Genomic DNA, 54,770 nt, shown 5'->3' with positions numbered 1-54,770 from the left:
ATCTTCAGACAGGTAGGCGATGCCGGCATCGATCCCGCTGCGTGGATCAGTGATCTTCAATTCTTTGCCGTCGAGCACAATCGTGCCCGCGTCAAGTGGATCAGCACCGAAAATCGCGCGCGCTACTTCCGTTCGTCCTGCGCCCATCAGCCCGGCAAAACCAAGAATCTCGCCACGACGAATATCAAAACTGATGTTTTCGAAAACATCGCGCCTTGTGAGGCCTTTTACCGAGAAAATCACATCATTGGCAGGCTGACGGGTCAGCTCGGGAAATTTGTCCTCCAGCGATCGCCCAACCATGCGTGCAACAATTTCATCGATCGTTAGGTCGGCAAAATCGTCGGTCGAGACATATCGCCCATCGCGCAAAACCGTAACGCGATCAACGATTTCCTGCATCTCATCCAGCCGGTGAGAAATATAAATAATGCCGGTGTCTTGATTTTTCAGATCACGGATCACCTTGAAGAGAAGCTGGGCTTCCTGTTCCGTCAAAGACGAGGTGGGCTCGTCCATAATCAGCACATTTGCGTCTAGAGAAAGCGCTTTCGCGATTTCCACCATTTGACATTGGGCGACCGACAGTGTCCTCACCTGCACATTCGGATCGATATTAACCCCAAGCCTACCCAGACAGCGCTTGGCATCTGCAATCAACTTCTTTCGATCGACCAGAAAGCCCCGGCGAGGTTCGCGTGCGAGATAGATGTTCTCCGCGACGCTCAGATGCGGCACAAGATTAAGTTCCTGATGGATGATAGCGATGCCAGCCGCTTCCGACTCCAAAGTCGAAGCGAATTGAACCTCCGCCCCCTTGTACGTGATCGAGCCTGAATTTGGCTGATATACGCCGCTGATAATTTTCATAAGCGTCGATTTGCCGGCGCCATTTTCTCCACATACAGCATGAACCTCACCGGCGCGTAAATCGAAGCTAACACTCGAAAGTGCTTTTACGCCTGGAAATTCCTTTGATACACTATCGAGCTTCAGCAGCACAGGAGCCGTTTCAGATAGCTTCTTTGCAGAAAAACCTCTCATCGCGCTCCTCCTCCCTGAGCTTTGACAAAAGTTATCTTTTAATGGGGGAAATTAAATAATTGGTCAAGCCACTTTCTCGATATTGTTGGAGAACTGGCAAAAAATGAGGAGGATTGCGATGACATTAAACGCAATCCATTATTTTGGTCTTACCAAATGATCGAAACTAGACGAGTCTACCAGCAGATCGCGGACCAAATCCGGAAGCTTATCGATGGAAGTTCACTGGCAGCCGGATCAAGGTTGCCGGCTGAACGTGATCTGGCGCAGCAATTGCGCATTTCACGCCCATCGCTTCGCGAAGCGCTTATTGCTCTCGAAATCGAGGGCGTGATAGAAATTCGATCTGGATCGGGCATTTATGTCCTGCCGCCGGCCGATACTGTCGTGAATGACCAGACATTGGGCGAAAGTCCTGTTGAACTGATGCAGGCGAGAATCTTGATCGAATGCGGTTTGATGGCGCAATGTGCAGCAAAAATCAGCGAGCAGGCACTAACAAAATTGGAAAGTATCCTTGAAGCAATGACGCGAGAAATCGAGGCCAATCGCAAGCCTGTCGAACACGATAAACAGTTTCACATCGGCCTCGCATCAGCGGTGGGAAACAGCGTTCTAACCAGTATGGTAACTAAGATCTTCGATGAAAGACACAGTCCCATCTCAGAACGGATGCAGCGGCGTACGGAAAGTCCGAGTACATGGCGATTAGCAGTTGAAGAGCATTATGCCATTTTAACCGCACTACGGGCGAAAGACCCCTTCGCAGCGCAAGTCGCTATGCATGCACACCTCATTGCATCCGAGCGCCGTTGGGTTGAAGATTAGCGTTGAGCAGGCAGAGGCCGCCTGGACCACGACCCCATCTTCGCACCCGCTCCATATCAGTTTGAACGCTGGGCCACGGTCCTCGATCAACGACCTGACCTTCAACCCGAACTTTTCGGATTGGGTGATGGGATGGCCAATCGGCTGGACCGATCCGATGCGGCCGGTAACGGGGTGGTCAGTCTGGCTGCGGCGTATGCGTGGCGCACTCTTAAAGCTGCCCATTGCCGAGAGTGGATTTGACGGCTAACGTGATGTTGTCTGCGCGAAAGCCGATACGGATTGACCGTTGAGCCGTCGCCTACCCAAGAGCGCTGTCAGAACGATAAGAGTAGGGCAGACAATTTCCTGAAATCATGATGACTGATTTGACGGGGCTTAAATGCCCCTCAAACGATCCCTAAACGTCCGCTTAGAAATATTGATTTTGTCTAAAAACCAGCGTCAAAATGTCAGGAACGAGCGACACGCTACACGCAGCTTGGCCAATGGCGGAGGGGGTGGGATTCGAACCCACGGTACAGTCTCCTGCACGCCGGTNCGACACGCTACACGCAGCTTGGCCAATGGCGGAGGGGGTGGGATTCGAACCCACGGTACAGTCTCCTGCACGCCGGTTTTCAAGACCGGTGCCTTAAACCGCTCGGCCACCCCTCCAAGTAATTGTTTTAGAAAGACTTTCCCCGGTTTCTGGAAAGCTTCAAATCGCTATTTGCTACCGATTTGCTACCCAATCACTTATCGGTCGCTTTCTTAGCAGCTTTTATGGCGGCGTCAACTTGCTCAGCTGCATTTGCCTGCATTCCCGGCATGACGTGGGAATAAAGATCGAGCGTGATACCGATAGTCGAATGGCCCAACCGCTCACTGGCAATCTTCGGATGAACGCCCGCAGCCAAAAGCTGGGTAGCATGGGAATGCCGCAAGTCATGAAAGCGAATGCGGGGCAGTGAAGTTTTCGCCAGTAGGCGTGTCCATTCATGTGTCAGAGAAGTCGGCTTGAGCGGTCGGCCATCAATCTGCGCCACGACAAAAGAATTATCTTCTGGACGGATACCAAGCTTTAACTGCTCTTCGGCCTGCCCTGCCCTGTGTCGCTGCAATTCTTCCCGCACGGTCGAGGATAGGGCAACAGTGCGCGCCTTGCCTGACTTCGTTTCCTTATACCGGACTTCCTTGCCGACTTCCTCCGCACTCTCATTGATCGAAAGCAGGCCGTTCGACAAATCAACGTCTCGCCAGCGCAGAGCGAGGATTTCACCCCGGCGAAGGCCGCAAAGCGCCGCAAGAAGCGAAGGGATATAAATCCGCGTATGACGCAACTCATCAAGCAGGATGGCTGTCTGCGCAGCTGTATAAGCTTCCATTGTCTCGCGCTCGACCTTCGGTGGGCGGGTGAGCGCAACCGGGTTCTTTTTCAGCAAATCCCACTTCAACGCCTGATCCATCGCAGTTAGCATCACACGGCGGCAATGGTGGACCGTACGCGGCGACAGTCCGCCCTTCCCGTCCCTTCGTCCATTTTCCAACAGGTGCGCCCAGCAGCCGTCTATTCTAGCGGCTGTGAGCTTATTCAGCGTGACCGAACCGATAACCGGCGCGACGTTTTTCATCAGCAATTCTTCGTATCGCTGATGCGTCTTGGGTGAAACGTTCGCCTTTTCATGTGCCAGCCAGCGGGTGAAATATTCCCGCACAGTCGTTTTGGACGGCTCAATATAACTGCCGCCATCCAATTCAGCTATCAGCCGGGAACATTCAGTTTCGGCCTGGCGTTTGGTGCCATGGAAGGTATGCCATTTACGGCGGCGCTGACCTGTTTCAGGATCAGGAACGTCAAGGACTATCGCCCACTTGCCGGGGGAGCGCTCCCGGATGTGACCTTTCATTTTTTTGTACCCTTACTATCATTCCTCTTCGACGCAATTGCTTCATCAAGTTTCTGCATTGCTTCAGGAGATTTCTTAAGAGCGTCAAAGAATGAGGTCCCTCTAAGGAAATCTGCAGCCTTTGCTTCCCAATCTAACGCTTCCTGAAACTCAGACTCTCCATCCACCAGACCGCCAAGACGTACCGTTTGCTCCAGTAGTTTGTCGTAAAGTCCATAAGTATGGGCAAATACTTCTTGCGCCAATGAGCGCAATTCTTCCATCTCATCAGGTGTCTTGGGGCGTTCGCTCAATGTTTCGTTACCAAGGATCAGCACTGCATCAATTAATTGCTTCATGCTGTTGTTAATGGCCGGCTTGAGATCCTCATACGTCAAAGCAATCCGACAAAGGCGCCTAACCGCCTCTGACTTGGATCGGATTTTGTTTTTCCAAGCCCAATCATCAATCGCTGCCATTTCAGACGGCGACATAAACATATTGAAGCGCTCGGTCTTCTGTTCATCCTGCTTCGGCCTGTCCGGCATCGGAATGTCCTTCCTGTTCACAACTTACGTAACCTGCGCATAAAAAGGTTGCAAGTTTATTAATTCGTGCTAACTATTCCTATGTAAGTTACGTATGTTCATAGGAAGGGCGAATAGTGACACTCGAAGAGGCACTGACTAAGCCGACGATTTCGGTAGTGGATGCAGGAAAGCTATTTTTCGGCCTTGGCCGCAATTCAGCTTACGAAGCCGCCAAGCGCGGTGACTTTCAAACAATCAAAGTGGGAGGCCGAATTGTGGTGCCGGTTGCACCATTGGCGGAAATGGTCGGGCTTCGCGCCGAGTTTGCGAGGCAGTCATGACTACGAAAGCAAAAGGCCCGGCAGAGGCGGCAACCTCAACACCGAGCCATGTTTCCACCCAAGCAATAGGATTAGAAAACATGGAAACCAATACCACACCATCGGCCAAAAGGCCAGACGTAAGCCTGCTTGAGCGGGCGACAAAGGCGAATGAGTCAGCGTCAACAGCATTTGCAATCATCCAGATATGCCGCGCCGCCGCTGAATTCGCGGACGATCAGCCGGATTATAATTTGGGCCGGGATGTCCCTGCGAATATCTCCGTGGCACTCAAGCACGTGAATGACCTCGTGCTTGACATGACCGATGTTGTCGAGCGGGTTTTGAGGATGGAGAGGGCATAATGTTGAACAGACGTTCTTTTCTCCGCGCTGCCCCTGCTGCTGGTGTTGCTCTTACGGTTCCGGCTGTGGCGATTGCTGCAAAGCCGGAAAAAAACCCCGACGAAAGGATTGATGCGGCTCTCGCGGAAATAATCGCAGCCTTCCGCGAAAAGTGGCCGAATTGCCCGATCCGTATTGACGACATTGATAACGTCAGCTCTGGCGTAATTACCATCATCTCCCACTGCGGGAAGGATGAGCCAGGCACCGTCAATTTCCGTCGCAGGAAGCTTTCAACGGTAAAGCCGAAGGTTCACTTCGATGACGGTTCGCCGCTTCTGGCGGATGACGTAACAGGCTCGACGGCATTTGCCGATTGGGAGCGGAGGAAGTCGACATGACCCTGATACGTATCTGGCTGGCCTTCTTTCTTCTCCGTATCGCTCGCTCTGCAACGGTAGTTTCCATCTGGATACTGCCGGATCTGAAAGGGCGCGCGAAATGAGTAGTCCCGCAATTCACAGGCTGCGCCGTCTGATGCTGGAGAAGTGGATCGAGGACGCGATTGCGCTGCTCGATACTCTCGACGGCGACCCTGATTTTGAAGATGACGAACGCGAAGACGATCCCGCCGAAATGGGGATCGCTGACGCAGATGGGTGGGTAGAATGATCAATCTACCATGGATGCAAATTTACGTTGGTGATGAGCTATCGGAAGCATCTGGCCTGAGCGCAGAGGAGTACGGGGCGCATATGTTTTTGCGCCTCCATCAGTGGCGACATGGTGAGCTTCCGTCCGATGAGGAACGGCTTCGCAGGATTGCACATGTTGATGCTGATAGGTGGATGGCGGTGAGTGAGGTTCTTGCGCCTCTATATGATTATCTTTGGGTTCACAAACGTACGGCGGAAGTACGTGAAGCATCTGAAATCAAACATAAAAACTTGTCGGAGAATGGGAAAAAGGGTGGACGACCCAGGAAGACTGCAAAAGCCGATGAAAAGCCTAGCTTTAATTCGGCTTATGATCGGCCAAAAGCCGATGAAAAGCAATCACAATCACAACCACAATCACATTCAGATTTACAATCAGCGTCAAAATCACAACCAACGCCAAATCATGGGGCTTTGGACGGGGAAAGGTTAGCATCTACGCGAGAGGGGGAGCGAAGCGCGCAATCAAAAAGCGCTGTAGCGAGCGACCCCGATTTGAACCATCCGAAGAAAAAAAAGGGTGAAGCTTCTGCAATTCCACAGGTGAAAGACCTCGCGGAGGCGGAAGCGTGGCTACAATCAAAAGACGTGTTTCCTGGCGATGTTGAGTATCTCGCAAAAAAAATGGTGAACGGTGATTTATACATCGAGGACATTGAAAGGAGCGCCGCATGATTGTTTGCAAGCAGCCTGACGGCAAATACCTCGTGATGAATGGCGGCAATGTTGTTGCAGGCCCTTTCGATACCAACTCTGAAGCGTGGCGAGCATTGGACCGCTTGTCAGGGCAGTCAGTGAGCAAGGCGGAAGACACGTCTGAGTGGGTCTGGAACAAGATGGCAGGAGGTGAAGCATGACTGAGTTAAATCTCAAGACGGATACTCGGCAAGCCAATTGGCGCAGGGCGAATGCTGAGAAGTACAAAGCTCATCTTGCAGTGCAGCGTGCACTCAGTAGCGGAGAGTTGATCAAGCCGCCTTGCGAAGTTTGCGGAGACGTACAGGTTGACGCTCACCACGATGATTATTCAAAGCCGCTTTCTGTTCGCTGGCTATGTCGTCAGCATCACACACGTCTTCATAGCGGTGGCGAAGACATGTTTTCAGGAAGTCCAGATGATGACGCCATTTAATCCCCGCGTGATCGAGGCCGCTCGTTGGCTTGCGACGACACCTGATAGTGAGAAACCCCACCCTGTCATTGAAGGACTGCGCCAGCGGTTCGGCTTGACCGTTCTGGAGGCATCGCAAGCAGCAACCGAGGCCAGATTAATCAGAGCGAGGGCGCTGTGAACGAAATCAGCGATGATGAGCTTGAGCGCCGGATGCGCGCCAAGCTGTTTTCCGGCGGGCCGAAAATTAAGAAACAGCTATCTGATGAAGATCAGAAAATAGCGGAAAAGCTCATGGGAAGGACGAACGCCAGAAAACTCGCCAATCCAAATCTGGATAGGCCGTTCCGCTATCGCCCGCTTGTTGTGATGGCTGAATATTATGAGGTGCCACCGATCAACGGTCGATACGGCCCTGATCTGGAAGGCGGATGGAATGTTGATCTGATCGAGGACGGCGTAAAGAAAACCCTGGTTGACCGTGGCGATTGGGAGGAATGCCGGGACAAGATCAGGCAGCTATCCGCCAAGGGCATCCCGGTCAAGAAGTTTGAAACCGATCGCATGAGGGAGAACGCGGCCAAATCCAAAGCGGACCGACTTGCTCGAAAACAAAGCAGGAAAACCCTCACGATCAATCACCTGAAAGGCTTTCGTCTATGAACCAGGTTGTTCAATTTCCAAAGCCGTATCGGGAGCGTGTCGAAATTTGGTCCGGGATCAGCCATCAGACCGGAAATCGGGTCTGGATGTTTGACATGTTCATTGATGACGGCGCTTGCAACATTCACGATGCACACAGCCTTGAGGAAGCGCAGCAAGTGGCCCGCGAGTTGCAATCCGAAGGTAATACTGTGATTTGGAAGGATGAGATGCCATGAAATCAACCACTTGCAATCTCCACGGTATCACCGAAATGACACCGGAGCGCTTTGACCGCATGATGGGAACTCCCCCCAATGGGGGAAGTACCTTGGCTATCGAAAGCCTATGGGGTACGCGGACAATCGCAAGGTTTATGGGTGTGTCTGTGGACTTTGTGCGTAAGCTGGAAATGGAGGAAGCAACTTTCCCGGCTCGCAGGCGTGGCGGACGCCTTTATGTCACCAAAACAGAGGTTGTCGTCTGGCTCGCGAAAGGCAGGGGAAAAACCTCATAACTAACTGATTTTACCTGCACTTAACTGCGCTTTCGGTAATGGCTTCGCGCACGCGCATGAGGCAAATTAGGGGCCATGAAGATATGGCCCTTTTACCGCAAAAAAGCACTGACTGACGAGCAAATCCTTGAGATGCTTGGACAGGGTGCGCCGACTGCAACGGGTGTGGCGGTTTCGACCGAGATAGCCTTGCGCGTCCCTGCCGTTGCCACTGCGGTTCGTACCATTTCCGAAGCCGCTGCCAGCCTCAATGTGAAGGTGGTGGAAATTGCCGCCGATGGATCGGAGAAGGAAGTTCCCGGTCATCCTGCCGTTGATCTGCTGCGCAGCGAGGCGAACGAGTGGACTTCCGGTTTCGAATTCATCCGCTCGATCATGGTCGATGCACTTTGCCGGGATCAGGGCGGGCTTGCCCGTGTCTCCCGCAGCATGGATGGACGGCCCCTTGAACTGATCCGGTATCGTCCCGGTTTCATCAACGTCGATTATCCCGATGACACCTTGCAGCCGCGCTATCGCGTCAATGGCATCCTGCAAGACGCCAGCGAAATCATTCATCTTCGCGGTACCTACGACAAATCCCCGCTGACATTGTGTCGCGAGGCCATCGGCGTTGCTATTGTGATGGAACGCCATGCCGCCCGCCTGTTTGGCCGTGGTGCCCGTCCCGGTGGCGTCCTGCGCACCAAGAAACCGCTTGGCGACAAGGGCGCGCAGTCCATGATCGCCATGTGGCGTCAGATGATGGACGGTGCCGATAATTCCGGCAAGACAGCCATTCTGTACGACGATGCTGAATGGGTGCAAATGCAGCTTTCCAGTGTTGATGCACAGTTTCAGCAGCTTCGCCTTTTCCAGCTTCAGGAAATCGCCCGCGCCTTCAATCTCCCCGCTACACTTCTGGGCGATTTGACCAAGGCCACATGGTCGAACAGTGCTGAAATGCATCGTCAGTTTCTCCAGCTTTGCCTTGAGCCATGGCTGCGGGCACTGGAAGGCGCACTGCGCCGCGCCCTGTTCACCAAGGATCAGCGCAAAACCCTCGCAATTCGTTTTGACCGTGACGACTTCACCAACGTCGATCTGACGGCCCGCGCCACGGCAATCAGCTCGTTGCGCTCTTCCATGGTGCTGACCCGCAATGAGGCTAGGGACTGGCTTGATCTGCCGCCAGTCGATGACGGCAACACCTTTGAAAATCCAAATACGGGATCGAGCCAGCCGGGATCAACTCCCGCCAGCGGCGGACGTCCGGTCCAACCGCCATTGGCGGACGAACAAGAAAACGAGGACGAAAATGGATCTGAGTGAAATCATCGCCAATGTGACCGATCAGGACCGGGGCCGCGAATGTGAGCTGGTCGATCCTGTCACCGGAGAGCCGACCGGGATCAAGCTCTGGATCGTCGGCCCGGACAGCAAGACGGCGCATGATGCCCGTATCGCGATGACGGACGAGCTTATGGAGCGCACCCGCTCTGACGGCACTGTGTCCGGTGAGGATCGCGAGCGCGCTCGGCTCAACTGTCTGGCTCGTCTCGTGACCAAGTGGGAAATCATCGAAGACGGCAAGTCCCTCCCGTTCAATCACAAGAATGTGCTGCGCCTGCTGGCTGTGTCTTGGGTCGAAGCCCAGATTGATGCTTTCGCCAGCAACCGCGCTGCATTCCGCGAGGTGGTGTGATGGACAGATTAATCGGCCTGACACTCATGGCGGCATCTATCGCCCTGCTGATTATGGCCATCACCGGCGCTGCGGAACACACCGTGCGTTTGTTGGAGGCATTTTGATGGACAGGTTGATTGTCGAAACCAAGATGATCGCGGGTGATGCTGGCCTGATTTCAGGTCTGGCATGGAAATTTGGCAGCCCTGATCGCATTGGCGACTGGATTGAACCCGGTGCGTTCAAATCGGCCAAGATGCCTATTCCTCTTTTGTTCGGCCACGACATGAATGATCCTGTTGGAACGTGGGACATAGCCGAAGAAAAGTCAGACGGCCTTCACCTCACCGGAAAGCTTCTGGTCGATGAAGTGATCCGTGCCCGCGAAGTGCAAGCGCTGGTTAAATCCGGCGCCGTTCGCGGTGTCTCTATCGGCTTCATTACGAAAAGCTCCAGTCCGCGCACTGGCGGCGGGCGCACCATCAAATCTCTTGAGCTTCTGGAAGCGTCTCTCGTGACGATCCCGATGCATCCCGGCGCGAAGGTGACTTCGGCCAAATCGGCAGTTCTGGCGCTGAATATCGCCGCTGCCATCAACCGCGCAGCCGCGCAGATTGGAAGGAACTGACATGCAGCATGTCATGAAAGAAGCGCTGCTCGGCAGCGTGAGCATCACCCGTAAGGGCGAGGATGACGATCCGGTTTCCATCGTCACCAAATCGCTTGATGATCTGCGGGCATCGCTGGATGAGCGTCTCAAAAAGGTCGAGGGCGAAAATCCCGATCTCAAGGCCCTGAATGATCGCCTTGATGAAATCGAGAAGAAGGCCGGTCGCCTCGGCGGCGGTGGCAACAAGGACGAGCAGAACGAGATTGAGCGCAAGGCCCTGTCTCACTTTGCCCGCACCGGCTCTGACGTGGAAGTGAAGGCGGCAGCGTCTGACAACAATGTCGATGGCGGTTACTTCGTTCTGCCCACGGTCGATCTGACCATCCGCAATCTGATGACTGATCTGTCTCCCATGCGTGGGCTGGCCGAAGTCGTCAGCATCGGCACTGATCGATACGAGCGATTTTACAGCATGGGCAAGCGTGGCGCAAAGTGGGTGACGGAACGCGAAGACCGTCCGCAGGATACGGCGCGCCCCGAACTCACCAAGCATTCGTATGGTGTGGCAGAGCTATATGCTGCTCCCGTTGCCACCCGTCACCTGCTCGATGATGCGGCCACCGATATTGCATCCTGGCTGATCAACAATGCCACCCATGATTTCAGCGAAACCGAGGGCGAGGCATTCATGACCGGCGATGGTGTGGATAATTCCCCGACTGGCCTGCTGACTTATCCGACCGCGCCGGAGAAAGATTTCGCTCGCGAGTGGGGCAAATTCCAGTACGTGCCGACCGGTGCAACCCCGGATGATGCAAAGCTGGCAGATGCGCTCATCAAGATCGTTGCCACCCTGCGCCGTCCCTACAAGGGCAATGCCGCATTCCTGATGAACAGCAACACGGCAATCCGCCTGCGCCAGATCAAGGACGCCAACGGGCGCTATCTGTGGGCACCCACGGGCAACCTGATTGAAGGCATTGAACATCCGCTCCTCGGCCAGCGCGTCGAGATCGATGAAAGTATGCCGGATATTGCCGCTGACGCTCTCCCCATCGCCTTCGGTGATTTCCGTCAGGGCTATGTCGTCGTGGATCGACAGGGCGTCCGCATCAACCGTGATGAACTCACCCAGAAGGGCCGCATTGTCTTCGACGTCTACAAACGCGTGGGCGGCGGTGCTGGTGATTTCAACGCGATCAAGTTCCTCAAGATCGCTGCGAGCTAAGGAGAACAGCCATGAAAGACACCTATCACGACAACAAGGCGGTTCAGGCGATTGCTCCGGCAGTTCTGGCCGCGAACACGAACGGCGTCAGTATCGACCTCAAGGGTTTCGACAGTGCGCTATTCGCGGTCAATACCGGGGCAATTGAAGCCGCTGGCGATTTTACCGTGAAGCTACAGGAAAGCGACACCGGAACGAGCGCCTGGACTGATGTGGCCGCTGCTGACCTTCTGGACGGCGTACCTGACACGCTGGAAGCCAATTCTGCCTATCGGGTTGGTTATATCGGATCCAAGCGCAAGCGCTACGTCCGGGCCGTTGCCGTCAAGACTGGTGGAACAAGCATCGCCCTTGGCGTCGTGGCCATCCTTGGTCATGCCAGCACAGCGCCGGTGGCCTGATATGTCGGTACGCGCTCCTTCCATCTGTGGCTACTGCAACAAGGCTCACACTCGTAAAGAGCCGTGCATCACCGTGCAGCGCCTTGAGAAGGAGCGCAAAGCCCGCTTCGACAAGAAGCGCCCAACCTCACGCCAGCGTGGCTACACGGCTGAATGGGACCGGGAAAGGAAAGCTTTTCTCGCTGTCTATTCCTCCTGCCGCCGTTGCGGTGCGCCCGCCACGCTGGTCGATCACATCAAGCCGCATAAGGGCAACCAGACGCTGTTCTGGAACCGTGCCAACTGGCAACCCCTTTGCACACCCTGTCATTCCAGCGCCAAGCAATCGGAAGAGCGGCGCAATCACGAGGGATAATCATGCCTATTTTCGCAACAGCAGGTGCCAAGGTGTTCATTGGCAGCGTTATTGCTCCGAAGTCAGAGGATTTTGTTGCCGCAGACTTCACCAGTCAGATTTGGGAGCGGATCAATAATCTCGAAAGCATCGGCACTTTTGGCGACACGGCAACCGAGATCACCTTTGACGATATCGGCCTGAACCGTACCCAGAAGATCAAAGGCACTCGCAATGCGGGTAACTTGGAAATGGTGACGGGCATCGACTATGCCGATGCGGGCCAGATCGCCTTGCTGGCAGCAGAGAAGGCCATCCATGACTATGCCTTCAAGATCGAGTTCAACGACGCTCCGGCAGGCGGAACGCCATCACAGCGCATGTTCATTGCCAAGGTCATGAGCGCAGCAGAAGCACTCGACACGGCCAACAACGTGATGAAGCTCAACTCTACCCTTGGCATCAATTCCAACATCGTGCGCGTCAACGCGGCAGAGGTATAATCCATGTTCTTCGCCACGTCAGGCACATCCCTGCATATAGGGGCGGTTCGGCAAGACTGGACCGCTCGACAGGTGAGTGCATCTGACTTCACTGGCGAGGCGTGGACACAGGTCAATGGATTATACAGCCTTGGTCAGATCAGTGGTGAATGGCAGACCAAGGCCACCATGCTGCCTGATCCCTATGATCCAGACAATCCACCTATCCCAGATCATCAGAAGAGCGCACGTCCGACACAGACGATGGAAGTGGTGATCGCACAGAACGATGACGACGCAGGCCAGTTGCTCATGCTGTCCGCAGAGAACAGCGTCAATCCCCACGCCTTCATGCTCACCTTCGCCAATGGCAGCAGTCGCCAGTTCATCGCTCATATCATGTCGGCGGGCGAAATCATGGATGAGGCCAACAGCGTGGTGTGCTGGTCTTTCGGCCTTCTCCTTCAATCCAACATCGCGAGGTCAGCATGATCGTGGAATGGCAGGTAGAACAGTTGATTGCAAAGGCCAAGAGATACGCCGCCGCAAAGGGCATCACTATCTCAACGGCGTCAACGCACATCTTCAACGATGGCAAGGTGCTTCCTCGTCTCATCAATGGAGCATCAATCACAACCAGACGCTTCAATGCAGCGATGGATCACCTCGATCGGCATCAACCGGGGGGTGGCTCCAGACTTTCGACCTTGGGAGGGGACCGGCGCGGGGGGCATCGCGCAAGACAGGACACAATTGGAGTTTTCAGGAATGGCTGAAATCGTGACCCTTCAAGAGCTGAAAGATCAGTTGAATTTCACTGCTGATCAAGGCGTGAACGATGACGCCCTTCTGTCTCGAAAGCTCAAGGCGGCACAGAACTATATCGAGAGCTTGCTTGGCTTCAAGCTGGAGGAAACCTATGGCGGCGCGGACCAAGAGGAAGCTCCGGCAGCACTTGTCGAGGCAATCTACCAGACGGCAGCGCATTGGTATGAGAACCGTGAAGCAGTCCTTGTCGGCGTCAGTGCGCAAGACCTTCCGTTCGGCGTCTGGCCTATCGTGAACGAATTCAGACGGTGGAGTTTCTGATGGCTGACGATGGTGGATTGTCCCGCTTCCAGCGCCGAATGAATGCTATTCCGAAGGCTGTGCGCGAGGCGGTGAAGCCTGCTCTGGTGAAATCCGCGCAGGAGATGGCATCAGGCATGAAGCGCCTCGCTGAAACGTCTCGCGATACCGGAGCGCTGATCGACAGCATCGAGGCAACAGGGCCAGGTCAGCAGACGCCGCCATATTCGCAGCCGGGCGGAAGCAATCAGGTAAAGGAAAATGAGGCAGTTGTGACGGCTGGCAATAAGAATGTGCGCTATGCCCATCTGGTCGAGTACGGTACCACGGCATCCTCTGCGCAGCCTTTTTTCTGGCCGACTGTCCGCACCCAGAATAAACGCGCAGCCAACCGCATCAAGCGAGCAATGCGCAAATCGATCAAAGAGAACTGGGGCAAGAAATGAGTTTCGAACTTGCTCTCCAGAAGGCGATCCGGGCGCGACTTACTGCAACGCAGGAAGTTACCGCGCTTGTCCCTGCCGCCAATATCATAGACCGCAATGCGCGTCCTAATCCCGATCCGTCGATCATCCTTGGTGAGGATCAGGGCGTGGACGCTGAGTTCATCCAGCGCAATGTCGTTCGGGTTTTCCACACCATCCACGTCTGGAAGAAGGAAGAGAACCTTGTCGGCGTGAAGGCAATCGCCGGGGCGATCCGGAATGCGATCAGTCAGTCCAGATTTGGACCGGCTGGCGGTTTCCACTTCGCTGACTGCTACGTCTCTCAAATGCGCTTTCTGCGCGATCCAGATGGCGAGACCAGCCACGGCGTTGTCACTGTTCAAGCCCTTGTTCAGGAGGTCGCATGAGAGCCGGAAAGCTTGATCGTTTTATCACAATCGAACGAGGCGAAGAAACCGCAGACGAATACGGCGGCGTGAGCTTCGCATGGTCGAAGTTTGCGGACCTGCGCGCACAGATCGTTCAGGCCAGCACCGAGGAATATATCCGGGCTTTTGGCGCGAGGGATGAAACCGTGATCATTTTCCGCACCCGGTATCTTGATGGAATAACCAACGCTGATCGCATCGCCTATGCAGGCGGATACTACAACATCAAGGAATTGAAAGAGATAGGCCGTCGCGAAGGCTTTGAAATCCGCTGTGTGAGGCAAGCATGAAGGGAGCCAAGCCACGTCTGGTGATTGACAACGAAGCTCTCCAGCGGCCTCCTGCGCCGTCAGCATGGCTGTCTGTCGAGGCGAAGAAGGAATGGCGTCGTGTCGTTCCGGGGCTGGTCGAGCGCCAGATACTGACCGATGTCGATCTGGGCAGTCTGGAGAACTATTGCATTTGCATCGGGCGCATTCGCGATACCGAAGCGAAAATCCAATCCGAAAAAGACACCGACATGATGCTCAAGCTCGTGCGCGCGCAGGACAAGGCAATGGCCAGCGCCCGACAGCTTGCAGCCGAACTTGGATTAACGCCTGTGTCGCGCTCGCGGCCAACCGTGAGGAGGCCGGCGGATGGTAACGAAGACCTATCCCCACTGGATATATGACGGATCCGAGATCGATGATCCATTCGGGCATGGTGACAGAGCCGTGCGGTTCCTGCGCGCCCTGCGCCATCCGAAGTCGATCCTTCCGAAAAACGTCTTCCAGCTTGACGAATGGCAGGAGCGGATTGTCAGGCGCATCTATGGCCCGCGCCATGAGGACGGGTCGCGCGTGGTCAAGACTGTGGTGCTTCTCCTGCCTCGCGGTAATCGCAAGACCAGTCTGGCCGCTGCACTTGCGCTGCTGCACACCATCGGTCCGGAGCGGGTGCCGGAAGGCGAAGCCATCTTTGCCGCTGCTGACCGCAAACAGGCCGGGATCGCGTTCAAGGAAGCTCTGGGCATCATTCGGGCCGACAAGCGTGTTGTCGCAGCAACCCGCGTCTATGATGCGCACAACAGCGCCAAGAAGATTGTTTATCCCAAAGAGGGTTCATTTCTCGAAGTCATTTCAGGTGATGCAGGAACACAGCATGGCCGCACCCCGGCATTCGTCCTTGCCGATGAAATTCATATCTGGCCGAACCGTTATTTGTGGGAAGCTCTGACGACTGGTCTGGACAAGACCGACAATCCCCTGCTTGTTGTCGCCACCACGGCGGGACGCGGCCAGGATAATCTTGCATGGGATGTTGTCGAGGATGCCCGCAAGGTGGCGCGCGGTGAGGTGGATGATCCGTCCATTCTCCCGATCCTGTTTGAAGCCGACCGGAACGACGACTGGCGCGATGAAAATGTCTGGCATGAGGTCAATCCCGGCCTGCGCCATGGCTATCCCTCCCTTGATGGCTTCCGCCGCCATGCCAAGCGAGCAGAGCGTAGCGTAGGCGAGCGCCAGTCCCTGCGACAATTGAAGCTCAATATCTGGCTGGATGCTGCCACCGATCCATTCGTGGACATGGATATTTATGATGCAGGCAAGGGCCGTGTCGATATCGAAGCCCTCAAGGATCAGCCCTGCTGGCTGGCCGTCGATCTGTCCTCAACCGTTGACCTTTCCGTCATCGTGGCCTGCTGGCGCGATGCTGATGGCTACGTGGTGCATCCGTGGTTTTTCTGCCCTGACGACAACATTGATAATCGGGAAGACAAGTCGGGCGGCTCCTATCGCGAGTGGGTGGACGATGGACTGATCACGGCCACCGAAGGTTCAACCATCGCTTTCCAGCCGATTGAAAACAAGATCGTGGAACTGTGTGAAGATTTCGACGTGAGGGAAATAGCTTTCGACCCGTTCATGGCGCGTCAGGTGCAGCCGAAACTGTTGGAAATGGGCCTGCCAGTTGTAGATATGCGACAGGTGCCGTCCCTGATGATGCCTGCAATTCATGAGCTTGAGCGCGCCATTCTGGCCAGTGAGTTCAGGCACGGCGGTCATCCTGTCCTTCGCCACTGCTTCTCGAATGTCGTGGTGAAGCGGAATGACCAAGGCCATGTCGCCAAGTTCACAAAACCCAAGCTCTGGATGTCCATCGACGGTGCAGTCGCCTCCGCCATGGCCGTCGCCCGCTGCGCTGCCGGTGACAGCGGACGATCCAGTTACGACACCTTTGACGGCGATATAGAGGATTGGATCTGATGGCAGGTGACACCGAACGACTATTCGTTGCCCTTGAGGCTCGCGTCAACAATTTTGAGAAGGAATTCAAACGGGCTGAGCGCACCGGAACACGGACATATCAGAACCTGCAACGGAACTCGTCCCGCGCAACTCGGCAGATGGAACGGGATGCCAATCGCTCGGCAAGCCGGGTCAATCAGGCATTCGCGACAATTGGGACAAAGATCGGCGGATACAGCAAAGCCTTTGCAGGGGGCATATGGGGCGGGATAGCAGCCGGAGGCCTGACAGGTGTGGCAGTTGCTGTTCGTGGCGTTGCCTCTTCCTTCGCGGAGCTTGGTCGCGAAGCACAAACAGCGGGCTTGCATGTCGAGGACTTGCAGCGCTGGCGCTATGTGGCGGATCAGAACAAGATCGGCATAGATGCGATGATCGACGGTTTCAAGGAACTGAATTTGCGCGCTGATGAATATATTGCCACTGGCAAGGGTTCGGCGGCAGAAAGCTTCCAACGTTTGGGTATGTCGCCCGATGAGGTAAAGGAGCGCATCAAAGATCCGTCCAAGTTCATGCTGGAATTGGTCGACCGCACCAAACGGCTGAAAGACACAGCGGCAGGCATTCGCATATTCGATGAGCTTTTGGGCGGCTCTGGCGGCGAACAGTTTGTCAGATTGATCGAGCAGGGTCGGGACGGCATCACAGCCACTCTCAATGAAGCCGACAAGATGGGTGCCGTATTAGATGAGAATTTCATCAAGCGCGCGGAAGAGATCGACAAGAAGTTCAACCAGATCGCAACAACAGTCGGCTCCACGCTTAAGGCGGCTATTGTCGACGCGGTGACGGCACTCCAAGGCTTTATCAGTCAGTGGAACGCTCTCAACGAAAAGAATGTGTCGGGCATTAAGGCAGAGCTTGAAATATTGCGGCAGAGCCGTGAGCGGTTGAATACGACGCAGCCATCCGGTGGGTTGCAAGATAGTATTGCTGGAATATTCGGGAAGGATCGCGAAAGCCAGTTGGCAACTATCACAGCCAAGGAAAAGCTCTATAACGACGAGCTGGAGCGGCGCAAGAATATTGTGGTGACCACCCCTGACCAGCCTGCCTATGCGCCATACGTTCCGCCAAAAGACCCGTCTAAAGGCGGTGGGCGATCCACTGTTGATAGGGACCGCGAACGCGCTGCGAAAGCTGCTGAGCGTGAGCGGCTTGCGGTTGAGCGTTTAATCGCAGAGTTACAATTTGAAGCCTCTCTCGTTGGTAAATCAGCGATTGAGAAAGAGAAGATGATTGCACTTCGCCAAGCTGGTGCCGCTGCTACTGCGGAAGAGAAAGCTCAGATCGAGGCTCTTGTTGAGAGTACCTACAGGCAGACCGAGGCTTGGGAGCGCGCACAAGATCAAATGGCCGAAATCCAAGATGCAAGCCGTGAGTTCGCTGGCACACTTGCTGACGGTCTTTTAAGTGGAGCAAAGGCAACAGACGTTCTCGCAGACGCATTGGGCAGGCTCGCTGATCGTCTCATAAACAGTGGGCTGGATGCTTTGTTCGGCGGTCTATTCGGTGGCGGCTTCGGAGGCATATTTGGCGGAGGCCAGATGAGTATCGCTAGAGGCGGCGGCATCGGGCTTTACGCAAGAGGATCGACCTTCACCCCCGGAGGCACGGCGCTTGTAGGCGAGCAAGGCCCAGAGCTGGTCAATCTCCCACGCGGCTCACAGGTCACACCTAATCATATGCTTGGGAGCACAAGGGGAGCTTCGGTCGAAAAGGTGCCTTATGTGGCTGACGTGCGCGTATCAGTCGATGAGAAAATGAACCTCAAAGCCGAGATGGTGGGGATTGCTGAACAAGTTAGCCAAAAGGACATCGCCCGATATGACAGGTCTGGGCCTGCCCGTTTTAAGCGCGATAGCATGGAAGCAAACCGCCGTGGCTTGATACGATAAGAGGTAACAATGGCTATTCAATTACCTTCAATCTTCTTCCAGAGTGGACGGCCTCGTTTGAACCGGCCCATGTCGGTGACCAAGTATGGCGGACGTGCGCTGTCCTTTGTCGAGTATGCTGATGCATATTGGACCGTCGATATGGAAACCCAGCCATTGCCAGAAAATAAGCTAGCGGCAGTCGAAGCATGGATTGCAAGCGCAAGGGGTGGTTTTGAAACCATCCATTTCATCCCGCGTCACATGAGCGTTCCACAGGCTTATATCGGCAACGAAACCAATCCAATTGTAAACGATAACGGCATACTGGCTGCAAAGAGCGGGACCAATCTGACCGTGAATAGCGTCTCATCGGGGCTGGTACTCACAGCCGGGGATTTAATCGGTTTCTCATCAGGTGATTATAATACCCTCGGTAGGGTGATAACCGGCGCAACAGCTGCCAGCACTTCGGTTTCAATCACCGTGGAGCCGCCGCTTCCATCTCATATCCCGGTCGGCTCAACGATTGTTTTCCGCAATCCGAAACTTAATACCCGCATCATGCCGAATTCAATCTTCATCGGTGATGGAAAGTTTCCATCCGCTTCGTTCCAGTTGATCGAGGTGCCAAAATGATTGAGCGCTTCAAACAAGCAATGGTGTCTGCATTGGAAGCGACGCTTGCCACTTCTGATAAGGTCCAACTTCCTCCTGGGGGAATACTTCTCTGGGATTGGTTTATGGATCTCAATTCAGCCCGCACATGGCATGCCAATGGTCCAAACCCGATCAGTTTTTCGGAGATTTCCGAATATGCACGGCTATATCGCTGGAGCATTCAACCGCATCACATCGCAGTATTGCGAGCCATGGATGCCGCGTATGTGGAGCATTTCTATGCCAAGCGTGAGACAGGCGGACAAGCCGCACAGAAGCCCGCAGGCGAGCTGAGCGCTGACTTGTTCGATGCGGTGTTCGGATGAGAAAGCACGGCAAATGGGGAAGAATGCTGGGCTATGGCGAATATCGTTATGGAAACAAGCCAAAGAAAATAGAGCGTATCTATAAAGGCGATGCTCGAAACCACAAGATAACAGAAGTGATGAACGCCTTGCGTGATTGGCGTTTAAGTCATTTTGAAAATGAGGGTGCAGTCTTTCATGGGCTTCGCTCTGCGCTATGCCTTGAAGGCCATTCCTTTGCTAGATCAGAGCGTGAAGCTTCCAGTTTGATAAGCGCAGCATTTACTTATCTGGGATATGCCCGCCCTTCTTGGGAGCAAGGTCAGCGTGAATATTCATTGCCTGAAGAGTATTGCAACTGGTGCTACACTGAGATGCCCGAGGAGCAATGGCAAGGCATACGCAAAGCGCGCTTCTGTTCGCCCGTATGCGCCAAAGCTGCACTTGAGCATCGTGACTTTGAACGTACTTTGCGAGATAGTGCGATAGCGCGATCAGCGCAGGCAATAATCAGGCGTGAAGCATTGCCAGAGCGTCAATGCAAATTCTGCCTGAAAATGTTCAAGCCATTCAATCCAGACAGCCGTGATCTGTCTTTTTGCTCAAGGGAGTGTGCTGATCAGTCTCGGCGCAAGTATTCTGAAATCCCATGTGGATCATGTGGAAAGCTGTTTCGTCAGATGAAAGCGGATCACAGATATTGCTCGTCTGATTGCTTCAATACAGCCAGCCATCCGACCGAATGCAAACAGTGCCATAAGAGATTTATCGCAAAACGGTTTGGGGCCATGTTTTGCTCGAACAATTGTTCGCAGACATACAGAAGGGCCGAGGAAGCTATAAGTGCCGGCAAGACATACATTCCGCTTGGCAGCACCATTCGTAAGAATTGTCGCATCTGTGGTTCAGATTTTATGACTGCCCGCCATAATGCCTTTATGTGCAGCCGAAGATGTCAGAAACGCCTCGAAAGCATCAAGAAGGCAAAAAGGATATCGCCGCATGTGTTCGACTGGTTCTTTAAGTGCCCACTCGAAGGACGTCGATCAAATGAATTAACTGCCCAACGCTTCGACTGGATCGCAATCAATCAGGGCCTGCGGGTGACGATGGAGAGGGCGGTTTAATCTACCTCTCTCCACCTGCGAACCGAAAAGAATTGGTTCCCACCGTCCATAGAGTAGAGTCGCTCGCCTCTGGCTATAGCGGCTCGAAGATCAGGCCCCATTCCGAACGTGCCTGCCGGGTGTATAGCGCCCCTGAGTGTTCCAAGAATGTCAGTTTCAAATTCAATTAGCCTGCCACAAGGCGGATCGTACATGCGCCATTCACTCATACCTTTTTAGCCCTTATCGCTTCGAATATCTCGATCTGTCGTTCGGCCGCCTTACGTAGGCCATGCACATGCTCGACAATCAGACCCAGGCACACAATCAGCATGCCCGATACGAATAGGCCGATGCCATAAGGCAGCAGAAGAAATCCGCCTGTGCCTACCATTGTGAAGCCAAAGGCAGCAGCAACCACCCCGGCGAACATTCCGAGAGTACCAATGATTTGCGCAAAAATACCCATATTGTCTAACTCACGTCCGATACGCGACGATTAGGCCATGCATCACAGATAATGCGTTGGGCCATCTCAAATGCACATTTCCGATGAAAAGTGTGCCCTGGTACCTCTGTACCGTATAAATCGTATACAATTGTTGCACCGGTTAAAGGATCTCCACAAGCAACGCACTTTGTGGTGAGTTCAAAGGGAGAATTTTCTCTCGCCAATTCGGGAGTTCGGTAAAAAGTCATTAAAAGCACCCCTGTTTGCCGCAAGCTGGCAGAGGCGCGGCGGGTGGTCAAGAGATGTGCTCAAATTTGAGCGCATCTAAAAAAGCAATCAATACAGTCCATCGCATCAACGCCTGTTCAACAGACGTTCGACGGCTGTGCTTGATGAAGCTGATCCTACCCGTCACAGAGTTGGTGGAGAGTTTGGAAACGGAAATATTGACCGTGAACAGTGCGGGAACGAGTTGCTACCATTTTGCTACCCAACTCGGTAGCAGGATCAAAAACAGGGTAGCACGAATGCGGACTCTTTCCCGCGCAAAGCCCGACATTCTGGGGTTTCTAAGTATGGATGAATACAAGTAAGGATGGCCGTAACCGAATTTCAAGACCGGTGCCTTAAACCGCTCGGCCACCCCTCCGCATCCGATCAAAGCGGATGTGCACGCCTCTTTATAGCCATCAATCAGCAGCGTCAATCTGCCACTTGTTGCCAGACCCCATAAAAGAACCATAGTCTTGCTCTTTGTAAGCGCGGCAGTTAACTTGATAAAAAAAGTCATATTGAAAAGGGAGCTCATGAGTCTGGAATCCGTGAAGGCGTTTTTCGCGAACAAAGCGCCGGAGATAAAAATCATCGAATTGCCAACCAGCACCGCCACCGTCGCTCTGGCTGCGGAGGCCCATGGGGTGGAACCCGGACAAATTGCCAAGACGCTTTCCATCACAGCAAAAGAGCAGACAATCCTTATCGTCACGCGCGGCGACGCGCGCATCGATAATCGCAAGTTCAAGAATCGCTTTGGCGCCAAACCGCGTATGCTCGATGCGGAGAGCGTACTGGCTCAAACCAGTCACCCAATCGGCGGCGTCTGCCCTTTCGGCCTGCCCAGCGCCCTGCCTGTCTATTGCGATCTGTCATTGAAAAACTTTGACGAAGTAGTGCCCGCCGCAGGCGCAACCAACAGTGCCGTACGCATATCGCCCCAGCAAATGGCCGAACTTGTTGCCGCAGAATGGATCGACGTGTGCCAGTAATGACTGAAAACAGCTTTTTTACCCTTTAAAGGTGATAAAAGGCTTCATATATTTTAAGAATAATTCTAAAGTAGATTCGAAGGAATACACAAGATTGGCGTCGGGGTTTGGATATCCGCAATTTTGGAGCCAGCCGCAGCCAGATCAGAGTCTGGGTTTCCCGAAGGTCTTCGCAAGGCCGGGAGATTTGGAGTATGCTGAAAGGAATAACCCATGCGCCTTACCCGTCAGACGAATTATGCTATCCGGATGCTTATGTATTGTGCTGCCAATGATGGCAAGCTGAGCCGAGTACCTGAAATTGCCCGCGCTTATGGTGTATCAGAACTGTTTCTGTTCAAAATTCTCCAGCCATTGGTGGAGCATAAGCTGGTCGAAACCGTACGTGGCCGGAATGGTGGCGTTCGGCTAGGCCGCGCAGCCACGGAGATTTCATTGTTTGACGTCGTCCGCGTGACCGAAGAAAATTTCGCCATGGCGGAATGCTTTGAAAATGATGCCACCGAATGCCCGCTCGTGGATAGCTGCGCACTTAATTCAGCACTCCGCGAGGCATTGAATGCCTTCTTCGGCGTCCTTATGAAATACAGCATTGACGACCTGGTCAAAGCGCGTCCGAACGTTCGTGCATTGCTCGGCATTGACGAAATGGAAGCTGCCCGTTTGGCGGGCTGAACGGATAGACCATTATTCTGCCGCAGCGTTGTATGCAGACTGCGGCAGAATGAAAGGAACGCCACGCGCGGGAGGCACGCCTACTTTTAGCGAGCATTCATAGACACGTTCGAGCCGCTCATCGGTCAGCGCCGCTTGCGGCGTGCCGATCGTATCGAGCCGCCCCTTGTGCATGACAGCGACGCTGTCCGCAAACATGGCGGTCAGGTTGAGATCATGCAGAACCGTGATTACGCCGCCACCGGCTGCGGCGAAATTGCGGGCAATTTCCATCACCACGATCTGATGACGGATATCCAGGCTTGAAATCGGCTCGTCGAGAAAAAGATAGCGCGGCTTCCCGTCAATAACAGGCTTCCAGACCTGACACAGAACACGCGCAAGCTGCACACGCTGCTGCTCGCCGCCCGAAAGCTCCTGATAAAACCGTCCGCTGAAGCCGCCCAGGTCTACCATCTGCAAGGCGAGATCGGGGAGTCGTTCCTGTTGCGCGCCGGATACGCCGCTATACCCGCCCGTCAGCCCGATCCGCACCACTTCGCGCACGGTGAAGGGAAAGGACAAAGCGCTGGCCTGCGGAAGCACCGCACGCCTTGCTGCCATTTTCCACGGCTTGATGGATGCAAAATCCTCGCCATCAAGACTGGCCGTACCCGTATAGGGCAAGTCGCCCGACAGGGCACGCAATAGTGTCGTTTTGCCGGAGCCATTGGGGCCGACAATAGCCGTCACCTTGCCGGGCGTTGCCGCAAAGTTCACATTCTCGATAATCGTCTTGCTGGCAATGGAGACGCCAAGGGAGCGGGTTTCAATCATCTTTGCCTCACATATCCAGAAGGCCGCGCTGGCGCAGCAGAATCCAGAGGAAGAATGGCGCACCGCAAACGGCGGTAATGATACCGATGGGCAGTTCGGCGGGAGCGACAATCGTGCGGCTGACGGCATCGGCGAGCAACAGCATGATCGCGCCGAGCAATGCCGATGCGGGCAGCAAATAACGGTGGTCGGGACCAATGCTTAGACGCAGCATATGCGGAACGACGATACCGATGAAGCCGATCCCTCCCGAAACGGCCACAGTTGCGCCAGTGGCCGCGGCGACCGTCACGATGGCTACATTCTTGATACGCTGAACGGGGATGCCGAGATGGCCTGCTGCGGCTTCGCCCAGCGCCAGAGCATTCAGGCCGCGCGCGAGAAAAGGCGTCGCAATCAGCACCACCATGATGATCGGACCGGCGGTACCAATCTTGGTCCATGTGGCGCCCGCCAGCGAGCCGAGGCCCCAAAAGGTCAAATCTCGCAATTGGCGATCATCGGAAATATAGACCAGCGCACCGGTCGCGGCCCCTGTCAGCGCACCAAGCGCTATGCCTGCCAGCAGCATGGTCGCAACCGAAGTGCGACCCCTGCGCGTCGCGACACGGTAAAGAAGTAAAGTGGTGGCCAAACCGCCCAGAAAAGCCGCCATGGGCAATGCGTAATGGCCCAGCAATGCATAAACAGGCGCAAGTGCAGTACCGCCCAGAACGATCATCGACACAGCGCCAAGACCAGCGCCTGCCGAAACGCCGACCAGCCCTGGATCGGCCAGCGGATTGCGAAACAGGCCCTGCATCACAGCACCGGAAACGGCCAGCCCAGCCCCGACCAGTACACCCATGACAGTACGGGGAAGCCGTATTTCCATGATGATGAGATGATCGCGGCGAAAAGTTTCAAAGCTTTCTCCGGCTCCAAAGACAAGAGCGCGCAAGACCGCCAGCGCCGATGCGTCCGACGCACCTGCCGTCAGGCTGAACAGCACTGTCAGGCAAAGGCCCGCCGCAAGAGCGGCAATGACGAGACGCGCACGCGAGGAACGGTCTCCCACATGCTCACGCGTTGCTTGATCATTCCCTGCTTGATCACGCATACCGAAATCCGTCTGTTTCGCCATGCGAGCCTGGCTGGTCATTTCGGCATTTCCTATTCATTATGCGGAGGGGTGCCGTAGAGCTTTTCCGAAAGCTCGCGGCTTGCAGCGCCGGTGCGCGGCCCGAAGCCCAGCAGATAAAGCGAATCCATCTGGATGATGTTTCCGCTTTGCCCGGCGGGCGTGCTGGCAAGAACCGGGTTTTTCAGCAGCTCATCCTTCAGCACACTGTCCTTGCCGATATCCATGATGAGGATCGCATCCGGAGCGGCCTTCTCGATGGCTTCATCGGTCAGCTGCTTGTAGCCCTCATAGGCGGTGATGGCGTTGACGCCACCGGCAAGCGCGATAATGCCGTCGGCAGCTGTTCCCGTTCCCGACGCCGTTAGACGTCTGCCCTGAGCGGAAATGATGAACAAGACGCGTTTTCGCGGATTTTCATTGGCGGCGATCTTCTTCGCGGCTTCCAGATCGCGGGAAACATCGGCAGCAAGCGCCCTTGCCTTTTCCTCCAGCCCAAGCGCCTTGCCCACGGCTTCGATCTTGGCGATCACGCTTTCGCCGGTATGGTCATCCGGCACCACCACCATCGGAACGGAAGCTTTTGTGAGAACTTCCAGTGTTTCCGGCGGGCCGCTGCCCTCCAGCAGCAGGATGCCGCTTGGATTGACGCCAAGAACACCTTCGGGCGAAAGGCGGCGCATATAACCGACATCCGGCAGTTCTTTCGCCTGTTCCGGATAAGTGCTGGTCTGGTCGCGCGCAACCAGCATATTGCCCGCGCCAAGCGCATAGACGATTTCTGTCAGCGACCCGCCGACAGAAACGATGCGTGAAGTATCGGGAAAAATATCGACCGTATCGGCACGGGCACAAACGGCGAATGCAAGCGATGCAGCCATGACTGCAAGCGCCGCAAAGCGGCTGATTGATGATGCTATGGCAGGCATGTCCGGCCCTCTCAAGCAGCAGCTGGCTGCGGAAGGCGCGGAAGATTTTCCGCGATCATGCGCCAATCCGCAAGCTCGGCCTCACCTTCATGACGCTCGCCAAAGAACTGTATGATCAACTCGCCATCGGCATTATAGGCTTCCAGCGACGTGACATGACCATCCTTTGTCGGCTTGCGCACCACCCATGCATCAGCGATATGGTCGGCACGCAGATGCAGGTGGAATGTCGGATCAAGTACATTGAGCCATGGCCCCATCATTTTGATCTCATGGATCGGGCCGGTGTGAATCTGGATGCAGCCACGGCTACCCACAAAACACATGATCGAAAGTTTTTCCTGTACGGCGAGGCTCATCATGGCCTCGACGGACGTCCGATCGACACGCCATGCAAAATCATGCCCGGCAAGATGCACCGCCTGATAGCGGTCCACGTCGAAATCTTTCAGCAGACCCACGAATTGATGTACATCGGTCAATGCGCCCCAACGTTGACGAAATGCGTCGGTATCGATCAGGGACACATCCACCTTGGCCGCCGGAGCTGCGAGAGAGGTGGTTTCGATTGTCGGCGTCTGGTCGTCGAGCAGCAGCTCGGCGACGAGCTGTTCGTAGGCTTCGAGATTCGAGGCCGGACGCAAATGAATCTTCTGGACCGCCTCCCCCGTCGCATCGAAAAATTGCAGGCTACGGCGTATCTGCTCGCCATCGCGTTTGGCGACGGCAAAGCCATGCACCCAGTGTTTTGGGAAAATGCGCAGATCAATTTGCTTGCCCAGCGTCAGGGCGGCGTGCTTGCCATAGACCGTCTTTTCATACGGACCGATCTTCTCATGCACGGCACTCTCATTGCGTGTAAGCGCCATGACCTCGCCAAGGGATGGCGCATGTTTGAGCAATGTTTCCACATCGGCGCGAATCTGACGGGCGGAAATGGGTGCGGACTCACCCGCGCCGCAATGGGCTGCCACGAAATCGGCTTCGGATATCCCGAGGCTTTGCGCAAAATCGCGCTCACGCATCTTCGGGTTATCGGCCCGTGCCTTGAGAATTTGCTCTGGGGAGGGCTTGGTCTGGGGTGTCATCTATATCTGCCTATTTGTTCAGAATGAGCTTGCCTTGGCGGGTGATCTTGAGACGATAAAGAGAGCCGCCATGCTCTATCGCCACTTCGCGCGAACCATTGAAAAGTTCGCGGCTGCCATAAGTCTTGAGTTGGGACTCCAGCGAAGAACCGCACGAACGCGCCTCAATCTGTCGGCTCGAATCTGAACGGGGCTCGCTTTCAGTCACGCGAGCCGCGGCACGCTCACGCGGCAATCGCACCTGCATGTCGATATGAATACGCCTGTTCATTGTCCTGCCTCTGCACCCTTCCGGCTCACCTCGTTAACCGACCGGATGCCTCTATTCATGAGTTGACAATATCGGTCATGTTTAATAATCACTGCATTACTGGATCATTCGAGTCAAGTTTAAATCTTGGTTTTTCCAGAGCAAGCCCGGAGGCCCACCCTTCCAGCCAGCATAATGGCCTTCGTACGTCGAAGGCATCATAACTATATGATTTACCTTAATATTTTCACGGATATAGGGACGTGAGATGTGTTTGGCATTCAGGAGAAACAGGGCAATGCGGGCAAATATCGGGGACCGAAAGCTGTCATTTTTTGCGAGCACAGGGCTCGCGGTCATCGTAGCAGCAATGGCGCAGCAGGCGATAGCGCAGGAGCATGCGACATCTGACAAGAATGGCGGTGTTGCACTTAAAACAATCACGATCCGCCAGGTTCCCCAAACCCAGGCTTCAGCGCCTGCACCGGCTGGCAGCGTCGATCGCGAAACGATCAACCGCTTCGGCGGCGCCAAGCTCGACGACGTCCTGCGTTCCACACCGGGCGTATTCACATCGATCAATGCCTCTAATCCCGGCGTAGCGGTTAATATTCGCGGCCTTGAAGGATCGGGGCGCGTCAACATGCTGATTGACGGCGTGCCGCAAAACTATCGCAATAGCGACCATAGTTCAGCCGGCTATTCTTATATTGACCCCAACCTACTTTCCGGAATCGATGTTCAGCGCGGCGCCGTGACCACGGAACAGGGCGGTGCACTGGCGGGAAATGTGAATTTTCGCACGCTCGGCGTTGATGACATCTTGCTGGACGGCAAGGATAAAGGTGTTCTGGGCCGCGCCTCCTGGGGCAGCAATGGCACCGGCTTTTCCGAAATGCTTGCGGGAGCCGCACGCGTGAATTCTCTCGGTCTTGCGGCAGCGATCAGCCGTCGCGATTCTAACGATTACAAGAATGGCGACGGCGAAACCGTTGAAAAAACCGGACAGGAACTGACCTCCGGGCTATTCAAGGCGGAATTTGGTTTTGGAGAGGACCACAAGCTCACGCTTGGCGGCATTTTATATAATAACCATTACGGTACGTATCAGACGGGCTTTGGCGGCAGGGCGACTGTCTACGATATGTTCGTGCAAAACCGGACCTTCTTTGCACAATATGGTTTCAACCCCTCCGATAATGATCTGCTCGATCTTAACGTCAATATATATCGTAACGTGACCCACCAGAGCTGGGGCGAAGGTACGGGCAGTTTCACGGGCCGTCAGGTCGCAACGGAAACCACCGGACTTACCGCTTCCAACACCGCGCGCTTTGGCTTTGGCGATGTCCTTGTCAGCTGGAAAAACGGGTTCGAATATAATCACGACAATGCGGGCGGCAACAGCGTGGGCGTGAACCCCGTCGACGCCAACTCGGACAAGGCCGCTGTTTTTTCCGAAGCAACATGGACCTACAACGCCTTGCAGGTCATCACCGGGCTTCGTTATGATTATTTCAAGCTTGAGAACGAAGACGGTTCAATATCGAACGACGATAGCGAACTCAGCCCGAAAGTTACGGTCGCATATAATCTTACGGATTGGCTTCAGCCCTATGTGACTTATGCGCATTCCATGCGCACCCCGACCCTGCAAGAGACATTCCTTGGCGGCGTTGCCCATGCCGGCACTGGCATGATGCACGGCAATCCTGATTTGCGCCCCGAAAAACAACGCGGCTGGGAGTTCGGCGTCAACATAGCGCGCGATGGAATTCTCACCGCCGAAGACGGGCTGCGGATCAAGGCGAATTATTACACCATGCGCGTGGAAGACTACATCACGCTCGCACCTGATTATAGCTCATTTGCCAATGTCGAAGGCACCTCGACCGTCAAAGGCTTTGAGCTTGATGCGAGATATGACGCGGGCTTCGCCTTTGCGGGCATCGCCTATACGCATTCGAAATCCGAGCTTCCCGAGCAAAACTATCTGGGCGGTAACCAGTATCTGCCTGAAGACATTGTCACTGTGACCGCCGGAGGCCGTTTCTTTGAACGCAAGCTCGAGGCTGGCGCGCGCGTCCAGCACGTATCGAGCGGAAAGACGCTGGAAGGAGACAACAGCGATCCTTACACGCTGGTGGACCTGTTTGCGAAATACAAGTTTACCGATACGGTGGATGTCTCATTACAGGTTCTCAACGTCACGGACGAAAGCTACACGCCTGCTCTGAGCATTTATGGCGGCGGGCGCGGTCGTACGTTCCTCGTGGCGACGCAGTTCCAGTTTTGACCTCCCGCCGCGCGCCGGAAATCCCGTCTGATTGGGACTATTTCCTACGCAAATGTCAGCCAGTCCATTTTCAACAGAAAGGATCAGCAATGTTTATAGCCATGAATCGCTTCAAGGTTCACATCGGATCGGAAGCCGATTTCGAAGCCGTTTGGAAAAATCGGGATTCGCAACTTGCCGAACTGCCGGGCTTTAAAAGTTTTCATCTGCTGCGCGGCGCAACCAATGAGGAAGAAGACTACACGCTTTATTCTTCCCATACGGTCTGGCGCAATCGCGACGATTTCATCGTCTGGACCAAATCCGAGCAGTTCCGTAACGCCCACCGCAACGCGGGAACCAACAAGACCCTCTATGCCGGCCCACCCCAGTTCGAGGGGTTTGAAGCCATCGAAGGTATCTGAGAACCTCTTCGCAGGGAGTTCTCCACAAGATGCGGCGAAATATCGCATCAATCAAAAACAGGGCGAAATGCGCCCTGTTCTGAACCATGTAGAGCGCCAATTTACCTTTAAAGATGGGCAGTTAACTCATATTTAGAATGGTTCTAAGTTGTTGATATTTAGAACGTTTCCAAAACATAAAATTTGACGAAATCTGCTCCACCCGTCATAACCTGACTTAATTTGGTGAGTTTTAGAAAGACTTACTCAAGTTGACCTTTGATGTTCGGGCCTTTACCCCCTGCAATTGGAGGAGCATTTGTTCGGTTCCGCGCGATACGGCGTCAATACTCAAGTAGAGCTGCGCTCAAATAGCAGTTGTTCTTATATTGATATCCGTCAGGAGAAGAACACTCCCCTGAGCATTGTGAATTCTATTCTGTCACATCGCGTTGCAGATGCTGGAGTATACTGAGTATGTTAGTCTGTAGCTGCAACGTTATTACTGACAAGGATATTGAAGCCGTCGTCATCGAGCTTCTCGATCAGGATTGCTGGCAATTAATCGTTCCGGGCACCGTCTATAATGCCATGTCCAAGCGCGGCCGCTGCTGTGGCTGCTTCCCAAATGTCGTAGAAACGATCATAAGAGTGACTGAAGAGTATCATCTTCGTCGCAACCAAATGGACGAAAACGTGGTCCAGTTCATGGATCGTGTGCGTTCTCTACGAGAAAAATTCGGGAGTTCATGGAATGAAAGGCGAACCAAAAGTCATCGAGCGGCTTAACGAGGCACTGTTTCTCGAACTTGGTGCAGTAAACCAGTACTGGCTGCATTACCGCCTTCTCAATGATTGGGGTTTTACGCGTCTTGCCAAGAAAGAGCGCGAGGAATCCATCGAAGAAATGCATCATGCCGACAAGCTGATCGACCGTATCATCTTCCTTGAAGGCCATCCGAACCTACAAACGGTCTCGCCGCTACGCATCGGTCAGAACGTCAAGGAAGTGCTTGAATGCGATCTGAAGGGCGAATATGACGCCCGCGCATCCTATAAAAAGTCGCGCGAAATCTGTGACGAACTGGGCGATTACGTCTCCAAGCAGCTTTTCGATGAGCTTCTCGCTGACGAGGAAGGTCATATCGACTTCCTTGAAACCCAGCTCGACCTGCTCGAAAAGATTGGTGAAGAGCGCTATGGCCTGCTCAATGCAGCGCCGGCGGACGCCGCAGAATAAAATTATAAAAAACTTAAATAAAAAGGGCGCTCAAAGCGCCCTTTTTATTTTGAACCGGCGATTTTATTCCGGCAGCTTGTCGTCGACGCCTGCGACATAGAAGTTCATGCCGAGCAGCGTTTCATCGTCAGCCTTTTCACCCTCCTTGAGCCACTCTGAACCATCCTGCTTCTTGATCGGGCCAGTGAACGGAGCCAGTTCGCCCGACTTGATCCTGGCTTCGGTTTCCTCAGCCATTTTCTTAACATCATCAGGCATATTGGTGTAGGGCGCCATCTTTACGAGACCTTCCTTCATGCCCCACCAGATTTTCTGGCTCTTCCAGGTGCCGTCGATAACAGCTTTGGCGCGGTCGATATAATACGGGCCCCAATCATCCACGATTGCGGTCAGTTGCGTTTCAGGGCCGAATTTAATCATGTCCGAAGCCTGACCGAATGCCTTGATACCACGCTCATGGGCCACCTGAAGGGGAGCCGTGGAATCGGTATGCTGGGTCAGAATATCCACGCCCTGATCGACAAGAGCCTTGGCGGCATCGGCTTCCTTGCCCGGGTCGAACCAGGAATTGACCCAGATGACCTTGACCTTGAAATCGGGATTGATGGACTGCGCGCCGAGCATGAAGGCGTTAATGCCCTGCACGACTTCCGGCACCGGCACGGAACCAATATAGCCCGCAACGCCCTTTTCGGACATTTTGGCCGCGATCTGCCCCTGAACATAGCGCCCCTCATAGAAGCGTGCATTATAGGCGGAAACGTTTTCAGCCGTCTTGTAACCGGTTGCATGCTCGAACTTCACGTCCGGAAATTTCTTGGCCACCTTGATGGTCGGATCCATATAACCGAAGGAAGTCGTGAAAATGAGCTTGTTGCCAGCACGCGCCAGACGTTCGATGGAGCGTTCGGCATCCGCACCTTCAGGCACGCTTTCGAGATAGGTGGTTTCCACCTTGTCGCCCAGCGCTTCAATCATTTCCTTGCGGGCGACATCGTGCTGATAAGTCCAGCCGAAATCTCCGGGAGGCCCGACATAGATGAAGCCGATTTTCAGTTTTTCTTCCGCATGCGCACCGCCGCCAAGCACGAAGCTTGCCGCAGTCGCAATCGCCAAGAGCGTTTTTTTCATGTTCCCTGCACTCCTTGTTGCACCCTCAATAAACTATCTGTCCGGCACGAATGGCTTGCCCAGCGACGCTGGCGTGTTCATCATCGTCAGGCGACGATTGCGCGAGATGATAACCAGAACCGCGATGGTCGCAAGATAAGGCAGGGCCGACAGGAATTGCGACGGCAGGCCGAATCCGAGCGCCTGCGCATGAAGCTGGCCGATCGTGACTGCACCGAAGAGATAGGCGCCGATCAGCACGCGCCAGGGTCGCCACGAAGCGAAGACAACCAGCGCCAGCGCGATCCAGCCGCGCCCGGCGGTCATGTTTTCTACCCATTGCGGCACATAAACGAGCGATAGCTGCGCACCGGCAAGCCCCGCGCACGCCCCGCCAAACAGCACAGCCAGATAGCGCGTACGCACCACATGCACGCCGAGCGCATGGGCCGAGCCGTGATTGTCGCCGATGGCGCGCAATTGCAGTCCAGCGCGGGTGCGAAACAGAAACCACGTTACACCGACAACCAGCAGGATGGAAATATAGAAAATCGGATCCTGCCCGAACAGAAAACGTCCAATAAAAGGAATGTTCGAGAGGTAAGGAATGTTGATGGCATCGAGACGCACGCCCGGCAAGCCGACAAAGCTTTCACCGAGCAGCGCCGAAGCGCCGACGCCCAGAATGGTGAGCGCAAGGCCGGTCGCCACCTGATTGGTGACAAGCGTCAGCGTGAGAAAGGCAAAAATGCCCGAAAAAAGTGCGCCGACAAAAATGGCTGCGATCATGCCCAGCCACGCCGAGCCGGTGAATTGCGCGGCAGCAAAGCCGGACACCGCGCCCATCAGCATCATGCCTTCAACGCCCAGATTAAGCACGCCTGAACGCTCGACGATGAGTTCGCCAAGGGCTGCTATCAGCAAGGGCGTCGCGGCGGTTGCAATGGTGAGTAATATGGCCTGCGTCAAATCCATCGATCAGGCCCTCCCTGCTGCCTGCCCCGCCACAAAGCGGATGCGATAATGAATAAGCATATCGCAGGCGAGCACGAAAAACAGGATCATACCCTGAAACACGCGCGCCGATTTTTCGGATATGCCGATGGACACCTGCGCCGCCTCGCCGCCAAGATAGGACAGTGCCAGCACAAAACCTGCCGCAATCGCGCCCAACGGATTGAGCCGTCCGAGAAAGGCGACAATGATGGCAGTAAAGCCGTAACCGGGAGAAATGACCGGACGAAGCTGTCCGATGGCGCCGGATGTTTCGGCAATGCCCGCAAGGCCTGCGAGCGCCCCCGAAAGCGCGAAGACAAACAGCACCAGCCTGCCGCGGCTGAAGCCTGCAAAGCGCCCGGCGCGCGGGCTTTGCCCCATCACCTTGATTTCAAAGCCTTTAAGCGTGCGCGCGAGCAAAAACCAGACCGCAACTGCCGCAACGATTGCGAAGATGAAACCCCAATGGGCGCGGCCCGATGCACTCCATATTTCCGGCAATATGGCGCTGTCATTGAACTGGCGTGTTTCAGGGAAGTTATGCCCCTGCGGATTGCGCCATGGCCCGCGAACCAGCCAGTCGAGAAAAAGCTGCGCCACATAGACCAGCATCAGGCTGGTTAATATTTCATTGGTATTGAAGCGGACTTTCAAGATTGCCGGAATGGAGGCATAGGCCGCACCGCCCGCCATGCCCATGAGCATCATCAGCGGCAGGACGATCCATAGCTGCAAATCAGGAAACATGACCGGCAGGATGGAACCGGCGACCGCGCCGATGATGAACTGTCCTTCCGCGCCGATATTCCAGTTATTGGACAAAAAGCAGACGCACAGGCCAACTGCTATCAGGATCAGCGGCGTGGCCTTAACCAAAAGCTCATGCCACGACCATGTATCAAGCAGCGGCTCCACGAAGAAGGCATAAAGCGCCTGAAACGGGTCTTTTCCCATCAGCGCGAAAGCGAGGCCACCAAACACCATGGTAAGCGCCAGCGCCAGCAAAGGCGACAGGGCGCTGAACAATTTTGACGATTGGGGACGTTTGACAAGTTCTATCCGCATCATGCAGCCCCCGCCTGCGCGGATCCGGAGACGCCGCCCATCAAAAGCCCGATTCTCTCCAGCGTGACTTCGCCAATCGGCATCGGTTCGGAAAGCCTTCCATGATTGACGACCGCGATACGGTCGCTGATTTCAAACAATTCATCCAGATCCTGGCTGATGACGAGAACGGCTGATCCAGAACGCGCCAGATCGACAAGCGCCTGCCTGATATGGGCCGCAGCCCCCACATCCACGCCCCATGTCGGCTGGTTGACAACCAGGACGGAGGGCGCGCGGTCAAGCTCGCGGCCAATGATGAACTTTTGCAGATTGCCGCCCGAAAGCGCCGAAGCAGGTGGGTTTTCCGCGCTCTTGCGCACATCCATCTGATCGATGATGCGCTTTGCAGCCAAACGCAATGCACCTTCCGAAATCAGCTTCAACCGGCCGCGTAAAAACGCTTTCGCATCCGTTTTGGTGCGGGAGAGAAAGAGATTGTCAGTCAGCGACAGGGACGGGACCGCACCATGGCCGAGCCGTTCTTCGGGCACAAATGCCGCCCCCAGCAAACGTCTGCCGCTGATGCCGAGCCTGCCGACATCCCTGCCGCGAATACGCACCGTGGCCGCTGATGATTGCAGCACTTCGCCGGAAACGGCTTCGAAAAATTCGCCCTGCCCGTTGCCGGCCACACCCGCAATACCAACCACTTCACCAGCGTTGATCGACAGCGAAATATCTTCAAGCGCGGTTGAGAACGGCCCGCGCGGGGCCTGCGACAATGCCCTGATTTCAAGCAGCGCGTTCGCGCCGCCATCGGGCATGGAAACCGGATCGCGCGCTACCACCATAATATCGTTGCCGACCATCATGCGCGCAAGCGTCGCCGCCGTTTCGCGGCGCGGGTCGCAATGGGCCACCACCTTGCCATGGCGCAGAACCGTGGCACGGTCGCAAAGCCGCTTCACCTCTTCCAGACGGTGGCTGATATAAAGGATCGACTTGCCTTCGGCCTTGAGCCGTTCCAGCGTCTCAAACAGGCGATCCGCTTCCTGCGGGGTCAGAACCGAGGTCGGTTCATCGAGAATAATGAGATCGGGCTCCTGCAAGAGGCAACGCACGATCTCGATGCGCTGGCGTTCGCCCACCGAAAGATCGCCGACATGGGCCTGCGGGTCGATTGGCAAACCATAGGCATTCCCCACTTCCCGCGCCCGTTTGGCAACTTCTGCAAGCGGGTGCGAACCATCCAGCGAAAGCGCTATATTCTCGGCGGCAGTCAGCGAATCGAACAATGAGAAATGCTGGAACACCATGCCGATGCCGAGTTTCCTCGCCGTCGCGGGATCGCTGATCGTAACGTGCTGGCCTTTCCAGACGATTTCGCCTTCGAGCGGCTGCAACGCGCCGAACAGCATTTTTACGAAGGTGGACTTTCCAGCGCCGTTTTCGCCCAGCAGGGCGTGGATTTCCCCTTGCCCGATGGTCAAATCAACCGCATCGCAAGCTTTAAGCTGGCCGAATAATTTCGTAAGCCGGCGGACGTCCAGAAGAGGCCGGTCGGATAAAAGCGCTGACATTGTTCCCCAAAATTATCTTTTTAATGAGCTTATCCAGCAAGCCTGTACTTGGAAAGCCCTAAAGCAAACGGCGGTGAACATATGCACACCGCCGCTCTATTGTTTCAGTCAGGGAAGCAGGATGGATGTTCCCGTTGTCCTGCGCGCTTCGAGATCTTCATGCGCCTTGCGCACATCCTTGAGCGCATAGCTCTGATTGATCTCGATTTTTACCGCGCCGCTGGCCACGACGTCGAAAAGCTCATTTGCGGTTTTTTCCAGATCGGCTCGCTTGGTGACATAGTTGAACAGCGTCGGACGCGTTGCGAAAAGCGAGCCTTTCTGGGCCAGAACATTGAGATCGAAAGGCGGAATTATGCCCGACGACTGGCCGAAACAGGCGAACATGCCGCGCGGCTTGAGCACATCGAGCGAGCCCATATAGGTATCGTGCCCAACCGAATCATAAACCACATCAACGCCCGCACCATTGGTCAGGTCACGTACCCGCTCGACGAAATTTTCCGTGCGGTAATTGATGACGTGATCGTAGCCATGCGCTTTGGCAAGAGCGATTTTCTCTTCCGAGCCCGCCGTGCCGATAACGGTCGCGCCCAGGTGCTTGGCCCATTGGCCCGCGATCAGCCCGACGCCGCCCGCAGAGGCATGAAACAGGATCGTATGTTCCGGCCCGACCCGGAAGGTCTGGCGCAGGAGGTATTGCGCGGTCATGCCCTTGAGCATCATGGCAGCGGCGGTTTTGAGTTCAACACTATCCGGCACCTTGACCAGGCGGTCGGCAGGCAGAATGCGCTCATCCGCATAGGAGCCGGGCGTTGTGGCATAGGCGACACGATCACCGACACCAAGATTTTCAACGCCTTCGCCAATGGCAACGACAATACCAGCACCTTCATTGCCAGGCGTGAACGGCATCTGCGCGGCTTTGTAAAGCCCGGTGCGGAAATAGACGTCGATGAAATTCAGGCCGACCGCTTCATGGCGTACTTTTGCCTCGCCCGGTCCCGGCTCGCCGATTTCCACCTGCTCATATTGCATGACGTCCGGCCCACCCGTCTGGTGGACACGAATGGCGTTAATCATCATCCTTCTCCATTCCGTTCTTTCTCGTGTTTGCAGCCTCTGCCGCGATCACGGCGGCAGTACGCCCGAGATTGGGGAAACACTGCATGATTGCGCCGATGAAATAGATGTAAAGCCCGGTCACGGTAATCCCGATGCGAACCCAGTTTGGCGCATCGAGCATAAAATAGAGCGCGGCAACACCGAATGCGCACCACAGAAAGAAAACCGTAAGATTGAGCGGACGGAGCCGCACGACCCGTACCGGATGCAGGAAGTTGATCGGCAAAAATGACAGGATCGCGGAAACGACAACGGTCGCGAAAGCAGCCCATTCGCCCGGTTTGACAATAAACAGGGTAAAAACCACCATGTTCCAGACCACCGGAAAACCCTTGAAGAAATTCTCCTTCGTCTTCATCCCCGTATCGGCGTAATAAATAGCGCTGGTGACTACGATGATCGCGCCCGACAGAAACGACAGGTTGGTCCCCATGAACCCGCTCTGGTAGAGCGCGAAAGCCGGAATCAGCACATAGGTGACGTAATCGATGATATTGTCGAGCATCTCGCCCGACCAGTTGGGCAACACATATTTGACTTCGAGCCTGCGCGCGATGGGGCCGTCGATGCCATCGACGAAAAGCGCCAGTCCCAGCCACCACCACATGGCCGTATAGCGCCCGTCACTGGCCGCCACGATGGAAAGAAAGGCCAAAAAAGAGCCCGATGCGGTCAAAAGATGGACGGAAAACGCCTTGGCTTGCGGCGCTGTCACTTTCCTGGGTTTGATTTTTCCGGTCAGTCTGGTTTTCACGCCGTTCGCCACTTCTCTGTGTCACCGCCCTCACTCTTCCCGCATGGCATGAGGCGGCCCATATGGCTGGCGGACTTCCCGCAAGCCGCGATCTTGCTGCAAGCTTTCCCCGAATAAGATCAAAAGAGCAAGTAAGTCATGAGACAAAACCGCGCTCATTCCACCAAAGATTGGGTTTACGCTGGCGCGGCATTGGTCTTTTCGCCCCGTTTACGCTTAAATATGGCAGAAATCTATATGATGAGAATCGCTTTTCGATCGGCCTGACGGTCAGGGATAGAGCAGGATGAATGACGTGGTGATAAACAAGCCCCTCATCGATATCGTAGTGAGCGGCGGAGGCCCCGCAGGAATGATGGCCGCTCTTGCACTCGCGGCCAAAGGCTATCGCATCGTGCTGCTTGGCCCCGAAACCGACAGGAACGATCGTCGCACGACGGCGCTGATGATGCCTGCCATCCGCTTTCTGGAACAACTCGACGTATGGGCTGTGATCGAGCCGCAGACTGCGCCGCTTGCCTCAATGCGCATTATCGACGCCACGCAGCGCCTGATCCGCAGCCCCGTCGTTACTTTTCGCGCTGGCGAGATCGATGAAATCGCCTTCGGCTACAATATTCCCAATGCAGTGCTCAACGAGAAGCTCGCCGAGGCCGTGGCACAGAACGCCAATATCGAGCGGATCCTGTTGCCCGCAATCGAATATCGCAACAATGGCGATCATGTCACGATCACGCTTTCGAATGGCGATACACTGCATACGCGCCTCGTCGTGGCAGCGGACGGACGCAATTCGGCAGCGCGCGAGGCGGCGGGCATCCGTACCCGACGCTGGGCCTACCCACAGACCGCTGTCGTTCTGTCTTTCGCCCACGCATTTGATCATCAGAATACCTCGACGGAATTTCACACCGAGGAAGGGCCATTCACGCAGGTTCCGCTCAAGGGCAAGCGCTCCAGTCTTGTTTGGGTCGTCAATCCGGGCCGAGCCGAAGCTTTGCTGGCGCTCGATGACGCGGCGCTGGCGGTCCGGATCGAGGATATGATGCAATCCATGCTGGGCAATGTAACGCTGGAAATCCGCCCGCAAGCCTGGCCGCTGTCGGGGCTCGTGCCACATGTCTTTGCTGCCAGTCGCACTATTCTGATTGGCGAGGCTGCGCATGTTTTCCCGCCTATCGGCGCGCAGGGCCTCAATCTGGGGTCGCGCGATGTGGAAACACTTGTCAGCGCCATTGCCAGCGATCCGTCCGATCCCGGCTCCGAGCGCGTGACCCGCGCCTATGACCGGGGACGGAGACCCGACATTCTGGCGCGCACAGGATCGGTAGACGCGCTCAACCGTTCCCTGCTATCGCCCATGCTGCCCGCACAGATCATGCGGGGCATGGGGCTTGAAATGCTGCGCTCCTTCGCCCCGCTAAGGGCGTTTTTCATGCGGGAGGGCTTGCGCCCCGGCAGTGGCTTTGCGCATTTCCTGCCTCGACTTCCCGGTTCGTCCGAACGCGGGAAAAGCGCATCCGGAAGATAGCGGCAGCGACGCTGCATAATTTCACATTTCCCGCAGGCTTTATTTCACCTGCCGATGAACTACATATATGTTTCATGAGTATGACGCAGATAAAACACGCCAAATTCCAGATCGGCCAGGTGGTCAAGCATCGGCTTTTTCCCTTCCGGGGGATCATTTTCGACGTGGACCCCGAATTCGCGAATACGGAAGAATGGTATGAATCCATTCCCGAAGAAAATCGGCCGCGCCGCGATCAGCCGTTTTATCACTTGTTGGCGGAAAATTCGGCGTCGGAATATGTGGCCTATGTATCGGAACAGAATCTCGTACCCGATCTGAGCGGCGAGCCGCTGCGCCACCCGGATGTGAACGAGATGTTCGATCGTCTCGAAAACGGCGTCTATCGCGCAAAAGCTCACGCGAACTGAAATCCGGCAGATTTTTCCATGCAAAAAGGGCGCTAGAAGCGCCCTTTTCAATCAAACAGAATAGCAATCAATTGCCGGCCTTGGCTTTTTCCTGCTCAGCCTTCATCTTGGCCTCGAATTCCTTCTGGCGCTTCTGGACCGCTTCCTGAAGTTCCTTCTGGCGCTCTTCAAGCTCGGACTGCTTGAGGCCCGGACCCGACAGAGCCTGTGTGAAGCCGGTCAGCGAGACCGGAATCGGGTTCTGCTTGTTCTGGTAATTGACCGAGGTCAGGGTCAGCTTGCCGCCCTTCTTGAGCGCATTGACGAGATCGTCGGAAAGTGGCGCTTCCGCGATGCAGCGATCAGGAAAGCAGATGCCGTATTCGAGCTTTGTCGGCTTGTTGCTATCGATCTGGAGGCCGACGCCCGCCGGAATCAGGCGACCGACCGGCACCGTGACCTGAAAAATCTTGCGATTGATCTTGCCCGTGATCTCGATGAGGTTGACTGCGGTCAGAAGCTGGCCGGAATCGGCGGTGACGATGTTCTGCGTGTTGCAGATGTCGTTGTCTTCCTGCTTGGAGCAAACCTTGAACCAACCCTGCGGCGGCTGTTGCTGCTGCGCGGATGCAGGCACCGTCGCGGAGGCAAGCAAGGCGAACGCGCCAGCAAATGCGGATGCGGCAGCGATTGTCTTCGTGCTGGACATGATCAACAGGTTCCTTTCAACGCTTTGATCTTTAGTTCCCGTTCTCTGGTGAAGTCAGCGATAGACCGTCACTGGTTTGAAAATGCGGCAACAGCGTGACCTTCGGGAATTTCAACCCCTAATCCGGACCCCATTCGGACCCTATCCGGGCCGTGTTACAACGACTGGGCTTGCGAATCCAGATGGTGATGGCGTTGCTGATCCAGAATCCGACAAAATTTTCATTTTAATTGGCTCTGTCGCACATCAGTCATGTTCTTAATCCTCACACAGGACAGGTTCATGCTAATTTCGCCACACGAATCAATATTGGATATCACACTTATTTACAGAAGCGCAGCAAAATTGAACGGGATGCGAAAAACTTGACCGGATTGATTGCCCTTTGCCCCCCGACGATCCTTGCCTGCCTGATGCTGTTTTTCAGCATGAATGCAGGCGCGGCTTACGCACAGGATGCAGCCGCGACTGCCCCGGATTACGCGCTTTCCATGCATGGCGACGTGGCCCTGCCCCCCGATTTTACCCATCTTCCCTATGTCTATCCTGACGCGCCCAAGGGCGGCGCATTGAAGATGGGGGTCGTGGGCACATTCGACAGCCTTAATCCTTTCATTCTCAAAAGCATGCGCACGACAGCGCGCGGCCTGTTCGGCGACACCGACTTCGGCAATCTCGTCTATGAGACCCTGATGCTGCGCTCACGCGATGAACCTTTCACGCTTTACGGCCTGTTGGCTGAAAAGATCGCTATCGATCCTGATCGCCATTGGGTGGAATTCACGCTTGACGCCCGCGCAAAATGGTCTGACGGTGAGCCGGTGACAGTGGACGACGTTCTTTTTACCTATGACCTGCTCACCGAAAAGGGCCGCCCGCCCTATAATAATCGCATGAGCCGGATCAAGCGGATCGAAAAAACCGGCGAACGCTCGATGCGCTTCGTCTTCAATGACAAGTCCGACCGGGAATTTCCGCTGCTGATCGCAGCCTCCATGCCGATCTTGCCAAAACATGCCATCGACCGGGAAACCTTCAGCAATTCTACGCTCAAGGCCCCCTTGGGCAGTGGGCCTTATGTGGTTTCCGGCATTCAGCCGGGCCAGCGCATCACCTATGAGCGCAACGCGGATTATTGGGGCAAGGATCTGCCGGTGCGGCGCGGCTTCGATAATTTCGACACGCTCACCATCGAATATTTCCGCAATGAAACCTCGTTGTTCGAATCCTTCAAGAAGGGCCTGCTCGACGTCTTCCTCGAAGGCAACCCGACCCGCTGGCAAAAATCCTATGATTTTCCGGCGGTCGCGGATGGCAGGGTCATCAAGGAGAGTTTTGAGAAAGGCACACCTGCCAATATGTTCGGCTTCGTATTCAACACGCGGCGGCCCATATTCGAGGACCGGCGCGTGCGGCAGGCGCTGGGGCTTCTGTTCGATTTTGAATGGGCCAATCGCAATCTTTTTGCCAGCCAGTACCAGCGCACGCGAAGTTTCTGGGAAGGCTCCGAGCTTTCATCGGTAGGCAAACCTGCTGATGCGCGCGAACGTGAACTGCTTGCGCCTTTCCCCGAAGCGGTGCGCGAGGACGTGATGAACGGCACCTGGCACCCGCCCGTAACAGACGGCAGTGGCCATGACCGGACACCAGCCAAAAAGGCCCACGACCTTCTGGAAGAAGCGGGCTTTCGTATTGAAAACGGTCGGGCTCTGGGGCCTGATGGAAAGCCGCTTTCATTCGAAATCATGACGCGCTCGCCGGATGAAGAAAAGGTTGCCCTCGCCTATAAGCGCAATCTGGCGCGACTCGGCATTACTGCCGAAATCCGGTCGGCCGATGACGCACAATATCAGCAGCGGCTGCAAACCTTCGATTATGACATGATCCTCGGGGCCCTGAGCGGCTCGCTATCGCCGGGCAATGAACAATGGCGGCGCTGGGGTTCGGCATCGCGCGATGCACAGGGCAGCTTCAACTATGCAGGCGTTGCCGATCCGGCGGTGGACGCCATGATCGACGCCATGCTGGACGCGCGCAGTCGCGCCGATTTCGTCAGTGCCGTGCGCGCCCTCGACCGCGTGCTGATATCGGGCGATTATTATATTCCTCTCTACCACCTGCCCTATCAGTGGGTGGCGCGCTGGGACAGAATCGGCCACCCGAAGAGAACATCGCTTTACGGCTACCAACTGCCGACATGGTGGCGCAATGACGGGCAGGCATTTTGATCCAGCCATGATCCGCCCTACATCTACTCTTAATATGATTTACGTCGGCCCAAGCGGAGCGCTTTCATGACGAACAGAAAGATCACCATTGATGTCGTTTCGGATGTCGTGTGCCCGTGGTGCTTCCTCGGACGCAAGCGTCTTGAAAATGCGCTTGCGATAGTGCCGGAGGTGGACGCCGAAATTCGCTGGCGTCCGTATCAGCTAGACCCATCCTTACCGGCGCATGGCAAGGACCGGCAGGTCTATATGCGTGAGAAATTCGGCACCGGCTCCAAGATCGACGACATTCACAAACAACTGAACGAGCTTGGCGAAGAAAACGGTATCATCTTCGATTTTGAAGCCATCACCCGTGCGCCGAACACGCTGGACGCACACCGTGTCATTCACTGGGCGGCGCAGGCCGCTTCCGGCACTCAGGACAAACTGGTGGGCGCGCTGTTTTCGCTCTATTTCGAGCAGGGGCAGGATATCGGCGACCATGAAGTACTGGTCGATGCCGCCGCAAGTGTCGGCATGGACGGCGCAGTCGTCGCCCGCCTGTTGCAGAGCGAGGCAGACAAGGCGACAATTCGCGAAGAAATCGACACGGCCAACCGCATAGGCGTGCGCGGTGTGCCCTGCTTCATCATAGACCAGAAATATGCCGTCATGGGCGCGCAAACCGCCGATGTTCTCGCCGACGCCATCCGCCAGACGGCGGAAGGTTTCGAGCCGGGGATTGCGGAAGATCGCTAAGCTGCCGCGATCTTCGCAAGCTGTGTCATGACGACCGCTGAGCCGTTGAGGCGCTTTTCCGGTGTCGGCCAGTCGCGGATGAACACGATGCTCTGGTCCGGCCTGATCTTCGCCATGGAACCCTGCTCGCCGATCATCTTCACCAGCCCGACCGGGTTGGCGAAGGTCGCGTGACGGAACTGGATGACCACGCCCTTCGGCCCGGCATCGAGCTTCTCGACATTAGCTCTGCGGCACAGCGCCTTGATAAAGACGATCTTGAGCAGGTGCTGCACTTCGTCCGGCATCGGACCGAAACGGTCGATCAATTCCGCGCCAAAGGCGTCGATGTCCTGCGGTTCCTCCAGATCGGCGAGGCGACGATAAAGACCAAGGCGCAATTGTAGGTCGGGCACATAGGTTTCCGGGATCATGACCGCCGTACCGATCGCAATCTGCGGCGACCATTGGCTGTCTTCCACTTCGCCGGAGCCCTTGAGCGTTGCAACCGCCTCTTCCAGCATCTGCTGGTAAAGCTCGAAGCCCACTTCCTTGATATGGCCGGATTGTTCTTCACCAAGCAGGTTGCCCGCACCGCGAATATCCATATCGTGGCTTGCAAGCTGGAAGCCCGCGCCGAGCGTATCGAGCGATTGCAGCACTTTCAGGCGGCGCTCCGCTGTCTGCGTCAACATCTTGCCTGCTGGAAGTGTGAACAGCGCAAAAGCGCGCTGCTTGGAACGGCCTACACGTCCGCGCAACTGATAAAGCTGCGCCAGGCCGAACATATCGGCGCGATGCACGATCATCGTGTTGGCGGTTGGAATATCGAGACCCGATTCCACGATGGTCGTGGACAAAAGCACATCATACTGCCCGTCATAGAAGGCGTTCATGATGTCATCAAGCATGCCCGGTGCCATCTGGCCGTGGGCTACGGCCACTTTCAATTCCGGCACATGGGCTTGCAGGAACTCCTGAATTTCGGTCAGGTCCGCAATGCGCGGGACAACATAGAAGCTCTGGCCGCCGCGATAGCGCTCGCGCAGCAGCGTTTCGCGGATCACGAGTGGATCGAAAGGCGAAACGAATGTGCGCACCGCCATGCGATCCACCGGCGGCGTGGTGATGAGCGACAGTTCGCGCACGCCCGTCAGGGCAAGCTGCAAGGTGCGCGGGATCGGCGTGGCCGAAAGTGTGAGCACATGAACGTCGGATTTCAGATCCTTCAGCCGTTCCTTGTGCTTGACGCCGAAATGCTGCTCCTCATCGATGATGAGCAAGCCAAGATTCTTGAACTTAATCGAATTGCCAAGCAGTGCGTGGGTGCCGACGACGATATCGACCGTGCCTTCTTCCAGCCCTTTCTTGTTTGCAGCGAGCTCCTTGGCGCCAACGAGGCGCGAAGCATGCGCGACATTAATCGGCAGGCCGTGAAAACGGTTGGAAAAGGTCTTGAAATGCTGGCGGGAAAGCAGCGTGGTCGGCACGACCACCGCCACCTGAACGCCGTTCATGGCCGCGATGAAGGCCGCACGCAGCGCCACTTCGGTCTTACCGAAGCCGACATCGCCGCAAATCAGGCGATCCATCGGCTTGCCTTCGGCGAGATCGTCCGCGACAGCGTCGATAGCCGTCAGCTGGTCTTCCGTCTCATCATAAGGGAAGCGCGCGGAAAATTCGGCATAGAGACCGTCCGGCGGTGTCATCACCGGCGCGCCGCGCATCTGGCGTTCGGCGGCAATCTGGATCAGGTGTCCGGCAATTTCGAGCAGGCGCTTCTTGAGTTTGGCCTTGCGCGCCTGCCATGCGCCGCCGCCAAGCTTGTCCAGAACCGCGTCCGACCCTTCCGAACCGTAACGCGACAAAAGCTCGATATTCTCAACCGGCAGGAACAGGCGATCATCGCCCGCATAATGGATTTCAAGACAATCGTGCGGGGCGCCCGCAGCCGTAATGGTCTTGAGGCCGATGAAGCGCCCGATACCGTGATCGACATGGACGACGATATCGCCAGCGTTGAGTGCAGCGACCTCCGAGATGAAATCCTGATCACGCTTGCGCCGCTTGGAGCGGCGAATAAGCCGATCACCCAGAATATCCTGCTCGGCAACAACAACGAGATCGCCCGCATCGAAGCCATTTTCAACGGCCAGAACCGCTGCCGTGATCTTGTCACGCGACAGCGCCTTGACAGTGGAAAGCCGATCCACTGTCTCGATCTTCTCAAGGCCGTGCTCGTCCAGCACCTGAAGCAGACGGTCCAGCGAGCCTTCCGACCAGGCTGCAACCAGAACTTTTTTGCCAGCCGCGCGCAGTTCCGCAACATGCTTCACCACGGCTTCAAAAAGATTCACGTCGGTTGCGGCGCGCTCTTCGGCAAAACTGCGCCCCGCGTGGACATTGGCATTGACGACCTTACGGCCCGTCACTTCCGGCGTACTGAAAGGCGTCAGATCGATACGCACACCCATCGCCGAGGCGAGTTGTTCAACGTCCGCCGGCGAAAGATAAAGCGTCTCCGGCTTCACCGGCTTGTAGGGCACGGCTTCGCTGCCGGGCTCCTTGCCTTCGGCCTGGCGCAGGCGCGATTCGTAATGATCCACAACCATGGTGTGACGCTCGGTCAGCGCCTCGTGCACCAGATGGTCGAACACAACCGGCATCCCGCCCGCATGGTCGAATACCGTCTCCAGACGGTCATAGAAAAGCGGCAGCCAGTGCTCCATGCCCGCAAAACGACGGCCTTCGCTGATCGCCTGATAAAGCGCATCGTCGCGCTGCGGCGCACCGAACATGGCCACATAATTCTTGCGGAAACGGCTGATCATATCAGGCGAAAGGGTGATTTCGCTCATTGGCTGGAGCACGAATTCCTTGCGCGTTCCGGTGGTGCGCTGCGACGCCGGATCGAAAGCGCGGATCGTTTCCAGCGTGTCACCAAAGAAATCGAGCCGCAGCGGCTCTTCCGCGCCCGGCGCGTAAAGATCGAGAATGCCGCCACGCACCGCGAATTCGCCGATGTCGCGCACGGTCGAGACACGCTCGAATCCGTTGCGTTCAAGCCGCGAAGCCAGATCGTTCATATTGAGCTGGTTGCCCGGACGCGCGGAAATCACCTGTTCTTCTATCGCCGCCTGCGGCGGCAGCTTCTGCAAAATCGCATTGGCCGTGGTCAGGATGATTGACGGGTGCGGCGATTTCTTCAACGCTGCAAGTGCACTTAACGCGGCAAGCCTGCGTGCCGACGCATCCGCGCCCGGCGACACGCGGTCATAAGGCAGGCAATCCCAGGCTGGCAAATGCAGAACAGGCAGGTCGGGCGCAACGAAGCTCAGCACCTGTTCCAGATCGGCAATGCGCTGTCCGTCGCGCACGATATACATGATTGGCCCGCGCTCGCCGATCTCGTCCACCAGACGCGCAAGGCAGAATGCCTCGAAACCGTCGGCAACGCCGTCGATCACGATATGGCGACTCACACCGGCGGCTATGATGGGCTTAAGACCTAATTTGCTGAAAACGGGCATGAGGCTCTATCTTAGAATTCTATGCGGTCGCGGAAGGCGACAATATCGCGGAAAAGCGGCGTATCATATTCGGCCGGAATCGGGCTTTCACCCGTCACCCACTTCAGAAGATCGCGATCCAGCACCTCGAGAATATGCTCGAACTCGTCGAGCTGCGGATCGGTGAAGCCTGCAAGATACGCATCGGCATACTGGCCAAGGATCAGGTCCATCTCACGCATGCCGCGATGCCAGGCGCGAAACAGAAGCTTGCGACGCCTTACATCGAGATTTTCCGTCGCAAGTGTGCTGCCAGTCATTGTTTCGAGGCTCCAATTATAAAATCCGAAGCCGGTATATAGCATCTGTTGCCGATGTGGGAACCTGTTTCCTGAACGAGAACAAAAAGAGCACAGAAACTTTCGCCCCCGGACTTGCGTCGGACGGCGAAGCAGTTAAAGCTCCGCATCATGCGTCCGTCTATGCTCGATCCCTTTTTCGCCTCTGTTCGCTCGCTTTCCGGCATTGGCCCGAAAGTGGCCGCTTTGCTTGGAAAACTGCTTGGAACCGATGTTCCGGGCGCCGAGCCGAAAGTGGGCCAGCTTCTGTTTCTCCCCCCCCACAGCGTCATCGACAGGCGCAACCGCCCCGGCATCGCATTCGCGCAGGAAGGCGCCATCGTCACGCTGGAAGTGGTGGTCGATCAGCATCAGCCGGCGCCGCGTGAGCGCAAGAATGTGCCGCATCGGGTTCTTGCTCATGACGATACCGGCGAAATCGCCCTCACCTTCTTTCACGCACAGTTGCCATGGCTGCAAAAAATGCTGCCTGAAGGCGAGACCGTCATCGTGTCGGGCAAGGTGGAATGGTTCAACGGGCGCGCCTCCATGGTGCACCCGGATTATATCGCAGGGGTAGACGATGCGGCCGACCTGCCGCTGGTCGAGCCGGTCTATCCGCTGACAGCGGGCCTATCGCCCAAGACACTGGCGCGCGCCGTCAAGGAAGCGCTGTCGCGCGTGCCGCCCCTGCCGGAATGGATCAATGCGCCACTGCTGGCCCGCGAGCGTTTTCCCGACTTCCAGCAGGCGCTTAACACTATGCATCTGCCGGAAGATCCGACCGACATTGCACTGGAAGGCATTACACGGCGCAGGCTCGCCTATGACGAATTTCTGGCGGGGCAGTTGGCACTGGCGCTCGTGCGCGCCAAAACGCGCAGGCTGTCGGGGCGTCCGCTGGAAGGCAATGGCCGCACCGTGACCGAGATCATGCGTCACCTGCCCTATCGCCTCACCCAGGGACAGGATCAGGCGGTTCGCGAGATCATCACGGACCTCAAATCGCCAGAGCGCATGTTGCGGCTTTTGCAGGGCGATGTCGGTTCCGGCAAAACGGTCGTGGGCCTGCTTTCCATGGCGCATGCTGCCGAATCCGGCGGGCAATCGGCCCTGATGGCACCAACGGAAGTTCTGGCGCGCCAGCATTTTGCGACCATTGCACCGCTGGCTGAAAAGGCCGGCTTGAGAGCTGCCCTGCTGACAGGCCGCGAAAAGGGACGTGATCGCAACACCGTGCTGGAAGGGCTGAAAAGCGGCGAAATCGATATCGTCATCGGCACCCATGCGTTGTTTCAGGAAAAGGTCGAATATCACGACCTCGTTCTGGTCATCATCGACGAACAGCACCGCTTCGGCGTGCATCAGCGCCTGATGCTGACGGCCAAGGGCTCGGCCCCGGATATGCTGGTGATGACGGCGACGCCTATTCCGCGCACGCTGGTTCTGACCGCCTTCGGCGACATGGATGTGTCGAAGCTCACCGAAAAGCCCGCCGGACGCCAGCCGATCACCACGGCAATCGTGCCGATGGAGCGCATGGACGAATTGGTTGACCGCATCGCCAAGGCTGCGCGCGAAGGCCAGAAAATCTATTGGATCTGTCCGCTGGTCGAGGAATCGGAAGTCGTTGAACTAACCTCCGCCGAAGAGCGCTTTGAAAGCCTGAAGCCCGTGTTCGGCAGCAGGATCGGCCTTATCCATGGGCGCATGGCGGGCGCGGAAAAGGACGAAGCCATGCGCGCCTTCAAAGAAGGCGAAACGCGGCTTCTGGTGGCGACGACCGTGATTGAAGTTGGCGTTGACGTGCCGGATGCGACGATTATCGTCATCGAACATGCCGAGCGTTTCGGTCTGTCACAGTTGCACCAGCTTCGCGGTCGCGTGGGACGCGGCGACAAGCCTTCGACATGCCTGCTGCTCTACAAGGGACCGCTGGGCGAAATTGCGCAGGCGCGGCTCAAGGTGATGCGCGAAACGGAAGATGGTTTTCGCATTGCCGAGGAAGACCTGAAACTGCGCGGCGAAGGCGAACTGCTCGGGACCCGCCAGTCCGGCACGCCGGGTTTCCGGCTTGCCTCCATCGAAGCGCATGGCGATCTTCTGGAAATCGCGCGCAAGGATGCGCGCTATATTCTGGCCAGCGACCCCGATCTTGAGAGCGAGCGCGGGCAGGCGCTGCGCGTCCTGCTCTATCTCTTCGGACGCGATGAGGCGATCAGATTGCTGAGGGCCGGATAACAAAATGGCCGCGCGATCGCGGCCATTTCCATCGTTCGAAAGTGTTTATTCCACCGTCACAGACTTCGCCAGATTGCGCGGCTGGTCGACATCGGTGCCCATGATGACGGCGGTATGATACGCCAGCATCTGGATCGGCAGGGCATAGACCAGCGGGGTGATGAATTCCGGCACGTCCGGCAGGGCGATAGTCGTCATCGTATCGATGCTGGCCGCTTTTGCGCCCTTCTCATCGGTAATCAGGATGATGCGTCCGCCGCGCGCTGCCACTTCCTGCATGTTGGAAACGGTCTTCTCGTAAAGACGATCCGACGGCGCAATGACGATCACCGGCATGGCTTCATCGATCAGCGCAATCGGGCCGTGCTTCAGCTCGCCCGCCGCATAGCCTTCGGCGTGGATATAGGAAATTTCCTTGAGCTTGAGTGCACCTTCCATGGCCAGCGGGAACGAAGTGCCGCGGCCAAGATAAAGGACATGATTGACCTTGGCCAGATCATGGCAAACCGCTGATATCTGTTCTTCCAGCTTGAGCACTTGATTGATGAAACGCGGCGCTTCGGAAAGCTCGCGCACCAGTTCCTGCTCACGCTTGTCGTCAATTGCACCGCGTGCCTTGGCAGCAGCAATCGCCAGCGAAGCCATGGCTGAAAGCTGGCAGGTAAACGCCTTGGTGGAAGCGACGCCGATTTCCGGTCCGGCCAGCGTCGGGAAGATGGCATCGGATTCACGTGCAATGGTCGAACCGGTGACATTGACCACCGAGGCGATCTTTAGCCCCTGTGACTTGCAATAGCGCAGCGAAGCCAGTGTATCCGCGGTTTCACCGGACTGCGAGACGAACAGCGCCAGCGTATCCTTCGACAGCGGCATTTCGCGATAGCGAAATTCCGAGGCAATATCGCAATCGACCGGCAGATGCGCGATCTGCTCGAACCAGTATTTGGCAACCGAAGCGGCATAAAAGGCCGTTCCGCAGGAGGCAATCGTCAGACGGTCGATCTTGCTGAAATCAACGCCGATCGCTTCCTGTCGCACCGTGCCCTTGGTGAAATCGAGATAATTGGCGAGCGTGTGGGAAATGACTTCCGGCTGCTCGAACATTTCCTTTTCCATGAAATGGCGATGATTGCCTTTGGAAACCAGAAGATTGGCGGCCTGCGACTTCTGGACCGGGCGCTCGACCGGCGTGTTGTTTTCGTCATAAACGGTGACGCCCTTGCGCGTGAGTACGGCCCAGTCGCCATCTTCGAGATAGGCGATGGAATCGGTAAAGGGGGCCAGCGCAATCGCGTCGGAACCAAGATACATTTCGCCTTCGCCATAGCCGAGCGCAAGCGGCGGGCCCTGACGCGCGCCGATCAGAAGTTCTTCATCGCCATCGAACAGGAAGGCCAGCGCAAAAGCGCCGCGCAGTTGCGGCAGGCAATCGCGCACGGCCTCGATGGGCGATTTGCCTCTGTCCAGTTCGCGCGTCACCAGATGTGCGACGGCTTCCGTATCGGTTTCGGTCTCGAATGTGTAGCCATCGGCTTCCAGCATCGTACGCAGTTCGGCAAAGTTCTCGATAATGCCATTATGGACCACCGCAAGGCGTTTGGTGATGTGCGGATGGGCATTGCGCTCCACCGGCTTGCCATGAGTGGCCCAGCGTGTATGGCCGATGCCGATCACACCGGGAAGCGGCTCACCGGCCAACCGCTTTTCGAGGTTCACAAGCTTGCCTTCGGCGCGGCGGCGGTCGAGTTTGCCATTTTGCAGCGTGGCGATACCGGCGGAATCATAGCCGCGATATTCGAGCCTTTTCAGGGCATCCACCAGAAGCGGCGCGACTTCGTCTTTTCCGATGATGCCAATGATTCCACACATGGACTGCTCCGATACGTCTTTAAATTGCTGCCAGCGGTTTATAGGCTCTCAACGGAAACGGCAATCGAAACCCGTCGCCATCCGGTTTATTGGTTTATGAAGAAGTTTTGGCCGCTTTGATGGCAGCATATTTTTCGCGCAGGATTTTCGCGCGGCCTTCCTTGGTTTCCTGACGCGCACGGCCCAGCGCCAGCGCATCGGCAGGCACATTGGCGGTAATCACGCTGCCCGAAGCGACATAGGCATTGTCGCCAATCTCGACCGGGGCCACCAGCGAACTGTTGGAACCGATAAAAGCGTTCTCGCCAATGACGGTCTTGTGCTTGTTATAGCCGTCATAATTGCAGGTGATCGTACCTGCACCGATATTGCTCGACGCGCCGATGGTCGCGTCACCAATATAGGTCAGGTGATTGATCTTGGCGCCCTTGCCTACTTTGGCGTTCTTGACTTCGCAGAAATTGCCGACCTTGGATTTTTCCGCCAGATCGGCCCCCGGACGCAGCCGCGCAAAAGGGCCGATTTCGGCATTTGCACCGATGCGCGCGCCCTCAATATGCGAGAAAGCATGAATGACCGCCCCCGACGCCACATGCGCATCCGGCCCGAAAAATACATTCGGCTCGATGATGACATCGGCCTCAACCACCGTATCGTGGGAGAAGAACACCGTTTCCGGTGCGATCAGCGTTACGCCTGCCAGCATCATCTCGCGGCGCTTGCGGTTCTGCCAGATGGATTCTGCTTCGGCCAGTTCCGCGCGATTGTTGATGCCTATGACATTATCGACCGGCACCTCGATGGCCGTGACGTTGAGGCCCTTGTCATGGGCGATAGCCACGATGTCGGTCAGGTAATATTCGCCCTTCGCATTGCCGTTGCCCACAGCATTGAGCAGCGCCAGCGCCTGATCCCCGCGCACGGCCATCAGGCCGCCATTGCAAAAGCCGATCTTTTTCTGCGCCGCTGTCGCATCCTTTTCCTCAACGATGGCGACCAGTCTGCCGTCCTTTTCGATCAAACGGCCATAGCCGTGCGGGCTGGCAGGGCGGAAGCCGATCACCACGACATCGGCGCCGTGCGCCAGACGCTCACGCGCCGTCAGCAGGGATTGCGCTTCGATCAGCGGCGTGTCGCCGAACACGATCAAGAGATCATCATAACCGCGTGCGATTGCTTCACGAGCGGCCAGAACCGCATGGGCGGTGCCAAGGCGCTCTTTCTGTTCGAAGGAAGAAACCCCGCCCGCGATTTTCTCCACAGCGCCGCGCACTTCGTCCGCTCCACGACCGACCACCAGCGCAACGTCGCTCTTGCCGGTGCCCTGAACCGCCTTCACGACATGACAGACAAGCGGCAGGCCGGCCACGCGATGGAGCACTTTCGACATGCTCGATTTCATGCGTGTGCCTTCGCCAGCGGCAAGCACAATGGAAAGACAGGAACGATCAGTCATGGTTTTGTCCGAATTTTTGGAGTGCTGATCTGCACATAGCATCAAAGCGTATATGGAAACTTACAAACAATTAGCCGAGCCTGCCCAGAGCGGGGAACGTCTCAAGCAGCCAGAACGAGAAGGATTGCATACCGCCCGTGAGAAACAAGACACCGGCAATGACGAGAAGCACGCCCATTCCTTTTTCCACTTTGCCCAGATGAACCCGAAAGCGGGACAAGAAGCGCATGAATGCGCCCGAAAAAAGGGCGGCGATCAGAAACGGAATGCCAAGCCCCAGCGAATAGACGGCAAGAAGCGCTGCGCCTTCACCTACCGTGCTGCTGCCGCCAGCAAGGGTGAGGATCGGTCCCAGCACCGGGCCGATACAGGGTGTCCAGCCAAAGGCGAAAGCAAGGCCCATCACATAGGCCCCAAGCGGCGAAGCGGGCGCATTGCGCGCCTGAAAACGCGCTTCGCGTGAAAGAAATGAAAACCGCAAAAGCCCTAGAAAATTCAGCCCCATCACAATGATGACGAGGCCCGCGATAATGGCGATTTCCTGCTGCCACATGCGCAGAAACGCGCCAATCGACGAGGCCCCGGCCCCAAGCGCTACGAAAACCGTCGTAAAGCCGAGCACGAATGAAAACGCAGCAAAGGCCAGCGAACGCCGCTGCCTCGGCGCTGCGGCAATGGTCGCTTTGCTGTCGCCCCGGAAATCTTCAACGCTGACACCCGCCATATAACAAAGATAGGGCGGCACCAGCGGAAGCACGCAGGGCGAAAGGAAGGACAGCGCACCTGCACCGGCAGCCGTCAGATAGGAAACACTGAGCACCAAAACCTCTTTCAGCAAATCGCAATTGCGCACTTGTATAGCGCAACTTCGACTTTACTTTGATCAATTTCAATGCGGCATCTCGTTCATGGGCCAGCTATTCAGGACGAAACCACCTGCAATGTGCGTTTTCCCGCCGTAAGCGCGCTGACCGAAGCAACCAGCGCATGACGGTCGATTCGGAAATGGCGATAGAGATCGCCAATGGTTCCAGTCTGCCCGAAATGCTCGACGCCATGCGGGATCGTGCGATGCCCCGCCACCGCGCCCAGCCATGAAAGGGTTGCCGGATGCCCGTCGATTACGGTGACGATGGAGCAATTGTTCGGCAGCGGATCAAGCAGGGTTTCAATATGGCTTTTCGCAGAAGGATTGCCGCGTGCGCGCTCACGCTGCGCCGCTGTCCAGCCCGCATTGAGGCGGTCGGCGGATGTGACCGCCAGAACACCGATATCGCGCCGGAATTCTCCGATCATGCCAGCGGCTGCAATCGCTTCATCGGCCACCGCGCCCTGATAGGCAATCACCACAGAGCAATTGGGGCCTGGCTTGCGCAGCCAGTAAGCGCCGTCGATTGCGCCCTGCCGGAAATCGTCGTCTGCACGCTTGACCGGCTGTTCGAGCGGCTTGGTGCTCAGGCGCAAATAGACCGATCCGCCGGTTTCGTCGCGCAGCCATGTGCGCTCGTCGGGATCGTCCTCGCCATCGCGCTGCATATAATCGAATGCCCATTGCATGATGACCGCCAGCTCATCGGCAAAGGCAGGCTCGAATGCCGCCAGGCCGTCCTGGCTCATGCCGATCAGCGGCGTACCGATGGACTGGTGCGCGCCGCCCTCGGGCGCGAGCGTCACCCCGGACGGCGTTCCCACGATCATGAAGCGCGCGTCCTGATAACAGGCATAATTGAGCGCATCGAGGCCGCGGCTGACGAATGGATCATAGACAGTGCCAATCGGAATGAGCCGCTTGCCGAACAGCGAATGACTAAGACCAGCCGCGCCAAGCAGCAGGAA

The 54,770-nt window shown here is 56.1% G+C and carries 64 protein-coding genes and 1 tRNA gene (2 of these 65 only partly in view); 41 read left to right on the top strand and 24 right to left on the bottom strand.

The window, feature by feature from the left end:
- Positions 1 to 1,044, bottom strand: the 5' portion of a protein-coding gene (locus KUG47_RS13120) for a sugar ABC transporter ATP-binding protein (RefSeq protein WP_217678418.1). 495 nt of this gene lie to the left of the window's left edge; only the first 1,044 of its 1,539 coding nucleotides appear in the window; the start codon lies at positions 1,042 to 1,044; its stop codon lies off the left edge, out of view.
- A gap of 156 nt (positions 1,045 to 1,200) precedes the next feature.
- On the opposite strand from KUG47_RS13120, the gene KUG47_RS13115 reads away from it, so the two are divergent.
- Positions 1,201 to 1,872, top strand: a complete 672-nt coding sequence (locus KUG47_RS13115; RefSeq protein ID WP_217678417.1) for a FadR/GntR family transcriptional regulator — start codon at positions 1,201 to 1,203, stop codon at positions 1,870 to 1,872.
- A gap of 567 nt (positions 1,873 to 2,439) precedes the next feature.
- On the opposite strand, the gene KUG47_RS13110 is transcribed toward KUG47_RS13115, so the two are convergent.
- From KUG47_RS13110 to KUG47_RS13100, 3 genes are all read right to left on the bottom strand, one after another.
- Positions 2,440 to 2,529: transfer RNA gene (locus tag KUG47_RS13110), tRNA-Ser, on the bottom strand.
- A 77-nt stretch (positions 2,530 to 2,606) separates the two neighbouring features.
- Positions 2,607 to 3,761: a site-specific integrase gene (locus KUG47_RS13105; RefSeq protein WP_217678416.1), complete on the bottom strand. Its 1,155-nt coding sequence runs from the start codon at positions 3,759 to 3,761 to the stop codon at positions 2,607 to 2,609.
- Positions 3,758 to 4,288: a hypothetical protein gene (locus KUG47_RS13100; RefSeq protein ID WP_217678415.1), complete on the bottom strand. Its 531-nt coding sequence runs from the start codon at positions 4,286 to 4,288 to the stop codon at positions 3,758 to 3,760. The genes KUG47_RS13105 and KUG47_RS13100 overlap by 4 nt, the downstream gene beginning before the upstream one ends.
- Positions 4,289 to 4,404: 116 nt before the next feature.
- Between KUG47_RS13100 and KUG47_RS13095 the strand changes: the two genes are divergently transcribed.
- The 29 genes from KUG47_RS13095 to KUG47_RS12955 all read left to right on the top strand — a co-directional run bounded on the left by KUG47_RS13095 (position 4,405) and on the right by KUG47_RS12955 (position 20,840).
- The gene (locus KUG47_RS13095; RefSeq protein WP_340162809.1) at positions 4,405 to 4,611 is read left to right on the top strand and encodes a hypothetical protein; all 207 of its coding nucleotides are present in this window, start codon (positions 4,405 to 4,407) and stop codon (positions 4,609 to 4,611) included.
- An 80-nt stretch (positions 4,612 to 4,691) separates the two neighbouring features.
- Entirely contained in the window at positions 4,692 to 4,955 is a 264-nt protein-coding gene (locus KUG47_RS13090; protein WP_340162811.1) for a hypothetical protein, read from the top strand.
- Positions 4,955 to 5,335, top strand: coding sequence for a twin-arginine translocation signal domain-containing protein (locus KUG47_RS13085; RefSeq protein WP_217678413.1), 381 nt, complete (start codon positions 4,955 to 4,957; stop codon positions 5,333 to 5,335). The genes KUG47_RS13090 and KUG47_RS13085 overlap by 1 nt, the downstream gene beginning before the upstream one ends.
- Positions 5,336 to 5,435: 100 nt before the next feature.
- Positions 5,436 to 5,606 carry a hypothetical protein gene (locus KUG47_RS13080; RefSeq protein WP_217678412.1) on the top strand — a complete coding sequence of 57 codons (171 nt, stop codon included), beginning with the start codon at positions 5,436 to 5,438 and terminating at the stop codon, positions 5,604 to 5,606.
- A complete protein-coding gene (locus tag KUG47_RS13075; protein WP_217678411.1) occupies positions 5,603 to 6,325 on the top strand; it encodes a DUF1376 domain-containing protein in 723 nt (240 codons plus the stop codon). Before KUG47_RS13080 ends, KUG47_RS13075 begins: the two co-directional genes overlap by 4 nt.
- Complete coding sequence (locus KUG47_RS13070; protein ID WP_217678410.1) at positions 6,322 to 6,507, top strand: hypothetical protein; 186 nt, start codon at positions 6,322 to 6,324, stop codon at positions 6,505 to 6,507. The genes KUG47_RS13075 and KUG47_RS13070 overlap by 4 nt, the downstream gene beginning before the upstream one ends.
- On the top strand, positions 6,504 to 6,782 hold the full coding sequence (locus KUG47_RS13065) for a hypothetical protein (protein WP_217678409.1): 279 nt from the start codon (positions 6,504 to 6,506) through the stop codon (positions 6,780 to 6,782). The genes KUG47_RS13070 and KUG47_RS13065 overlap by 4 nt, the downstream gene beginning before the upstream one ends.
- Positions 6,766 to 6,942: a hypothetical protein gene (locus KUG47_RS13060; protein WP_217678447.1), complete on the top strand. Its 177-nt coding sequence runs from the start codon at positions 6,766 to 6,768 to the stop codon at positions 6,940 to 6,942. The genes KUG47_RS13065 and KUG47_RS13060 overlap by 17 nt, the downstream gene beginning before the upstream one ends.
- A gap of 32 nt (positions 6,943 to 6,974) precedes the next feature.
- Positions 6,975 to 7,424, top strand: a complete 450-nt coding sequence (locus KUG47_RS13055; RefSeq protein ID WP_217678408.1) for a hypothetical protein — start codon at positions 6,975 to 6,977, stop codon at positions 7,422 to 7,424.
- Entirely contained in the window at positions 7,421 to 7,642 is a 222-nt protein-coding gene (locus tag KUG47_RS13050) for a hypothetical protein (RefSeq protein ID WP_217678407.1), read from the top strand. Before KUG47_RS13055 ends, KUG47_RS13050 begins: the two co-directional genes overlap by 4 nt.
- A complete protein-coding gene (locus tag KUG47_RS13045; RefSeq protein WP_217678406.1) occupies positions 7,639 to 7,920 on the top strand; it encodes a helix-turn-helix domain-containing protein in 282 nt (93 codons plus the stop codon). Before KUG47_RS13050 ends, KUG47_RS13045 begins: the two co-directional genes overlap by 4 nt.
- Positions 7,921 to 7,995: 75 nt before the next feature.
- Entirely contained in the window at positions 7,996 to 9,231 is a 1,236-nt protein-coding gene (locus tag KUG47_RS13040; protein WP_217678405.1) for a phage portal protein, read from the top strand.
- Complete coding sequence (locus tag KUG47_RS13035) at positions 9,218 to 9,604, top strand: hypothetical protein (protein ID WP_217678404.1); 387 nt, start codon at positions 9,218 to 9,220, stop codon at positions 9,602 to 9,604. Before KUG47_RS13040 ends, KUG47_RS13035 begins: the two co-directional genes overlap by 14 nt.
- A gap of 106 nt (positions 9,605 to 9,710) precedes the next feature.
- Positions 9,711 to 10,214, top strand: coding sequence for an HK97 family phage prohead protease (locus tag KUG47_RS13030; protein ID WP_217678403.1), 504 nt, complete (start codon positions 9,711 to 9,713; stop codon positions 10,212 to 10,214).
- A gap of 1 nt (position 10,215) precedes the next feature.
- Entirely contained in the window at positions 10,216 to 11,424 is a 1,209-nt protein-coding gene (locus KUG47_RS13025; protein ID WP_217678402.1) for a phage major capsid protein, read from the top strand.
- Positions 11,425 to 11,435: 11 nt separating this feature from the next.
- Positions 11,436 to 11,825 carry a hypothetical protein gene (locus tag KUG47_RS13020; RefSeq protein WP_217678401.1) on the top strand — a complete coding sequence of 130 codons (390 nt, stop codon included), beginning with the start codon at positions 11,436 to 11,438 and terminating at the stop codon, positions 11,823 to 11,825.
- Between the two features lies 1 nt (position 11,826).
- Complete coding sequence (locus KUG47_RS13015) at positions 11,827 to 12,180, top strand: HNH endonuclease signature motif containing protein (protein ID WP_217678400.1); 354 nt, start codon at positions 11,827 to 11,829, stop codon at positions 12,178 to 12,180.
- A gap of 2 nt (positions 12,181 to 12,182) precedes the next feature.
- Positions 12,183 to 12,662 carry a hypothetical protein gene (locus tag KUG47_RS13010; RefSeq protein WP_217678399.1) on the top strand — a complete coding sequence of 160 codons (480 nt, stop codon included), beginning with the start codon at positions 12,183 to 12,185 and terminating at the stop codon, positions 12,660 to 12,662.
- A gap of 72 nt (positions 12,663 to 12,734) precedes the next feature.
- Complete coding sequence (locus KUG47_RS13005; protein ID WP_217678398.1) at positions 12,735 to 13,133, top strand: hypothetical protein; 399 nt, start codon at positions 12,735 to 12,737, stop codon at positions 13,131 to 13,133.
- Positions 13,134 to 13,409: 276 nt separating this feature from the next.
- Positions 13,410 to 13,730: a head-tail connector protein gene (locus KUG47_RS13000; RefSeq protein ID WP_217678397.1), complete on the top strand. Its 321-nt coding sequence runs from the start codon at positions 13,410 to 13,412 to the stop codon at positions 13,728 to 13,730.
- Positions 13,730 to 14,155: an HK97-gp10 family putative phage morphogenesis protein gene (locus KUG47_RS12995; protein WP_217678396.1), complete on the top strand. Its 426-nt coding sequence runs from the start codon at positions 13,730 to 13,732 to the stop codon at positions 14,153 to 14,155. The genes KUG47_RS13000 and KUG47_RS12995 overlap by 1 nt, the downstream gene beginning before the upstream one ends.
- Positions 14,152 to 14,562 carry a DUF3168 domain-containing protein gene (locus KUG47_RS12990; RefSeq protein WP_217678395.1) on the top strand — a complete coding sequence of 137 codons (411 nt, stop codon included), beginning with the start codon at positions 14,152 to 14,154 and terminating at the stop codon, positions 14,560 to 14,562. Before KUG47_RS12995 ends, KUG47_RS12990 begins: the two co-directional genes overlap by 4 nt.
- On the top strand, positions 14,559 to 14,873 hold the full coding sequence (locus KUG47_RS12985; RefSeq protein WP_217678394.1) for a phage head closure protein: 315 nt from the start codon (positions 14,559 to 14,561) through the stop codon (positions 14,871 to 14,873). Before KUG47_RS12990 ends, KUG47_RS12985 begins: the two co-directional genes overlap by 4 nt.
- Positions 14,870 to 15,256, top strand: coding sequence for a phage terminase small subunit P27 family (locus tag KUG47_RS12980; protein ID WP_217678393.1), 387 nt, complete (start codon positions 14,870 to 14,872; stop codon positions 15,254 to 15,256). The genes KUG47_RS12985 and KUG47_RS12980 overlap by 4 nt, the downstream gene beginning before the upstream one ends.
- Positions 15,222 to 16,832, top strand: a complete 1,611-nt coding sequence (locus KUG47_RS12975; RefSeq protein WP_217678392.1) for a terminase large subunit — start codon at positions 15,222 to 15,224, stop codon at positions 16,830 to 16,832. Before KUG47_RS12980 ends, KUG47_RS12975 begins: the two co-directional genes overlap by 35 nt.
- Positions 16,832 to 18,769, top strand: a complete 1,938-nt coding sequence (locus KUG47_RS12970; protein ID WP_217678391.1) for a hypothetical protein — start codon at positions 16,832 to 16,834, stop codon at positions 18,767 to 18,769. Before KUG47_RS12975 ends, KUG47_RS12970 begins: the two co-directional genes overlap by 1 nt.
- 9 nt (positions 18,770 to 18,778) lie before the next feature.
- Positions 18,779 to 19,387 (top strand): hypothetical protein, encoded by a 609-nt coding sequence (locus tag KUG47_RS12965; RefSeq protein ID WP_217678390.1) that lies wholly within the window; start codon positions 18,779 to 18,781, stop codon positions 19,385 to 19,387.
- On the top strand, positions 19,384 to 19,734 hold the full coding sequence (locus KUG47_RS12960) for a phage tail assembly chaperone (protein WP_217678389.1): 351 nt from the start codon (positions 19,384 to 19,386) through the stop codon (positions 19,732 to 19,734). The genes KUG47_RS12965 and KUG47_RS12960 overlap by 4 nt, the downstream gene beginning before the upstream one ends.
- Positions 19,731 to 20,840: a hypothetical protein gene (locus KUG47_RS12955; RefSeq protein ID WP_217678388.1), complete on the top strand. Its 1,110-nt coding sequence runs from the start codon at positions 19,731 to 19,733 to the stop codon at positions 20,838 to 20,840. The genes KUG47_RS12960 and KUG47_RS12955 overlap by 4 nt, the downstream gene beginning before the upstream one ends.
- A 205-nt stretch (positions 20,841 to 21,045) precedes the next feature.
- Here KUG47_RS12955 and KUG47_RS12950 read toward each other — a convergent pair whose 3' ends face one another.
- Both KUG47_RS12950 and KUG47_RS12945 read right to left on the bottom strand, forming a co-directional pair.
- Complete coding sequence (locus KUG47_RS12950) at positions 21,046 to 21,288, bottom strand: hypothetical protein (RefSeq protein ID WP_217678387.1); 243 nt, start codon at positions 21,286 to 21,288, stop codon at positions 21,046 to 21,048.
- A gap of 457 nt (positions 21,289 to 21,745) precedes the next feature.
- Positions 21,746 to 22,078 carry a hypothetical protein gene (locus KUG47_RS12945; protein WP_217678386.1) on the bottom strand — a complete coding sequence of 111 codons (333 nt, stop codon included), beginning with the start codon at positions 22,076 to 22,078 and terminating at the stop codon, positions 21,746 to 21,748.
- Between KUG47_RS12945 and KUG47_RS12940 the strand changes: the two genes are divergently transcribed.
- Positions 22,077 to 22,535: a YbaK/EbsC family protein gene (locus KUG47_RS12940; RefSeq protein WP_217678385.1), complete on the top strand. Its 459-nt coding sequence runs from the start codon at positions 22,077 to 22,079 to the stop codon at positions 22,533 to 22,535. The genes KUG47_RS12945 and KUG47_RS12940 overlap by 2 nt on opposite strands.
- A 213-nt stretch (positions 22,536 to 22,748) precedes the next feature.
- On the top strand, positions 22,749 to 23,210 hold the full coding sequence (rirA, locus tag KUG47_RS12935; protein WP_217678384.1) for an iron-responsive transcriptional regulator RirA: 462 nt from the start codon (positions 22,749 to 22,751) through the stop codon (positions 23,208 to 23,210).
- 12 nt (positions 23,211 to 23,222) lie between these two features.
- Here rirA and KUG47_RS12930 read toward each other — a convergent pair whose 3' ends face one another.
- Genes KUG47_RS12930 through hemP form a run of 5 tightly spaced genes read right to left on the bottom strand, consistent with a single transcriptional unit; the run spans position 23,223 to position 27,434 of the window.
- Positions 23,223 to 24,026, bottom strand: a complete 804-nt coding sequence (locus tag KUG47_RS12930) for a heme ABC transporter ATP-binding protein (RefSeq protein WP_217678383.1) — start codon at positions 24,024 to 24,026, stop codon at positions 23,223 to 23,225.
- A 7-nt stretch (positions 24,027 to 24,033) separates the two neighbouring features.
- The gene (locus tag KUG47_RS12925) at positions 24,034 to 25,167 is read right to left on the bottom strand and encodes a FecCD family ABC transporter permease (RefSeq protein ID WP_217678382.1); all 1,134 of its coding nucleotides are present in this window, start codon (positions 25,165 to 25,167) and stop codon (positions 24,034 to 24,036) included.
- An 11-nt stretch (positions 25,168 to 25,178) separates the two neighbouring features.
- Positions 25,179 to 26,075, bottom strand: a complete 897-nt coding sequence (locus KUG47_RS12920; RefSeq protein ID WP_217678381.1) for a heme/hemin ABC transporter substrate-binding protein — start codon at positions 26,073 to 26,075, stop codon at positions 25,179 to 25,181.
- Positions 26,076 to 26,086: 11 nt separating this feature from the next.
- Entirely contained in the window at positions 26,087 to 27,163 is a 1,077-nt protein-coding gene (locus tag KUG47_RS12915; RefSeq protein ID WP_217678380.1) for a hemin-degrading factor, read from the bottom strand.
- Between the two features lie 10 nt (positions 27,164 to 27,173).
- Positions 27,174 to 27,434, bottom strand: a complete 261-nt coding sequence (gene hemP / locus KUG47_RS12910; RefSeq protein ID WP_217678379.1) for a hemin uptake protein HemP — start codon at positions 27,432 to 27,434, stop codon at positions 27,174 to 27,176.
- A 277-nt stretch (positions 27,435 to 27,711) separates the two neighbouring features.
- Here hemP and KUG47_RS12905 point away from each other — a divergent pair, with 277 nt between their 5' ends.
- From KUG47_RS12905 to bfr, 4 genes are all read left to right on the top strand, one after another.
- The gene (locus KUG47_RS12905; RefSeq protein WP_217678378.1) at positions 27,712 to 29,709 is read left to right on the top strand and encodes a TonB-dependent receptor domain-containing protein; all 1,998 of its coding nucleotides are present in this window, start codon (positions 27,712 to 27,714) and stop codon (positions 29,707 to 29,709) included.
- A gap of 89 nt (positions 29,710 to 29,798) precedes the next feature.
- The gene (gene hmuQ / locus KUG47_RS12900; RefSeq protein WP_217678377.1) at positions 29,799 to 30,113 is read left to right on the top strand and encodes a heme-degrading protein HmuQ; all 315 of its coding nucleotides are present in this window, start codon (positions 29,799 to 29,801) and stop codon (positions 30,111 to 30,113) included.
- A gap of 456 nt (positions 30,114 to 30,569) precedes the next feature.
- Entirely contained in the window at positions 30,570 to 30,881 is a 312-nt protein-coding gene (locus tag KUG47_RS12895; protein WP_217678376.1) for a (2Fe-2S)-binding protein, read from the top strand.
- On the top strand, positions 30,847 to 31,332 hold the full coding sequence (gene bfr / locus KUG47_RS12890; RefSeq protein WP_217678375.1) for a bacterioferritin: 486 nt from the start codon (positions 30,847 to 30,849) through the stop codon (positions 31,330 to 31,332). The genes KUG47_RS12895 and bfr overlap by 35 nt, the downstream gene beginning before the upstream one ends.
- Before the next feature lie 63 nt (positions 31,333 to 31,395).
- Here bfr and KUG47_RS12885 read toward each other — a convergent pair whose 3' ends face one another.
- From KUG47_RS12885 to pcsA, 6 genes are all read right to left on the bottom strand, one after another.
- Positions 31,396 to 32,463 (bottom strand): BMP family ABC transporter substrate-binding protein, encoded by a 1,068-nt coding sequence (locus KUG47_RS12885; RefSeq protein ID WP_217678374.1) that lies wholly within the window; start codon positions 32,461 to 32,463, stop codon positions 31,396 to 31,398.
- Between the two features lie 33 nt (positions 32,464 to 32,496).
- Positions 32,497 to 33,417 carry an ABC transporter permease gene (locus KUG47_RS12880; RefSeq protein ID WP_217678373.1) on the bottom strand — a complete coding sequence of 307 codons (921 nt, stop codon included), beginning with the start codon at positions 33,415 to 33,417 and terminating at the stop codon, positions 32,497 to 32,499.
- A 3-nt stretch (positions 33,418 to 33,420) separates the two neighbouring features.
- A complete protein-coding gene (locus KUG47_RS12875; RefSeq protein WP_217678442.1) occupies positions 33,421 to 34,503 on the bottom strand; it encodes an ABC transporter permease in 1,083 nt (360 codons plus the stop codon).
- Positions 34,503 to 36,065 (bottom strand): ABC transporter ATP-binding protein, encoded by a 1,563-nt coding sequence (locus tag KUG47_RS12870; protein ID WP_217678372.1) that lies wholly within the window; start codon positions 36,063 to 36,065, stop codon positions 34,503 to 34,505. Before KUG47_RS12870 ends, KUG47_RS12875 begins: the two co-directional genes overlap by 1 nt.
- Before the next feature lie 108 nt (positions 36,066 to 36,173).
- Positions 36,174 to 37,148, bottom strand: a complete 975-nt coding sequence (locus KUG47_RS12865) for a quinone oxidoreductase family protein (RefSeq protein ID WP_217678441.1) — start codon at positions 37,146 to 37,148, stop codon at positions 36,174 to 36,176.
- Positions 37,141 to 37,956, bottom strand: a complete 816-nt coding sequence (gene pcsA, locus KUG47_RS12860; RefSeq protein WP_340162808.1) for a phosphatidylcholine synthase — start codon at positions 37,954 to 37,956, stop codon at positions 37,141 to 37,143. Before pcsA ends, KUG47_RS12865 begins: the two co-directional genes overlap by 8 nt.
- Before the next feature lie 274 nt (positions 37,957 to 38,230).
- On the opposite strand from pcsA, the gene KUG47_RS12855 reads away from it, so the two are divergent.
- Positions 38,231 to 39,475: a UbiH/UbiF family hydroxylase gene (locus KUG47_RS12855; protein WP_217678370.1), complete on the top strand. Its 1,245-nt coding sequence runs from the start codon at positions 38,231 to 38,233 to the stop codon at positions 39,473 to 39,475.
- Between the two features lie 74 nt (positions 39,476 to 39,549).
- Positions 39,550 to 39,885, top strand: a complete 336-nt coding sequence (hspQ, locus tag KUG47_RS12850) for a heat shock protein HspQ (RefSeq protein WP_217678369.1) — start codon at positions 39,550 to 39,552, stop codon at positions 39,883 to 39,885.
- Between the two features lie 67 nt (positions 39,886 to 39,952).
- Here the strand turns inward: hspQ and KUG47_RS12845 are convergent, their stop codons facing one another.
- Positions 39,953 to 40,573, bottom strand: a complete 621-nt coding sequence (locus tag KUG47_RS12845; protein ID WP_217678368.1) for an invasion associated locus B family protein — start codon at positions 40,571 to 40,573, stop codon at positions 39,953 to 39,955.
- Between the two features lie 413 nt (positions 40,574 to 40,986).
- Here KUG47_RS12845 and KUG47_RS12840 point away from each other — a divergent pair, with 413 nt between their 5' ends.
- Together KUG47_RS12840 and KUG47_RS12835 are read left to right on the top strand one after the other, a co-directional pair.
- On the top strand, positions 40,987 to 42,801 hold the full coding sequence (locus tag KUG47_RS12840) for an extracellular solute-binding protein (protein WP_217678440.1): 1,815 nt from the start codon (positions 40,987 to 40,989) through the stop codon (positions 42,799 to 42,801).
- A gap of 66 nt (positions 42,802 to 42,867) precedes the next feature.
- Positions 42,868 to 43,542, top strand: coding sequence for a DsbA family oxidoreductase (locus KUG47_RS12835; RefSeq protein WP_217678367.1), 675 nt, complete (start codon positions 42,868 to 42,870; stop codon positions 43,540 to 43,542).
- On the opposite strand, the gene mfd is transcribed toward KUG47_RS12835, so the two are convergent.
- Positions 43,539 to 47,051 carry a transcription-repair coupling factor gene (gene mfd, locus KUG47_RS12830; RefSeq protein ID WP_217678366.1) on the bottom strand — a complete coding sequence of 1,171 codons (3,513 nt, stop codon included), beginning with the start codon at positions 47,049 to 47,051 and terminating at the stop codon, positions 43,539 to 43,541. The genes KUG47_RS12835 and mfd overlap by 4 nt on opposite strands.
- 11 nt (positions 47,052 to 47,062) lie before the next feature.
- The gene (locus KUG47_RS12825; RefSeq protein ID WP_185918446.1) at positions 47,063 to 47,350 is read right to left on the bottom strand and encodes an FAD assembly factor SdhE; all 288 of its coding nucleotides are present in this window, start codon (positions 47,348 to 47,350) and stop codon (positions 47,063 to 47,065) included.
- Positions 47,351 to 47,500: 150 nt separating this feature from the next.
- On the opposite strand from KUG47_RS12825, the gene recG reads away from it, so the two are divergent.
- Complete coding sequence (gene recG / locus KUG47_RS12820) at positions 47,501 to 49,609, top strand: ATP-dependent DNA helicase RecG (RefSeq protein WP_217678365.1); 2,109 nt, start codon at positions 47,501 to 47,503, stop codon at positions 49,607 to 49,609.
- A gap of 45 nt (positions 49,610 to 49,654) precedes the next feature.
- On the opposite strand, the gene glmS is transcribed toward recG, so the two are convergent.
- From glmS to KUG47_RS12800, 4 genes are all read right to left on the bottom strand, one after another.
- Complete coding sequence (gene glmS / locus KUG47_RS12815; RefSeq protein ID WP_217678364.1) at positions 49,655 to 51,478, bottom strand: glutamine--fructose-6-phosphate transaminase (isomerizing); 1,824 nt, start codon at positions 51,476 to 51,478, stop codon at positions 49,655 to 49,657.
- A gap of 94 nt (positions 51,479 to 51,572) precedes the next feature.
- Entirely contained in the window at positions 51,573 to 52,934 is a 1,362-nt protein-coding gene (gene glmU / locus KUG47_RS12810) for a bifunctional UDP-N-acetylglucosamine diphosphorylase/glucosamine-1-phosphate N-acetyltransferase GlmU (RefSeq protein ID WP_217678363.1), read from the bottom strand.
- 70 nt (positions 52,935 to 53,004) lie between these two features.
- Positions 53,005 to 53,754, bottom strand: a complete 750-nt coding sequence (locus KUG47_RS12805; protein WP_217678362.1) for a cytochrome c biogenesis CcdA family protein — start codon at positions 53,752 to 53,754, stop codon at positions 53,005 to 53,007.
- Positions 53,755 to 53,855: 101 nt separating this feature from the next.
- Positions 53,856 to 54,770, bottom strand: partial view of a 1-deoxy-D-xylulose-5-phosphate synthase N-terminal domain-containing protein gene (locus KUG47_RS12800; RefSeq protein ID WP_217678361.1) — the final stretch only. Its footprint extends 1,464 nt past the window's final position; only the last 915 of its 2,379 coding nucleotides appear in the window; its start codon lies beyond the right edge, outside the window; the stop codon is at positions 53,856 to 53,858.

Origin of the sequence: Falsochrobactrum tianjinense (genome assembly GCF_019100495.1) — a bacterium.
Classification (GTDB): domain Bacteria; phylum Pseudomonadota; class Alphaproteobacteria; order Rhizobiales; family Rhizobiaceae; genus Brucella; species Brucella tianjinense.
This window is presented reverse-complemented; position numbering and strand designations above follow the sequence as displayed.

Bases quoted from the DNA above. Each gene is read 5' to 3' on its own strand.
- KUG47_RS13115 (WP_217678417.1), top strand. From the start codon at position 1,201: ATGATCGAAACTAGACGAGTCTACCAGCAGATCGCGGACCAAATCCGG.
- KUG47_RS13105 (WP_217678416.1), bottom strand. From the start codon at position 3,761: ATGAAAGGTCACATCCGGGAGCGCTCCCCCGGCAAGTGGGCGATAGTC.
- KUG47_RS13100 (WP_217678415.1), bottom strand. From the start codon at position 4,288: ATGCCGGACAGGCCGAAGCAGGATGAACAGAAGACCGAGCGCTTCAAT.
- KUG47_RS13090 (WP_340162811.1), top strand. From the start codon at position 4,692: ATGGAAACCAATACCACACCATCGGCCAAAAGGCCAGACGTAAGCCTG.
- KUG47_RS13085 (WP_217678413.1), top strand. From the start codon at position 4,955: ATGTTGAACAGACGTTCTTTTCTCCGCGCTGCCCCTGCTGCTGGTGTT.
- KUG47_RS13080 (WP_217678412.1), top strand. From the start codon at position 5,436: ATGAGTAGTCCCGCAATTCACAGGCTGCGCCGTCTGATGCTGGAGAAG.
- KUG47_RS13075 (WP_217678411.1), top strand. From the start codon at position 5,603: ATGATCAATCTACCATGGATGCAAATTTACGTTGGTGATGAGCTATCG.
- KUG47_RS13070 (WP_217678410.1), top strand. From the start codon at position 6,322: ATGATTGTTTGCAAGCAGCCTGACGGCAAATACCTCGTGATGAATGGC.
- KUG47_RS13065 (WP_217678409.1), top strand. From the start codon at position 6,504: ATGACTGAGTTAAATCTCAAGACGGATACTCGGCAAGCCAATTGGCGC.
- KUG47_RS13060 (WP_217678447.1), top strand. From the start codon at position 6,766: ATGATGACGCCATTTAATCCCCGCGTGATCGAGGCCGCTCGTTGGCTT.
- KUG47_RS13055 (WP_217678408.1), top strand. From the start codon at position 6,975: ATGCGCGCCAAGCTGTTTTCCGGCGGGCCGAAAATTAAGAAACAGCTA.
- KUG47_RS13050 (WP_217678407.1), top strand. From the start codon at position 7,421: ATGAACCAGGTTGTTCAATTTCCAAAGCCGTATCGGGAGCGTGTCGAA.
- KUG47_RS13045 (WP_217678406.1), top strand. From the start codon at position 7,639: ATGAAATCAACCACTTGCAATCTCCACGGTATCACCGAAATGACACCG.
- KUG47_RS13040 (WP_217678405.1), top strand. From the start codon at position 7,996: ATGAAGATATGGCCCTTTTACCGCAAAAAAGCACTGACTGACGAGCAA.
- KUG47_RS13035 (WP_217678404.1), top strand. From the start codon at position 9,218: ATGGATCTGAGTGAAATCATCGCCAATGTGACCGATCAGGACCGGGGC.
- KUG47_RS13030 (WP_217678403.1), top strand. From the start codon at position 9,711: ATGGACAGGTTGATTGTCGAAACCAAGATGATCGCGGGTGATGCTGGC.
- KUG47_RS13025 (WP_217678402.1), top strand. From the start codon at position 10,216: ATGCAGCATGTCATGAAAGAAGCGCTGCTCGGCAGCGTGAGCATCACC.
- KUG47_RS13020 (WP_217678401.1), top strand. From the start codon at position 11,436: ATGAAAGACACCTATCACGACAACAAGGCGGTTCAGGCGATTGCTCCG.
- KUG47_RS13015 (WP_217678400.1), top strand. From the start codon at position 11,827: ATGTCGGTACGCGCTCCTTCCATCTGTGGCTACTGCAACAAGGCTCAC.
- KUG47_RS13010 (WP_217678399.1), top strand. From the start codon at position 12,183: ATGCCTATTTTCGCAACAGCAGGTGCCAAGGTGTTCATTGGCAGCGTT.
- KUG47_RS13000 (WP_217678397.1), top strand. From the start codon at position 13,410: ATGGCTGAAATCGTGACCCTTCAAGAGCTGAAAGATCAGTTGAATTTC.
- KUG47_RS12995 (WP_217678396.1), top strand. From the start codon at position 13,730: ATGGCTGACGATGGTGGATTGTCCCGCTTCCAGCGCCGAATGAATGCT.
- KUG47_RS12990 (WP_217678395.1), top strand. From the start codon at position 14,152: ATGAGTTTCGAACTTGCTCTCCAGAAGGCGATCCGGGCGCGACTTACT.
- KUG47_RS12985 (WP_217678394.1), top strand. From the start codon at position 14,559: ATGAGAGCCGGAAAGCTTGATCGTTTTATCACAATCGAACGAGGCGAA.
- KUG47_RS12980 (WP_217678393.1), top strand. From the start codon at position 14,870: ATGAAGGGAGCCAAGCCACGTCTGGTGATTGACAACGAAGCTCTCCAG.
- KUG47_RS12975 (WP_217678392.1), top strand. From the start codon at position 15,222: ATGGTAACGAAGACCTATCCCCACTGGATATATGACGGATCCGAGATC.
- KUG47_RS12970 (WP_217678391.1), top strand. From the start codon at position 16,832: ATGGCAGGTGACACCGAACGACTATTCGTTGCCCTTGAGGCTCGCGTC.
- KUG47_RS12965 (WP_217678390.1), top strand. From the start codon at position 18,779: ATGGCTATTCAATTACCTTCAATCTTCTTCCAGAGTGGACGGCCTCGT.
- KUG47_RS12960 (WP_217678389.1), top strand. From the start codon at position 19,384: ATGATTGAGCGCTTCAAACAAGCAATGGTGTCTGCATTGGAAGCGACG.
- KUG47_RS12955 (WP_217678388.1), top strand. From the start codon at position 19,731: ATGAGAAAGCACGGCAAATGGGGAAGAATGCTGGGCTATGGCGAATAT.
- KUG47_RS12950 (WP_217678387.1), bottom strand. From the start codon at position 21,288: ATGGGTATTTTTGCGCAAATCATTGGTACTCTCGGAATGTTCGCCGGG.
- KUG47_RS12940 (WP_217678385.1), top strand. From the start codon at position 22,077: ATGAGTCTGGAATCCGTGAAGGCGTTTTTCGCGAACAAAGCGCCGGAG.
- KUG47_RS12945 (WP_217678386.1), bottom strand. From the start codon at position 22,078: ATGAGCTCCCTTTTCAATATGACTTTTTTTATCAAGTTAACTGCCGCG.
- rirA (WP_217678384.1), top strand. From the start codon at position 22,749: ATGCGCCTTACCCGTCAGACGAATTATGCTATCCGGATGCTTATGTAT.
- KUG47_RS12930 (WP_217678383.1), bottom strand. From the start codon at position 24,026: ATGATTGAAACCCGCTCCCTTGGCGTCTCCATTGCCAGCAAGACGATT.
- KUG47_RS12925 (WP_217678382.1), bottom strand. From the start codon at position 25,167: ATGACCAGCCAGGCTCGCATGGCGAAACAGACGGATTTCGGTATGCGT.
- KUG47_RS12920 (WP_217678381.1), bottom strand. From the start codon at position 26,075: ATGCCTGCCATAGCATCATCAATCAGCCGCTTTGCGGCGCTTGCAGTC.
- KUG47_RS12915 (WP_217678380.1), bottom strand. From the start codon at position 27,163: ATGACACCCCAGACCAAGCCCTCCCCAGAGCAAATTCTCAAGGCACGG.
- hemP (WP_217678379.1), bottom strand. From the start codon at position 27,434: ATGAACAGGCGTATTCATATCGACATGCAGGTGCGATTGCCGCGTGAG.
- KUG47_RS12905 (WP_217678378.1), top strand. From the start codon at position 27,712: ATGCGGGCAAATATCGGGGACCGAAAGCTGTCATTTTTTGCGAGCACA.
- hmuQ (WP_217678377.1), top strand. From the start codon at position 29,799: ATGTTTATAGCCATGAATCGCTTCAAGGTTCACATCGGATCGGAAGCC.
- KUG47_RS12895 (WP_217678376.1), top strand. From the start codon at position 30,570: ATGTTAGTCTGTAGCTGCAACGTTATTACTGACAAGGATATTGAAGCC.
- bfr (WP_217678375.1), top strand. From the start codon at position 30,847: ATGAAAGGCGAACCAAAAGTCATCGAGCGGCTTAACGAGGCACTGTTT.
- KUG47_RS12885 (WP_217678374.1), bottom strand. From the start codon at position 32,463: ATGAAAAAAACGCTCTTGGCGATTGCGACTGCGGCAAGCTTCGTGCTT.
- KUG47_RS12880 (WP_217678373.1), bottom strand. From the start codon at position 33,417: ATGGATTTGACGCAGGCCATATTACTCACCATTGCAACCGCCGCGACG.
- KUG47_RS12875 (WP_217678442.1), bottom strand. From the start codon at position 34,503: ATGCGGATAGAACTTGTCAAACGTCCCCAATCGTCAAAATTGTTCAGC.
- KUG47_RS12870 (WP_217678372.1), bottom strand. From the start codon at position 36,065: ATGTCAGCGCTTTTATCCGACCGGCCTCTTCTGGACGTCCGCCGGCTT.
- KUG47_RS12865 (WP_217678441.1), bottom strand. From the start codon at position 37,148: ATGATTAACGCCATTCGTGTCCACCAGACGGGTGGGCCGGACGTCATG.
- KUG47_RS12855 (WP_217678370.1), top strand. From the start codon at position 38,231: ATGAATGACGTGGTGATAAACAAGCCCCTCATCGATATCGTAGTGAGC.
- hspQ (WP_217678369.1), top strand. From the start codon at position 39,550: ATGAGTATGACGCAGATAAAACACGCCAAATTCCAGATCGGCCAGGTG.
- KUG47_RS12845 (WP_217678368.1), bottom strand. From the start codon at position 40,573: ATGTCCAGCACGAAGACAATCGCTGCCGCATCCGCATTTGCTGGCGCG.
- KUG47_RS12840 (WP_217678440.1), top strand. From the start codon at position 40,987: ATGCTGTTTTTCAGCATGAATGCAGGCGCGGCTTACGCACAGGATGCA.
- KUG47_RS12835 (WP_217678367.1), top strand. From the start codon at position 42,868: ATGACGAACAGAAAGATCACCATTGATGTCGTTTCGGATGTCGTGTGC.
- mfd (WP_217678366.1), bottom strand. From the start codon at position 47,051: ATGCCCGTTTTCAGCAAATTAGGTCTTAAGCCCATCATAGCCGCCGGT.
- KUG47_RS12825 (WP_185918446.1), bottom strand. From the start codon at position 47,350: ATGACTGGCAGCACACTTGCGACGGAAAATCTCGATGTAAGGCGTCGC.
- recG (WP_217678365.1), top strand. From the start codon at position 47,501: ATGCGTCCGTCTATGCTCGATCCCTTTTTCGCCTCTGTTCGCTCGCTT.
- glmS (WP_217678364.1), bottom strand. From the start codon at position 51,478: ATGTGTGGAATCATTGGCATCATCGGAAAAGACGAAGTCGCGCCGCTT.
- glmU (WP_217678363.1), bottom strand. From the start codon at position 52,934: ATGACTGATCGTTCCTGTCTTTCCATTGTGCTTGCCGCTGGCGAAGGC.